This is a genomic window from Bradyrhizobium sp. NBAIM14, from assembly GCF_020193895.1.
GTDB classification, from domain to species: Bacteria; Pseudomonadota; Alphaproteobacteria; order Rhizobiales; family Xanthobacteraceae; genus Bradyrhizobium; species Bradyrhizobium yuanmingense.
The window spans coordinates 1-54287 of record NZ_JADYVQ010000022.1 but is presented as its reverse complement, the minus strand read 5'-3'; the positions used below and the strand labels follow the sequence as shown (position 1 = coordinate 54287).

The 54287-nt window shown below is 62.2% G+C and carries 62 protein-coding genes (1 of these 62 running past the window's edge); 31 read left to right on the top strand and 31 right to left on the bottom strand.

Translation table 11 applies throughout. The features are described 5' to 3' along the window. Positions 1 to 1156, bottom strand: partial view of a benzoate-CoA ligase family protein gene (locus I6F28_RS32415; protein WP_225142909.1) — the 5' portion only. Its footprint begins 536 nt before the window's first position; only the first 1156 of its 1692 coding nucleotides appear in the window; the start codon lies at positions 1154 to 1156; its stop codon lies off the left edge, out of view. Positions 1157 to 1300: 144 nt separating this feature from the next. Further along, positions 1301 to 1819, bottom strand: a complete 519-nt coding sequence (locus tag I6F28_RS32410; RefSeq protein ID WP_225130381.1) for a MarR family winged helix-turn-helix transcriptional regulator — start codon at positions 1817 to 1819, stop codon at positions 1301 to 1303. Between the two features lie 250 nt (positions 1820 to 2069). On the opposite strand from I6F28_RS32410, the gene I6F28_RS32405 reads away from it, so the two are divergent. Both I6F28_RS32405 and I6F28_RS32400 read left to right on the top strand, forming a co-directional pair. Continuing rightward, positions 2070 to 3245, top strand: a complete 1176-nt coding sequence (locus tag I6F28_RS32405; protein ID WP_225130379.1) for an ABC transporter substrate-binding protein — start codon at positions 2070 to 2072, stop codon at positions 3243 to 3245. A gap of 30 nt (positions 3246 to 3275) precedes the next feature. After that, positions 3276 to 3731, top strand: a complete 456-nt coding sequence (locus tag I6F28_RS32400; protein WP_225130377.1) for a cupin domain-containing protein — start codon at positions 3276 to 3278, stop codon at positions 3729 to 3731. 109 nt (positions 3732 to 3840) lie between these two features. Here I6F28_RS32400 and I6F28_RS32395 read toward each other — a convergent pair whose 3' ends face one another. The 3 genes from I6F28_RS32395 to I6F28_RS32385 form a co-directional block, all read right to left on the bottom strand. Further along, positions 3841 to 5091, bottom strand: a complete 1251-nt coding sequence (locus tag I6F28_RS32395) for a flavin-dependent oxidoreductase (protein ID WP_225130375.1) — start codon at positions 5089 to 5091, stop codon at positions 3841 to 3843. A 298-nt stretch (positions 5092 to 5389) separates the two neighbouring features. Then, positions 5390 to 6226: an enoyl-CoA hydratase family protein gene (locus tag I6F28_RS32390; protein WP_036007565.1), complete on the bottom strand. Its 837-nt coding sequence runs from the start codon at positions 6224 to 6226 to the stop codon at positions 5390 to 5392. A 41-nt stretch (positions 6227 to 6267) separates the two neighbouring features. Then, a complete protein-coding gene (locus I6F28_RS32385; protein WP_225130373.1) occupies positions 6268 to 7029 on the bottom strand; it encodes an SDR family NAD(P)-dependent oxidoreductase in 762 nt (253 codons plus the stop codon). Positions 7030 to 7240: 211 nt separating this feature from the next. On the opposite strand from I6F28_RS32385, the gene I6F28_RS32380 reads away from it, so the two are divergent. From I6F28_RS32380 to I6F28_RS32360, 5 genes are read left to right on the top strand one after another with little or no spacing between them, the layout of a single operon-like run. After that, the gene (locus I6F28_RS32380; protein WP_225130371.1) at positions 7241 to 8038 is read left to right on the top strand and encodes an alpha/beta fold hydrolase; all 798 of its coding nucleotides are present in this window, start codon (positions 7241 to 7243) and stop codon (positions 8036 to 8038) included. Positions 8039 to 8050: 12 nt separating this feature from the next. After that, a complete protein-coding gene (locus I6F28_RS32375; RefSeq protein WP_225142907.1) occupies positions 8051 to 9340 on the top strand; it encodes an acyl-CoA dehydrogenase family protein in 1290 nt (429 codons plus the stop codon). A gap of 2 nt (positions 9341 to 9342) precedes the next feature. Further along, positions 9343 to 10878 (top strand): class I adenylate-forming enzyme family protein, encoded by a 1536-nt coding sequence (locus I6F28_RS32370; RefSeq protein WP_225142905.1) that lies wholly within the window; start codon positions 9343 to 9345, stop codon positions 10876 to 10878. Beyond that, positions 10875 to 11963, top strand: a complete 1089-nt coding sequence (locus I6F28_RS32365; RefSeq protein ID WP_225130365.1) for an NAD/NADP-dependent octopine/nopaline dehydrogenase family protein — start codon at positions 10875 to 10877, stop codon at positions 11961 to 11963. Before I6F28_RS32370 ends, I6F28_RS32365 begins: the two co-directional genes overlap by 4 nt. A gap of 3 nt (positions 11964 to 11966) precedes the next feature. Further along, a complete protein-coding gene (locus I6F28_RS32360; protein ID WP_225130363.1) occupies positions 11967 to 12974 on the top strand; it encodes a 3-hydroxybutyryl-CoA dehydrogenase in 1008 nt (335 codons plus the stop codon). On the opposite strand, the gene I6F28_RS32355 is transcribed toward I6F28_RS32360, so the two are convergent. From I6F28_RS32355 to I6F28_RS32330, 6 genes are all read right to left on the bottom strand, one after another. Further along, positions 12956 to 14002 (bottom strand): 2,5-dihydroxypyridine 5,6-dioxygenase NicX family protein, encoded by a 1047-nt coding sequence (locus I6F28_RS32355; RefSeq protein ID WP_225142904.1) that lies wholly within the window; start codon positions 14000 to 14002, stop codon positions 12956 to 12958. The two genes, I6F28_RS32360 and I6F28_RS32355, sit on opposite strands and share 19 nt — an antisense overlap. A 32-nt stretch (positions 14003 to 14034) precedes the next feature. Continuing rightward, on the bottom strand, positions 14035 to 14802 hold the full coding sequence (locus I6F28_RS32350) for an ABC transporter permease (protein WP_036043949.1): 768 nt from the start codon (positions 14800 to 14802) through the stop codon (positions 14035 to 14037). After that, complete coding sequence (locus I6F28_RS32345; RefSeq protein ID WP_249782154.1) at positions 14799 to 15581, bottom strand: ABC transporter permease; 783 nt, start codon at positions 15579 to 15581, stop codon at positions 14799 to 14801. Before I6F28_RS32345 ends, I6F28_RS32350 begins: the two co-directional genes overlap by 4 nt. Next, on the bottom strand, positions 15581 to 16426 hold the full coding sequence (locus I6F28_RS32340) for an ABC transporter ATP-binding protein (protein ID WP_050996053.1): 846 nt from the start codon (positions 16424 to 16426) through the stop codon (positions 15581 to 15583). Before I6F28_RS32340 ends, I6F28_RS32345 begins: the two co-directional genes overlap by 1 nt. 94 nt (positions 16427 to 16520) lie before the next feature. Further along, on the bottom strand, positions 16521 to 18215 hold the full coding sequence (gene ilvD / locus I6F28_RS32335) for a dihydroxy-acid dehydratase (protein ID WP_036028926.1): 1695 nt from the start codon (positions 18213 to 18215) through the stop codon (positions 16521 to 16523). 74 nt (positions 18216 to 18289) lie between these two features. Then, positions 18290 to 19273: an ABC transporter substrate-binding protein gene (locus I6F28_RS32330; RefSeq protein ID WP_036007594.1), complete on the bottom strand. Its 984-nt coding sequence runs from the start codon at positions 19271 to 19273 to the stop codon at positions 18290 to 18292. A 159-nt stretch (positions 19274 to 19432) separates the two neighbouring features. Here I6F28_RS32330 and I6F28_RS32325 point away from each other — a divergent pair, with 159 nt between their 5' ends. Next, the gene (locus I6F28_RS32325) at positions 19433 to 20341 is read left to right on the top strand and encodes an NAD(P)-dependent oxidoreductase (RefSeq protein WP_225130356.1); all 909 of its coding nucleotides are present in this window, start codon (positions 19433 to 19435) and stop codon (positions 20339 to 20341) included. 7 nt (positions 20342 to 20348) lie between these two features. Here I6F28_RS32325 and I6F28_RS32320 read toward each other — a convergent pair whose 3' ends face one another. The 4 genes from I6F28_RS32320 to I6F28_RS32305 all read right to left on the bottom strand — a co-directional run bounded on the left by I6F28_RS32320 (position 20349) and on the right by I6F28_RS32305 (position 24126). Further along, the gene (locus I6F28_RS32320; RefSeq protein ID WP_225130355.1) at positions 20349 to 20912 is read right to left on the bottom strand and encodes a flavin reductase family protein; all 564 of its coding nucleotides are present in this window, start codon (positions 20910 to 20912) and stop codon (positions 20349 to 20351) included. 9 nt (positions 20913 to 20921) lie between these two features. After that, positions 20922 to 22151 carry an acyl-CoA dehydrogenase family protein gene (locus I6F28_RS32315; RefSeq protein ID WP_225142902.1) on the bottom strand — a complete coding sequence of 410 codons (1230 nt, stop codon included), beginning with the start codon at positions 22149 to 22151 and terminating at the stop codon, positions 20922 to 20924. A gap of 65 nt (positions 22152 to 22216) precedes the next feature. Then, the gene (locus I6F28_RS32310; protein ID WP_225130351.1) at positions 22217 to 23485 is read right to left on the bottom strand and encodes a CaiB/BaiF CoA transferase family protein; all 1269 of its coding nucleotides are present in this window, start codon (positions 23483 to 23485) and stop codon (positions 22217 to 22219) included. A gap of 212 nt (positions 23486 to 23697) precedes the next feature. Further along, positions 23698 to 24126 carry a GNAT family N-acetyltransferase gene (locus I6F28_RS32305; RefSeq protein ID WP_225133174.1) on the bottom strand — a complete coding sequence of 143 codons (429 nt, stop codon included), beginning with the start codon at positions 24124 to 24126 and terminating at the stop codon, positions 23698 to 23700. Positions 24127 to 24577: 451 nt separating this feature from the next. Here I6F28_RS32305 and I6F28_RS32300 point away from each other — a divergent pair, with 451 nt between their 5' ends. Beyond that, positions 24578 to 24793 carry a hypothetical protein gene (locus tag I6F28_RS32300; protein WP_225130349.1) on the top strand — a complete coding sequence of 72 codons (216 nt, stop codon included), beginning with the start codon at positions 24578 to 24580 and terminating at the stop codon, positions 24791 to 24793. Between the two features lie 187 nt (positions 24794 to 24980). Continuing rightward, positions 24981 to 26504 (top strand): FAD-dependent monooxygenase, encoded by a 1524-nt coding sequence (locus tag I6F28_RS32295; protein WP_225142900.1) that lies wholly within the window; start codon positions 24981 to 24983, stop codon positions 26502 to 26504. A gap of 144 nt (positions 26505 to 26648) precedes the next feature. Here the strand turns inward: I6F28_RS32295 and I6F28_RS32290 are convergent, their stop codons facing one another. Next, entirely contained in the window at positions 26649 to 27446 is a 798-nt protein-coding gene (locus I6F28_RS32290; RefSeq protein WP_225130345.1) for a class I SAM-dependent methyltransferase, read from the bottom strand. 278 nt (positions 27447 to 27724) lie between these two features. Here I6F28_RS32290 and I6F28_RS32285 point away from each other — a divergent pair, with 278 nt between their 5' ends. Then, positions 27725 to 29326: a winged helix-turn-helix domain-containing tetratricopeptide repeat protein gene (locus tag I6F28_RS32285; protein WP_225130342.1), complete on the top strand. Its 1602-nt coding sequence runs from the start codon at positions 27725 to 27727 to the stop codon at positions 29324 to 29326. A 291-nt stretch (positions 29327 to 29617) separates the two neighbouring features. Here I6F28_RS32285 and I6F28_RS32280 read toward each other — a convergent pair whose 3' ends face one another. The 3 genes from I6F28_RS32280 to I6F28_RS32270 all read right to left on the bottom strand — a co-directional run bounded on the left by I6F28_RS32280 (position 29618) and on the right by I6F28_RS32270 (position 32225). After that, complete coding sequence (locus I6F28_RS32280; RefSeq protein WP_225130341.1) at positions 29618 to 29917, bottom strand: hypothetical protein; 300 nt, start codon at positions 29915 to 29917, stop codon at positions 29618 to 29620. A 56-nt stretch (positions 29918 to 29973) separates the two neighbouring features. Further along, positions 29974 to 30384: a hypothetical protein gene (locus tag I6F28_RS32275; protein WP_225130339.1), complete on the bottom strand. Its 411-nt coding sequence runs from the start codon at positions 30382 to 30384 to the stop codon at positions 29974 to 29976. A 281-nt stretch (positions 30385 to 30665) separates the two neighbouring features. Beyond that, positions 30666 to 32225, bottom strand: coding sequence for a winged helix-turn-helix domain-containing tetratricopeptide repeat protein (locus I6F28_RS32270; RefSeq protein WP_225130337.1), 1560 nt, complete (start codon positions 32223 to 32225; stop codon positions 30666 to 30668). Positions 32226 to 32397: 172 nt separating this feature from the next. Here I6F28_RS32270 and I6F28_RS32265 point away from each other — a divergent pair, with 172 nt between their 5' ends. After that, on the top strand, positions 32398 to 32673 hold the full coding sequence (locus tag I6F28_RS32265; protein ID WP_225130335.1) for a YjiS-like domain-containing protein: 276 nt from the start codon (positions 32398 to 32400) through the stop codon (positions 32671 to 32673). 61 nt (positions 32674 to 32734) lie between these two features. Continuing rightward, positions 32735 to 33583: an SDR family NAD(P)-dependent oxidoreductase gene (locus I6F28_RS32260; protein WP_225130333.1), complete on the top strand. Its 849-nt coding sequence runs from the start codon at positions 32735 to 32737 to the stop codon at positions 33581 to 33583. Between the two features lie 385 nt (positions 33584 to 33968). Here the strand turns inward: I6F28_RS32260 and I6F28_RS32255 are convergent, their stop codons facing one another. Continuing rightward, positions 33969 to 34412 carry a hypothetical protein gene (locus tag I6F28_RS32255; protein WP_225130331.1) on the bottom strand — a complete coding sequence of 148 codons (444 nt, stop codon included), beginning with the start codon at positions 34410 to 34412 and terminating at the stop codon, positions 33969 to 33971. 200 nt (positions 34413 to 34612) lie between these two features. On the opposite strand from I6F28_RS32255, the gene I6F28_RS32250 reads away from it, so the two are divergent. Then, entirely contained in the window at positions 34613 to 35425 is an 813-nt protein-coding gene (locus I6F28_RS32250; protein ID WP_225130329.1) for a hypothetical protein, read from the top strand. A gap of 85 nt (positions 35426 to 35510) precedes the next feature. Here I6F28_RS32250 and I6F28_RS32245 read toward each other — a convergent pair whose 3' ends face one another. Continuing rightward, positions 35511 to 35696, bottom strand: coding sequence for a DUF3606 domain-containing protein (locus I6F28_RS32245; protein WP_225130327.1), 186 nt, complete (start codon positions 35694 to 35696; stop codon positions 35511 to 35513). Positions 35697 to 35831: 135 nt separating this feature from the next. Between I6F28_RS32245 and ligD the strand changes: the two genes are divergently transcribed. The 4 genes from ligD (at position 35832) to I6F28_RS32225 (ending at position 38221) form a co-directional block, all read left to right on the top strand. Further along, positions 35832 to 36755 (top strand): non-homologous end-joining DNA ligase, encoded by a 924-nt coding sequence (ligD, locus tag I6F28_RS32240; RefSeq protein WP_225130325.1) that lies wholly within the window; start codon positions 35832 to 35834, stop codon positions 36753 to 36755. A gap of 118 nt (positions 36756 to 36873) precedes the next feature. Next, positions 36874 to 37287: a hypothetical protein gene (locus I6F28_RS32235; RefSeq protein ID WP_225130323.1), complete on the top strand. Its 414-nt coding sequence runs from the start codon at positions 36874 to 36876 to the stop codon at positions 37285 to 37287. 15 nt (positions 37288 to 37302) lie between these two features. Next, positions 37303 to 37962 carry an SOS response-associated peptidase gene (locus I6F28_RS32230; protein WP_225130321.1) on the top strand — a complete coding sequence of 220 codons (660 nt, stop codon included), beginning with the start codon at positions 37303 to 37305 and terminating at the stop codon, positions 37960 to 37962. An 82-nt stretch (positions 37963 to 38044) separates the two neighbouring features. Beyond that, complete coding sequence (locus I6F28_RS32225; protein ID WP_225130319.1) at positions 38045 to 38221, top strand: hypothetical protein; 177 nt, start codon at positions 38045 to 38047, stop codon at positions 38219 to 38221. On the opposite strand, the gene I6F28_RS32220 is transcribed toward I6F28_RS32225, so the two are convergent. After that, on the bottom strand, positions 38199 to 38372 hold the full coding sequence (locus I6F28_RS32220; RefSeq protein WP_225130317.1) for a hypothetical protein: 174 nt from the start codon (positions 38370 to 38372) through the stop codon (positions 38199 to 38201). The genes I6F28_RS32225 and I6F28_RS32220 overlap by 23 nt on opposite strands. A 329-nt stretch (positions 38373 to 38701) precedes the next feature. Here I6F28_RS32220 and I6F28_RS32215 point away from each other — a divergent pair, with 329 nt between their 5' ends. Both I6F28_RS32215 and I6F28_RS32210 read left to right on the top strand, forming a co-directional pair. Beyond that, positions 38702 to 38902, top strand: a complete 201-nt coding sequence (locus tag I6F28_RS32215) for a hypothetical protein (protein WP_036007627.1) — start codon at positions 38702 to 38704, stop codon at positions 38900 to 38902. Next, complete coding sequence (locus I6F28_RS32210) at positions 38899 to 39123, top strand: hypothetical protein (protein WP_036043971.1); 225 nt, start codon at positions 38899 to 38901, stop codon at positions 39121 to 39123. Before I6F28_RS32215 ends, I6F28_RS32210 begins: the two co-directional genes overlap by 4 nt. Here I6F28_RS32210 and I6F28_RS32205 read toward each other — a convergent pair. From I6F28_RS32205 to I6F28_RS32190, 4 genes are all read right to left on the bottom strand, one after another. Then, positions 39117 to 39386: a DUF6894 family protein gene (locus tag I6F28_RS32205; protein WP_036043973.1), complete on the bottom strand. Its 270-nt coding sequence runs from the start codon at positions 39384 to 39386 to the stop codon at positions 39117 to 39119. The two genes, I6F28_RS32210 and I6F28_RS32205, sit on opposite strands and share 7 nt — an antisense overlap. Positions 39387 to 39512: 126 nt before the next feature. After that, positions 39513 to 39761, bottom strand: a complete 249-nt coding sequence (locus I6F28_RS32200; RefSeq protein ID WP_225111967.1) for a hypothetical protein — start codon at positions 39759 to 39761, stop codon at positions 39513 to 39515. A 372-nt stretch (positions 39762 to 40133) separates the two neighbouring features. Continuing rightward, positions 40134 to 40325, bottom strand: coding sequence for a Myb-like DNA-binding domain-containing protein (locus tag I6F28_RS32195; RefSeq protein WP_109142990.1), 192 nt, complete (start codon positions 40323 to 40325; stop codon positions 40134 to 40136). A gap of 185 nt (positions 40326 to 40510) precedes the next feature. Beyond that, on the bottom strand, positions 40511 to 40738 hold the full coding sequence (locus I6F28_RS32190; RefSeq protein WP_225130315.1) for a hypothetical protein: 228 nt from the start codon (positions 40736 to 40738) through the stop codon (positions 40511 to 40513). Positions 40739 to 40868: 130 nt separating this feature from the next. On the opposite strand from I6F28_RS32190, the gene I6F28_RS32185 reads away from it, so the two are divergent. From I6F28_RS32185 to I6F28_RS32160, 6 genes are all read left to right on the top strand, one after another. Then, entirely contained in the window at positions 40869 to 41066 is a 198-nt protein-coding gene (locus tag I6F28_RS32185; protein ID WP_225130313.1) for a hypothetical protein, read from the top strand. 157 nt (positions 41067 to 41223) lie between these two features. Then, positions 41224 to 41544, top strand: a complete 321-nt coding sequence (locus tag I6F28_RS32180; RefSeq protein WP_109145701.1) for a hypothetical protein — start codon at positions 41224 to 41226, stop codon at positions 41542 to 41544. A gap of 50 nt (positions 41545 to 41594) precedes the next feature. Then, on the top strand, positions 41595 to 42221 hold the full coding sequence (locus tag I6F28_RS32175) for a general stress protein (RefSeq protein ID WP_036007643.1): 627 nt from the start codon (positions 41595 to 41597) through the stop codon (positions 42219 to 42221). A 222-nt stretch (positions 42222 to 42443) separates the two neighbouring features. Beyond that, positions 42444 to 42629 carry a hypothetical protein gene (locus tag I6F28_RS32170; RefSeq protein WP_036007759.1) on the top strand — a complete coding sequence of 62 codons (186 nt, stop codon included), beginning with the start codon at positions 42444 to 42446 and terminating at the stop codon, positions 42627 to 42629. A gap of 151 nt (positions 42630 to 42780) precedes the next feature. Further along, positions 42781 to 44067 carry an NRAMP family divalent metal transporter gene (locus I6F28_RS32165; RefSeq protein WP_225130312.1) on the top strand — a complete coding sequence of 429 codons (1287 nt, stop codon included), beginning with the start codon at positions 42781 to 42783 and terminating at the stop codon, positions 44065 to 44067. A 139-nt stretch (positions 44068 to 44206) separates the two neighbouring features. Next, positions 44207 to 45421 carry a mandelate racemase/muconate lactonizing enzyme family protein gene (locus tag I6F28_RS32160; RefSeq protein ID WP_225142899.1) on the top strand — a complete coding sequence of 405 codons (1215 nt, stop codon included), beginning with the start codon at positions 44207 to 44209 and terminating at the stop codon, positions 45419 to 45421. 94 nt (positions 45422 to 45515) lie between these two features. Here I6F28_RS32160 and I6F28_RS32155 read toward each other — a convergent pair whose 3' ends face one another. Beyond that, the gene (locus I6F28_RS32155; RefSeq protein ID WP_036028856.1) at positions 45516 to 45794 is read right to left on the bottom strand and encodes a hypothetical protein; all 279 of its coding nucleotides are present in this window, start codon (positions 45792 to 45794) and stop codon (positions 45516 to 45518) included. A gap of 295 nt (positions 45795 to 46089) precedes the next feature. Further along, the gene (locus tag I6F28_RS32150) at positions 46090 to 46299 is read right to left on the bottom strand and encodes a hypothetical protein (RefSeq protein ID WP_225142898.1); all 210 of its coding nucleotides are present in this window, start codon (positions 46297 to 46299) and stop codon (positions 46090 to 46092) included. A gap of 323 nt (positions 46300 to 46622) precedes the next feature. Between I6F28_RS32150 and I6F28_RS32145 the strand changes: the two genes are divergently transcribed. Further along, positions 46623 to 47039, top strand: a complete 417-nt coding sequence (locus I6F28_RS32145) for a hypothetical protein (RefSeq protein WP_036007763.1) — start codon at positions 46623 to 46625, stop codon at positions 47037 to 47039. Positions 47040 to 47111: 72 nt separating this feature from the next. Here the strand turns inward: I6F28_RS32145 and rocF are convergent, their stop codons facing one another. Next, positions 47112 to 48089, bottom strand: coding sequence for an arginase (rocF, locus tag I6F28_RS32140; RefSeq protein WP_225130308.1), 978 nt, complete (start codon positions 48087 to 48089; stop codon positions 47112 to 47114). Positions 48090 to 48351: 262 nt separating this feature from the next. On the opposite strand from rocF, the gene I6F28_RS32135 reads away from it, so the two are divergent. From I6F28_RS32135 to I6F28_RS32130, 3 genes are all read left to right on the top strand, one after another. Further along, positions 48352 to 48612: a hypothetical protein gene (locus I6F28_RS32135; protein ID WP_036007657.1), complete on the top strand. Its 261-nt coding sequence runs from the start codon at positions 48352 to 48354 to the stop codon at positions 48610 to 48612. A 328-nt stretch (positions 48613 to 48940) separates the two neighbouring features. Then, positions 48941 to 49075 carry a hypothetical protein gene (locus tag I6F28_RS37555; protein ID WP_260343353.1) on the top strand — a complete coding sequence of 45 codons (135 nt, stop codon included), beginning with the start codon at positions 48941 to 48943 and terminating at the stop codon, positions 49073 to 49075. 765 nt (positions 49076 to 49840) lie between these two features. Continuing rightward, positions 49841 to 50056, top strand: coding sequence for a hypothetical protein (locus I6F28_RS32130; RefSeq protein WP_225142897.1), 216 nt, complete (start codon positions 49841 to 49843; stop codon positions 50054 to 50056). Positions 50057 to 50601: 545 nt separating this feature from the next. Here the strand turns inward: I6F28_RS32130 and I6F28_RS32125 are convergent. Next, complete coding sequence (locus I6F28_RS32125) at positions 50602 to 50790, bottom strand: hypothetical protein (protein WP_225130304.1); 189 nt, start codon at positions 50788 to 50790, stop codon at positions 50602 to 50604. Between the two features lie 186 nt (positions 50791 to 50976). Here I6F28_RS32125 and I6F28_RS32120 point away from each other — a divergent pair, with 186 nt between their 5' ends. Beyond that, complete coding sequence (locus I6F28_RS32120) at positions 50977 to 51810, top strand: metal-dependent hydrolase (RefSeq protein ID WP_050992072.1); 834 nt, start codon at positions 50977 to 50979, stop codon at positions 51808 to 51810. Positions 51811 to 51815: 5 nt separating this feature from the next. Here I6F28_RS32120 and I6F28_RS32115 read toward each other — a convergent pair whose 3' ends face one another. Next, positions 51816 to 53753: an adenylate/guanylate cyclase domain-containing protein gene (locus I6F28_RS32115; protein ID WP_225142896.1), complete on the bottom strand. Its 1938-nt coding sequence runs from the start codon at positions 53751 to 53753 to the stop codon at positions 51816 to 51818. Positions 53754 to 54287 lie beyond the last annotated feature (534 nt).

Sequence of the window (54287 nt, the reverse complement as noted above, 5' to 3'; positions counted from 1 at the left end):
TGGCTTCATAGCCCGGCACGGGCTTGCCGGTGGCGCCGGGGCGGATCTCGTCCTCGGTCGCGCTGATGAAGATGTGCAGCATCTCGGTCGAGCCGATGCCGTCCATCAGCTTGATCCCGGTCGCCTTGAGCCAGGCATCGAATGTCGGCTTGGGCAGAGTCTCGCCCGCGGAGACGCATTTGCGGAGCGAAGAAATGTCGCGGCCTGCGAGCTTGCCAAGCATGGCGCGGTATGCGGTCGGCGCCGTGAAGCAGACCGTGGTCTTGTACTGCTCGATCGCATTCAGAATGTCGTCCGGCGTCGTCTTCTCCAGCACGACGAAGGAGGCGCCGATATGCATCGGAAACAGCACGCCGCCGAAGCCGAAGGTGAAGGCGAGCGGCGCCGAGCCGATAAAGCGATCGTTTTGCTCGGCGCGCAGAATGTTGCGCGCATAGCCGTCACAGACCGCGAGCATGTCGCGGTGGAAATGCATGGTGCCCTTGGGATCGCCGGTCGTGCCCGAGGTGAAGGCGATCAGGCAGATGTCGTCGGCGGCGGTATCGACCGCCTCGAACTCCGGACTGGCATCGGCGATCAACGCTTCGAGCGAATCCGCCGCGCCATTGCCCCAATAGACGGCCCGCTCGAGGCCCGGTGCCGCAGCCTTCGCCTTCTCCATCTCCTCGGCGAGCTTTCCATCGCATAGCGCCAGCGTGATCTCCGCCTTCTGGATCGGATAGGACAGCTCCTTGGCGCGCAGCAGCGGCATCGTCGCCACGCAGATTCCGCCGGCCTTGATCACCGCGAGATAAGTTGCAACCATCATCGGATTGTTGGCCGAGCGCAGCAGCACACGCCCGCCGGTGACGAGGCCGAGCTTGCCAACCAGCACATTGGCGATGCGGTTCACCAGCGCCTGCAGCTCGCGATAGGTGTAGCTGAGGCCTGGGCTGATGACGCAAGGGGCATCGCCGTGGCCCTGCTCGACCCAGCGATCGAGGAAATAGCTGACGCAGTTCAGTCGCGGCGGATAGTTCAGCTCCGGCCGCGTGAAGATGAATTCGGGCCAGAGCTCGCGCGGCGGCAGATGTTGCCGCGCGAACGTGTCGACATGGGCCGTCGCGGCGCTGCCGTCAGACGAGCCCGTCACTTGAATCTTGGCGGCGTTGGCCATCGCACGCTCCTTTCAGCATGGATTGCACCCGGCAGCACGATCTGGAAAACATTTTAGGCTTAAAACAATTCGGCGCAATAGGGGATTTTGGGCATCCCGTGCTTTTTCATGCGGCAAAGGGTGTCGGGCTGTCGCGCCCGCAGGCTACGGCCGGCGGCGGGCGGCCGATTTCTGCGCGGACGCCTTGGTCTTGGCGAGGAGGCGCATCAATTCGCGCACATCCTTCGGGGAGAGATCGGCGAACAGATCGGCGATCCAGGTCTCGTGCTCGGCGGCCATCCTGCGGAACTCGGCACGCCCGAGCTTGGTCAGCCGGATCACCTGGACGCGGCGATCGGTGTCTGAGGTCCGCCGGTCGAGATGGCCTGATTCCACCAGGCGCTCCACGAGCCCGGTCACATTGCCGTTCGAGACCATCATGCGCTTGGAGACATCTGACAGGGTCATGCCGTCAGGCGCCTTGTCGAGCTGTGCCATCAGGTCGAAACGCGGCAACGTGACGTCGAACCGCTGCCGCAGCCGGCCGCGCACCTCGCCCTCGATCAGCGTCGTGCACGTCAATAGCCGCAGCCACAGCCGAAGCTCTTCGGCGTGGTCCTCCGGTGTTTCGACGGCCTTGGTCTCAGAATCGAGCATGTCGATGCAGTCACTCACGGCCGGCATTGGCGCGGGCGGATTCCCCCAACGTTTTGAGCTTCAAATAAATCCGAGCCGGCCGCAAGTCCAAAGCTGCAACAATCGACCGCACGCCAATTTCTTTAGGCTTCAAATAATTGGCGCGCAGCTTGCATGCATCGCTGCTCGCAGGATGCGACGCCCCGCGCTCGGCTTGCCGCGGCCGCCGTCATCGGCATAAGCTTTGGATTGGAGTACGTGGCTTGCAGCGCAAGCCAATCGTCACGAGGGACAGATCATGAAGACGAAAATAACCTTGGCCGCAGCTGCGATGCTACTCGGCACCGTGGTGACCCCTGCCCTCGCCCAGGAAAAAATCAAGCTGGGTGTGATCGTGACCCTATCGGGGCCCGCCGCAGCGCTGGGCCAGCAGGTTCGCGACGGCTTCGCCCTCGCCGTGAAGGATCTCGGCAGCAAGATGGGTGGCCGCGATGTCGAGGTCGTCGTCGTCGACGATGAGCTGAAGCCGGATGCTGCGGTGACCAAGGTGAAGGGCCTTCTGGAACGTGAGAAGGTCGACTTCGTGGTCGGGCCGATCTTCTCCAACATCCTGCAGGCCATCCACCGGCCCATCACGGAGTCGAAAACCTTCCTGATCAGCCCCAATGCCGGTCCGTCGACCTTCGCCGGCAAGGATTGCAACCCGTTCTTCTATGTGACCTCGTATCAGAACGATCAGGTGCACGAGATCCTCGGCAAGGTCGCGCAGGACCGCGGCTACAAGCGGATGTACCTGATGGTGCCGAACTATCAGGCTGGCAAGGATTCGGTGGCGGGCTTCAAGCTGGACTACAAGGGCGAGATCGTCGAAGAGTCCTACATGCCGCTGAACACGTTGGATTTCCAGCCGGAGCTCTCCAAGATTTCCTCGCAGAAGCCCGATGCACTGTTCACATTCATGCCGGGCGGCCTCGGCGTCAATCTCGTCAAGCAGTACCGGCAGGCCGGGCTCGCCGATACTATTCCGGTGCTCTCGGCCTTCACGGTCGATGAATCGACCCTGCCGGCACAGCAGGATGCGGCGGTGGGCATGTTCGGTGGCGCGAACTGGGCGCCCAATCTCGACAATCCCCAGAACAAGAAGTTCGTTGCCGCCTATGAGGCCGCCTACAACAGCGTTCCCGGCACCTACGCCTTCCAGGCCTATGATGCCGCGATGCTGATCGACAGCGCAGTCAAGGCCGTGAAGGGCAATCTCTCCAACAAGGAGGCCGTTGGCGCCGCGTTGAAGAAGGCCGACTTCACCTCGCTGCGCGGGGCCTTCAAGTTCAACAACAACAATTATCCGATCCAGGATTTCTACCTGACCAAGGTCGCCAAGCGTCCGGACGGCAAGTTCCAGACTGAGATCGTGCAGAAGGTGTTCGAGAATTATGGCGACCGCTATGCCAAGGACTGCAAGGCGGCGAACTAAGGCCGTGTATTGCGTTACGGGAGGACTGCAATGAAGAGCGAAATCACCGGCATCACGCGGGCCAATGAGGGAATTCAGGGTATTTCCTGGAACATCCTTGGCCAGACCTACGTGCCGAAGAGCTACGCCGAGAACAGCTTCTCCTGGCACGCGACGCTGCCGCCGGGCACCTTCGTGCCGCCGCACATTCACCCCGACCAGGATGAGTATCTCTATATGCTGGAGGGCAAGCTCGATTTCATGCTGGGCAATTCGGAGGCGCAGGCCAATGCGGGCGACCTGATCCGCCTCGGCATGGGCGTGCCGCACGGCATCTTCAACAAGTCGGAGCAGACCGCCAAGGTGCTGTTCTGGGTCTCGCCGAGCCGCAAGCTGTTCGACCTGTTCTGGGGTCTCCACAACATGAAGGAGCAGAAGCCCGAGGACGTCGTGGCGATGGCCGCCGAGTTCAACATCCACTTCCTACCGCCGCCGCCCGGCGGCTAGAGCATTGTCCGGAAAAGTGCGTAGCGGTTTTCCGAAAAGATCATGCTTAAACAAGAACCCTAAAGCGCGATGACGATTCGTCCCAATCGCATCACGCTTTAGGCGCGCTTCAGGCGCGCACCGCCGCGAGTCCGGGCACCGCGGCGAAACCTGCCTTGGTGGCATAGCCGCGCACGATGGCCTCGCGCTGGGAATAGCTCAGGACGTTGTCGACATTGTCGAAGCCGTCGGGCGCGAGCTGCTCGACGGCGTCGATAACGCCCTCCGGCCCGCCGCGCCGGTTGGAGCGGACGATTTCAGCCGTCATCGGCAGACGCTTCTTCTCGTATTCGAGCAAAGCCTGACGCGGGTGTTCGGCGCGCACCAGCACATCCGCAAGACAGCGCGCGTCGAGAATGGCCTGCGAGGCGCCGTTCGATCCAACCGGATACATCGGATGCGCGGCATCGCCGAGCAGCGTGACCCGGCCCAATGACCAATAGGGCAAGGGATCGCGATCGCAGGTCGGATATTCGTAGAATTCGGGCGTTGCCGAGATCAGGCTTTTCACGTCGATATAGGGCACCGAGAAGCGAGCCACATGCGGCATCAGCTCTTCGCGGCGGCCTGGCCGCGACCAGTCTTCCTTCCGCGGCGGCGGCGCGTTGCCCTCGCCCACCTTCACCAGCACCGCCCAATTGGTCAGGCGGCTCGCCGGGCTCGATCCTTCCGCGATCGGATAGATCACCACCTTGGCATTGAGACCGCCGGCCACGATCATCGATTTGCCGGTGAGAAACAGCGGCCAGTCGCGCGCACCGCGCCACAGCATGAGGCCGTTCCAGCACGGCGGCCCTTCGTTCGGAAACAGCGTCTCGCGGACGCGCGAGTGAATGCCGTCGGCGCCGATCAGGATATCGCCGCGCGCGGTGTGGACATGGGCGCCGGCGCGATCGAAGAAGTAAGCGGTGACGCCGCCCTCGTCCTGCGTGAAGGCGCCGAGCCGGCAGCCGGTGTGAATCGCCTCACGGCCCAACCGCTGCTCGACGGCACGATGGATGACGCCCTGAAGCCGGCCGCGATGGATCGAGAATTGCGGCACATCGTGGCCGGCGTCGATGCCGCGAGCTTCGCGCCAGACCTCCTGGCCATGGCGGTTGAGATAATAGAGCTGATCGGTGCGGATCGCGACCTCGTCGAGCTTCTGCAGCAGGCCGAGGCCGGCCAACTCCCGCATCGCGTGCGGCAGCGTGTTGATGCCGACGCCGAGCTCGCGAATGGTGTCGGCCTGCTCGAAGATCTCGCAATCCAGGCCGCGCGAGCGGAACATCAAAGCCGTCGTGAGACCACCGATACCGCCACCGACGATAATCGCCTTCATCGCCCTAACTCCACTCGAACCGCAGGCAATGGGTTAACGTCGCACGGGCGGTCACTCCGCCGCAAGCGGCTTTGTCGCCTCCGTCTTGAGCTCGGCCCGGGTCTTGGGCTTAGCCTTAATTATCAGCTCCTCGAGATCCTGCCGGTCGCGGAACCCGAATACATGCGCATCGGCGACATCACCGCGCGATTGGCGAACTTCATCTCACGCAGGCGGCAATCAAATTATTCTTAAGCCTAAAATAATCTCCCGCAAGTCCCCCTATTCGCTGGATTGGCTGCAGATAATTGCGACCGGCTCAGTCGCCCCTGAAGACCGGTTTGACCTTGTTGGCGAAAGCCTCGAAGGCGCGCTCGAAATCCGCCGTTGTCATGCACAGGGCTTGAGCCACGGCCTCCGCCTCGATCGCCTCCTCCACCGACATCGCCCATTCCATGGCCAGCATCCGCTTGGTCATGGTGTTGGCGAAGGTCGGGCCTTCCGCGACCTGCTTGGCCAGAACCTGCGCCTGGGGCAGCACCTGCTCTGGCGTGACGATGCGGCTGAAGAAGCCCCAGCGCTCGCCCTCTTCCGCCGTCATGAACCGGCCGGTGTAGAGCAGCTCGGAGGCGCGGGACTGCCCGATGATCCGCGGCAGGATGGCGCAAGCGCCCATGTCGCAGCCGGCCAACCCCACCTTGTTGAACAGGAACGCCACCTTGGCCCCGCTCGCCGCAAGGCGCATATCAGACGCCATCGCGATGATCGCTCCGGCCCCGGCACAGATACCTTCGACCGCGGCTACGATCGGCTGCGGACAGGCCCGCATCGCCTTGACGAGGTCGCCGGTCATGCGCGTGAAGGCGGTCAGACCCTTGGTGTCCATCTTCACCAGCGGGCCGATGATCTCGAACACGTCGCCGCCGGACGAGAAATTGCCGCCGGCACCCGTCACGACGATGGACTTGACCGCGTCGTCGAAGGCGCAGGCGCGGAAGAAGTCGGTCAGTTCCCGATAGCTCTCGAACGTCAGCGGATTCTTTCGTTCGGGACGGTTGAGCGTGACCGTCGCAACGCCGTCGACCGCGGCGAGCAGGAAATGCTGCGGTGAGTAATCCGCAAGCGGCACGGTAACGGGATTGGCTGGTCTGCTCATGGGATCTCCTTGGCTTTCTTTTTCCGCGCCTGCCAGGCAGGCTAGACTTCGCCACCGGCCACTGCGATCGCCTGTCCGGTGATCGAGCTCGCGCCCTCCCCGCACAGCCAGAGAACCGCGTCTGCGACCTCCTGAGGCGTAACCAGGCGCCCTTGCGGATTGTGCTTCGCGAGCTCGGCAATTGCCTGCTCGCGGGTCCGGCCCGTCTTCTTCACGATGTTGTCGATGCTCCCGGCGACGAGGTCGGTGTCGGTGAAGCCGGGACACACCGCGTTCACGGTGACGTTGCTTCCGGCCATCTCGAGAGCAAGGGAACGCACGAGGCCGATGACGGCGTGCTTGGCCGCTGCATATGCGCTGACATAGGCGTAGCCCTTGAGGCCTGCGGTGGACGCTACCGCGACGATGCGGCCGTAGGGACGATCCTTCATGCCCGGCAGCACGGCCTGGACGGCATGCACCACGCCCATGAAATTGACATCCATCATCCGGCTGAAGAGCGCGCTGTCCGATTTCGCGAACGGCGCCGATTCAGCGCTGCCCGCGTTGGCAATCAGGATGTCGATCGGCTTGCGCGCACTTGCCCCGGCGATCGCGGCTTTCAGAGACGCTTCGTTCGAGACATCAGCGACAGCCGCAAAGTGCGCGGCGCCTGCATTGACCGCCTCCTCGAGAACCGCCGCGTTCCGGCCAAGCACGGTCACGGTCGCACCGGCGCCGACGAGAGCGGACGCGATCGCGCGGCCGATGCCGCGCCCGCCTCCGGTGACCAGCGCGTGCGGCGAATGCGGCAATCCGGACATGCGCTGGCTCCCTCGGATATCGTGACCAGTGTTCGATATATTTTAACCTTCAAGTTTTTGCAACGAAAGCGGCGCTTGGTCGGGGAATGATGCAGCATGAGCGACGGCCCGAAAATTGCTTTAAGTATAAAATTATCGCTTTCCATCCTCGAAAGGCCTGTTAGCATCGAGGGGCCCAGCAGAAGGATGTCGCGTGTCGCAGCCTGTGCCAATGATAACAAAGGACGGACGCTTCGCCTACGAAGCCGCGGGCGATCCGGGCGCGATACCGCTGATCTTCCTGCACGGCATCGGCGGCGCGGCGCGGGCCTGGCGGGGGCAGCTTGCGACATTTGGCGACCGCTTCCGCGCGATCGCATGGGACATGCCCGGTTATGGAGGATCGGCGCCGCTTGCGAGCGTCAGTATCGCTGCCCTGGCGGAGGCGCTGCAGCAATTCATCGCGCAACTCGGCGTCAGCAGGCCCGTTCTGGTCGGCCATTCCATCGGCGGCATGATCGTTCAGAAGTGGCTGGTTCAGTCCCCCAAGTTGGCACGCGCAGTCGTGCTGGCGCAGACCAGCCCTGCGTTCGGAAAGGCGGACGGCGACTGGCAGAAATCATTCATCGCAGCGCGACTGGGACCGCTTGATCGCGGGGAGACGATGAAGTCGCTGGCCCCCTCCCTGGTGAAGGAGCTCGTCGGCGACGATCCCGATCCGAACGGGATGGAGGTTGCCCGCGAATGCATGGGGAGCGTGCCCGAAGCGAGCTATCGCGCCATGATGCTGGCTCTCATCGGCTTCGATCAACGCAGCACGCTCGGAAATATCTCCGTTCCCACGCTGTTGCTGTCCGGCTCAAAGGACAACAACGCGCCCGCGCCGATGATGGCAAAGACGGCGACCTATATCCCGGGGGCCGAATATGTCGAGCTGCCTGGCGTCGGCCATCTCGCCAATCTCGAACGCCCCGACGCCTTCGACGAAGCTCTCGGCCGGTTCCTGAACTCGCTCGCGACCAAAGCTTAAGGTAACTGCGCGATGACCATGCAAGTCAGCAAGACGATTGGCACGACCGACAAGGTCGCGCTGGATGCGCCGATCTTCGATCCGGTCGCATTCCGCTTGAACGACGAGCAGGCCGGCATCATCACCCGCGCGAGAGAGATTGGCCAGACCGTGTTTGCCGGTCGCGCCGCCACTTACGATCGCGAGGCGACTTTCCCGACTGAAAATTACCGCGATTTGCATCGCATCGGCCTGCTCGGCATCGCCGTGCCCAAGAGGCACGGCGGCCTCGGCGCCGATTACCAGACCTATGCCCTGGCGGCAGCCGAGATCGGCCGCTATTGCGGCGCGACTGCACTGACCTGGAACATGCATGTCTGCTCGACCCTGTGGTCGGGTCCCCTCGCCGACGATCTCGACATGGATGCTGAGACTCGTGCCGAGCATGAGCGGCGGCGCGCGGTGCACTACAAGCGCATCGTCGAGGACGGTGCGATCTATTCGCAACCCTTCTCCGAGGGTGGAGCTGCCGCTGCGGGCGGCGTTGCTTTCGGTACCGAAGCAAGGCCAGTCGCGGGTGGCTGGATCGTCAATGGCAAGAAGATCTTTGCCTCGCTTTCGGGCCACGCCGACTATTACGGCGTGCTTTGCACCGAGATGGAGCAAGGCGAGAAGGCGTCGCGCCGCAACACGCTTTACCTGGCGATATCAGCCAAATCAGAAGGCGTCTCGGTCGTCGGCGACTGGGACCCGCTGGGCATGCGCGGCACGGTTTCGCGGACGCTGCTGTTCAAGGATGTGTTCGTTCCGGAAGATTCGGCGCTGATGCCGCGCGGCGCGTATTTCCAGGCAGCTCAGCGCTGGCCGCACATGTTCCTGACGCTGTCGCCGACCTATATGGGCCTGGCGCAAGCCGCCTACGACTTCACCGTGCGTTACTTGCGCGGCGAGGTCCCGGGCATGCCGTCGGTCAAGCGGCGGATGTACCCGACCAAGCAGATCGCGGTGGCGCAGATGCAGATCAAGCTGGAGCAGATTAAGGCAATCTGGTTCCAGGCCGTGACCGAGGCGCGCGCCAATCCGAGCAAGGAGCAAGTGCTGCGCGCCTATGCCGCGCAATATTCCGTGATGGAGGGCGCCAATGAGCTCGCCGCGCTCGCGATCCGCACCTGCGGCGGTCAGGCCATGCTTCGCTCGCTGCCGCTGGAGCGAATCTATCGTGACAGCCGCTGCGGCTCGCTGATGCTGCCCTGGACCGCCGAGCTCTGCCTCGACCGGATCGGGCGCGAAGCGCTGTACGAGGCCGGTGAAACGGACGACTGACCGTGGACCTCTGTAGCCTGATCGACCGCAACGCGGCGTTCGCGCCAGACAAGACGGCCATTGCCTTCGAAGGGACGCGGCTGAGTTATGCGGCATTCGCCGCACGGATCGAACGGACCGCGACTGCCTTGAAGGGGGAGCTCGGCGTCGGCCGCGGCGATCGCGTCGCGATTCTAAGCCTGAACAGGCCGGATTATCTGGTTCTGCTTTACGCCTGTGCGCGGCTCGGCGCGATGCTGGTGCCGCTGAACTGGCGACTGGCCGTCGCCGAGCAGCTGTTCATTCTCGGCGATGCCGGCACCAAGGTCCTGGTGCTCGAGCAGGCGTTTTCCGGAGTGCTTGCCGAGCTGGGGCAGACCGCGGCAGGGACATCCGTCGTCGGCCTCGACTTCACGCCGCCTCGCGGCACGACATTCGAAGATTTGCTGGCCCGCGGTGACGGCACGAGCCGAAATCCACATACCGACCTCTCCTGCCCGCTGCTCATCGTCTACACGTCGGGCACGACGGGACGGCCAAAGGGCGCGGTGCTGCGCCAGGAGGCGCTGTTCTGGAACGGTGTCATGAGCCAGCACATGCACAACATGACGTCCGACGACCACGTGCTGACCGTGCTGCCGTTCTTCCACGTAGGTGGCCTCAACATCCAGACTACGCCGGCGTTGCAGCTGGGCGCGACCGTCACGGTCCATGCGCGCTTCACGCCGGATGCCGCGCTTGCGGCCATTGAAGGGGAACGGCCGACACTCACGGTGATGGTTCCTGCGATCCTTCAGGCGGTGAGTGAGCATCCCGCCTGGGCGACCGCTGATCTTTCCTCACTCAAGGCCGTCGCCACCGGCTCGACCATCGTACCGCCGCACCTGATCGAGCGCTTCGTCGCGCGCGACGTCCCGGTGCTTCAGGTCTATGGCTCGACCGAAACCTGCCCGATCGCCGTCTACACGCGGCTTGGCGGCGATCTTTCGCGCGCGGGATCGACCGGCCTTGCCGGCCTGTGCTGCGAGGCAAAGGTGATCGACCAGGCCGGCGAAGAACTGCCCGCGGGCACGCCGGGCGAAATCGCGGTGCGCGGTCCCAACGTGTTCTTCGAATATTGGGGAAACGACGCCGCAACGCGCGAGGCGCGGCAGGATGGCTGGTATCGCACCGGTGATATCGGCCTGTGCGATGCCGACGGCTATTTCTGGGTCCGCGACCGAAAGAAGAACATGATCATTTCAGGCGGAGAAAACATCTACCCGGCCGAGGTCGAGCGCGTCCTGCTCGAACACCCCGACGTCAGCGAATGCGCCGTGATCGGCCGGCCGGACCCGCGCTGGGACGAGGTGCCGGTCGCCTATGTCATTGCGAGATCCGGCTGCCGGCTCGAGGCGGACGAATTGAGGGCGCATCTTCAGGCGCAACTCGCGCGCTACAAAATTCCGCGCGAGATCGTCTTCGTCAACGACCTGCCGCGGACGGCGCTGGGCAAGGTCCAGCATTTCCTGCTGAAGCAGCTTGATGCGCAGTCACGGGCGCAAGGAGAAGCATCTTGAAGATCGCAGTTCTGGGTGGGGGAAACGGCTCTTTCGCGGCCGCGGGCGATTTTGCGCTGTCGGGGCACGAGGTGCGGCTCTGGCGCCGCGATGCCGATCAGGTCGCAGCGCATCGCGCCGCCGGCTCGCGCATTCTGGTCAAGGATCACAACGGCCGTCATGACGTGAAGCTGGCGCTGGTCACGACCGACATGGCGGACGCCGTCGATGGCACGGAGTTGATCCTGTGCCCGGCTCCGGCCTTCGCTCAAGCAGATATCGCTCGCCTGCTCGCGCCGCATTTGCGGGACGGTCAGGTCGTGTTTCTGCCGCCAGCGACGTTCGGCTCGATGATCTTCGCCCAGGCGGCCCGAGATGCCGGCAACAATGCCAAGGCCAGCTTTGCCGAAACGGGCACGCTTCCGTGGCTGACCCGCAAGCACGGACCGTTCGAGGTCGCGATCACCATCCGCGCCAAGCGGCTCCCGGTCGGCGTGTTCCCGCTCGAGCAGGCGCCCCACGCCCTCGCAGTGATCGGGCGCGCTTTCCCAGACGCGATCGAGACATGCGGAGACGCGCTGTCGGGCGCCCTGATGAACGCAGGTCCGATCATTCACCCGCCGTTGATCGTGATGAACGCAGGGCCGATCGAACATTTCGAGCGCTGGGACATTCACAAGGAAGGTACGCAAGCCGCGATCCGCCGGGTCACTGACGCGCTCGACGCAGAACGCATCGCAGTGCGCGAGGCACTTGGCTACGGCGCGCCACATTTCCCGCTGGCTCATCACTACGCGAGGGAAGGCGAGATCTGGATGTATGGCCGCGGCTCGCACGACCGGCTGACCGATTCCGGTGATTGGCGCGAGCGGATCGTGCTGACAGAGCACCGTTACATGCGCGAGGATCTGCGGCTTGGGCTGTCGCTGCTGGTGTCCGTCGCGGGCCTCGCTGGCGTGGACACCCCGCTGGCCAAAGCGTTTCTGTCAATCGGCGGCGCGGTCTGCGGCGAAGATTTTGCGCGAAGTGGCCGAACGCTCCAGACGCTGGGACTCGGCGAGCTCAGCAAGGCTGAATTGCAGACGCTGCTCCGCAATGGATTCTGATCAATGACCAGTCGCATCAATATCGCCTGTCTCGGCGCTGGCCGCATGGGCCGGGGCATTGCCGTTGCCTTCGCGTATGCAGGGCACAGGGTCACGATGATCGATATCAAGGCGCGTTCCGCGGAGGACTTCACCAAGCTGGAAACGGACGCGCTTGGCGAAGTCAGGAAGACCTTCGCCAGCCTGTCAAAACTGGGGCTGCTGACCGACGCGGATGTCGATCCGCTGATCGCGCGGGTCTCGGTGGTGCCGGCGAGCCGGAGCGGCGCAGCGTTGGCCGAAGCCGGAATGATCTTCGAAGGCGTTCCTGAGGTGGTCGAGCTCAAGCGCGAGGTGCTGGGGGCGGCGTCAAAGCAGGTCGGCCCTGAAACGATCATCGCGTCGACGACCTCGACCATCCTCGTCGACGATCTCTCGGGCGTGATCGTGAACGCGCGCCGCTTTCTCAATGTGCACTGGCTCAACCCGGCCTATCTCATCCCGCTGGTCGAGGTTTCGCCCGGCAAGGCGACAGACCCGGCCGTCATCGACGAGGTCAAGACGCTGCTCGAAGGCATCGGGAAGGTGCCGGTGGTCTGCGCCGCCACACCGGGTTTCATCGTCCCGCGCATCCAGGCGCTGGCAATGAACGAGGCCGCGCGCATGGTCGAGGAAGGCGTCGCCAGCGCCGAAGAGATCGACAAGGCGATCCGTTACGGCTTCGGCTTCCGCTATGCCGTGCTCGGGCTGCTCGAATTCATCGATTGGGGCGGCGGCGATATCCTATACTACGCCAGCCGTTACCTCGAAGGCGCGCTTGGTAGCGACCGCTATCGCGCGCCGGAGGTCATTTCCCGCAACATGCATGAAGGCCGGATCGGCCTGCGCACGGGCGCCGGCTTCCTGGATTACTCCGGGATGGACGTCGATGCTTATCGCGTGAAGCGGTTGCAGGCCATGGTCGACCTGCTCCGGCACTTCGACCTCGCCCGGCCGCCCGTGCTCGATCGCGGCTACCCGAAGACGTCCTGAAGCACGCCTTCGCGGACGACCGCAACGCCGTCGAGCTCGATCGTCGTTCCCATCATCGGCAGGTCGAAATGTCCGGCCGTGTAGCGCCCTGCAAATTCATTCGCACCGGTCGAGAACAGGAAATTGCCGGAAACGGCCCGAATCTCTGTGCCGTTGGTGTCGCGCTGGTCATACATGGATAGTGCCTCATAGCGCGCACCGGGATTCATGCCGAAGCCGACATGCGACACGGCATAGGCTTCGCGATCGCCCCAGGCGGCCAGATAAGCGCGCATCATCGCGGCATCCGTGCCCTCGCCTTCGAGTTCCACGACATAGTCGTCCTTCAGAGTCATCTTCACCGGCGAGGTCAGGTAGCGCTTGAAGGTCAGGTTGATGTCGCCGGGCGCCATCACCAGGGTGCCGTTGATGGTCCCGCTTTTGGGAAAGCTGACGACGATGCCGCCGGGCCAATGCGCGAGCGTGCCGGGCTTGTCGGTCCAGCCCCACACACCGACCGTCGACGCGCCGACCATATCGACATCGAGCGCCGTGCCGGCCTTCGAGGAGACACGCATGCGCTTCGTTCCGCGCAGCATTTTGGCCGCCGCACGAACACGCTTTTCGAGCGCGGAATCCGGCACCATGCGCTCCAGCGCTTCGGGATGCTCGTTAGAGATCACCAGGATCCGCGCGCCGGCTTTGAGAATCTCCGGCGTCTCCACCGCATGCATCAGTCCTTCGATGGTGCAATCCACGACAAAGCCGGCCTGCTGAAGCGCCGTGATCACTGGACCAAGCTTTTGGATCGCCTCGCTCGCCCCGGTGGAGCGGACCGGAACGATATGCCGGTTACGCGGCGTCGGAATCACCACATGAAACGGCCGCGCGCCCATCCGCAGCAGGGCCAGCTCCGCGAGATGGACGTTCAACGCGCGTGACTGGGTCTCCGACAGGATCGCCGCGGTATCGCCGGCCTTGACGGCGCATCGCTCAAAGATCTCGCAAAACGCATCGATCCATTTTGCCTCGATACGATCAGCCAGCATGGTTCTCTCCCGGTCTTCAGGATTCTTGTTAGTTACGCTTCGGGGAAGCCCCGGAGCAAGTACGAGCGCACGGCTCCCAGCAGGCCGTTCAAGATCAAGCCCAGCAGCGAGATCGTGATCAGCGGCACGAACATGTCCACGGCCTGGAAGGTTCTGGCCGCAGTCACGAGCGCGTGCCCCAGTCCGTCGGTCGACGTGATCATCTCGGCCAGAAACACCACGATGCAGGAAATGACAAGGCCAATCCGGCACCCGGTCAGGATCGACGGCATCGCTGCCGGCAGCACTACCTTGAAGAGGATTTCGTAGCGTGACGATCCCGCAGCCATAGCCGACCAGATCAGCTTCTGCTCGACGGTCGAGGCACCGTAATAGGTCGACAGCAGGATCGGGAAAAGAGCGTCGGCAGCCACTAATGTGATCTTCGATCCGTGGCCAAATCCGAGCAGCAGCAGCAAGGCCGGATAGAGCGCGACCTTGGGCAAAGGCGCCAATACGCGCACGATGGGCCGAACCACGGCGTTGATCGCCGGATTGGCGGCGGCGGCAATGCCGATGCTGACACCGAGCACGACAGCAATCGCGAAGCCGGCAAACAGCCTGATCAGGGTCGCCGCGATCTCGTGCTGGAACGTCGAGGTTACGAGTTGCTGGAGCAGCCTGCCGAAGACGAAGCCTGGCGGCGGCAGCAGAACTGCCGGCGCGAAGCCGAAAGACACCAAGCCTTGCCACAGCGCGATCACCAGTGCGATCGGAGCAATCCCAAGAACGAAATTAGGGGAGAGAAGCCGCGACATCATGAGAAGCTCAGCGGCATGTCGAACTGTGGCTCGGACCAGCGCACGAGCCTGGCACGAACCCTTTCAAAAATCGCGTCGAGGCAGATTCCCATCGCTCCCACGATGATGATCATCGCAAAGACGGTTTCGTATTGGCCCATGTCGAGCGCATTGAACAGGATGTTCCCGGCGCCGGACTGACGGGCAATCATCTCGCTGGTGATCATCGTGATCAGCGCCAGCACTAACCCCGTACGACACCCCGTCAGAATTTCAGGCAGCGCCGCCGGCAGCACGATACGCACCAGACGCTGCACCGGCGAGAGCCCCATCGCAGCGCCCGACCACAGCATCTTCTCTTCGACCGCCTTGGCGCCTTCGAAGCTGTGATAAATCACGGGCAGGCTGACGCCGAGGAAGATCACGAGCGTCTTCGTGATGTCGCCGACGCCGAGCCAGAGCATGATGATCGGCATCAAGGCCGCCTTCGGCACCGGATAGATCACCATCAGCAGCGGATTGAAGAAGGCCGCAATCGCGGCGCTACGTCCCATCAAGAGGCCAAGCGGAATCGACACGAGCACGGCCGCGCCAAATCCCATCGCCATTCGCCGGAGCGAAGCAAGAATGTTGATCAGGGATTCCCTGTCGCCAAGGATGTCCGGAATCGCTCTCATCGCTCCAATCGCGGTCGGAAAGCTGTCATTCTTCAGCGCCAGTGACGCGACCTGCCACACCACCAGCAATCCGATGCAGGCGAGCACCGGGGCAGCGCGCTTGGTCATGCCGGCCGCCGACATCACGCGGGCGCTCCGGCTTCGTCGCTCTCGTCGAACATGCGCTCGATGTCGACGACGTACTTCTGGTAACGCGGATCGAGCAACAGCTCGTTGCGGCGGCGCGGCCGCGGCAGGTCGATGTCGATGACCTGCCGGATTCGCCCGGGCGATTTCGACATCATGACGACCTTGTCCGAGAGGAAGACGGCTTCGTCGACCGAATGGGTGACGAAAAGCACCGTCTTGCGGTCACGCTCCCAGATGTTCAGAAGATCGTTCTGCAGGCGCGTCCTCGTGTGCGCGTCGAGTGCCCCGAACGGCTCGTCCATCAGCAGCACTTCGGGATGGTAGGCAAGCGTCCGCGCCAGCGCCACGCGCTGCTTCATGCCGCCCGACAGCTCCTTGGGATAGAAGTTCTCGTAGCCCTTGAGGCCGACCATCTCGATCAGGGCCCGGCTCTGCGCTTCGGCCTCGGTGCCGCGAATTCCTTGCTGACGCGGCCCATACATCACGTTGCCGAGCACAGTCTTCCAGGGAAAGAGCGCAAATTCCTGGAATACCGGTCCGCGATCCGGACCGGGCCCCGTGATCGCCTGTCCCTTCATCTTCGCCGCGCCGCTGGTTGGACTGACGAAGCCGCCGACAATGTAGAGCAGTGTCGACTTGCCGCAGCCGGACGGACCAAGGATGGAGACGAAAGCTCCTTCCTCGATCGTCAGCGAAATGTCCGAAAGCGCAACGTGATTCTTGCGTGCCGAGGTTTTAAAGACCTGCGACACGCGGTCGATCTCGATGATTGCGGAAGCCGGGTCTTGTTGCGTCACCGGTCTCACCCATTCGCTCGATCTCGCAGATACTACCGTCATCCCGCCTTCCGTCCCACTCGCACGAGGATTCAGCGGCATCAGCTTAGCAAGAAGCCTGCCAGACAGGGCGTCACTTTCGCGCCCGTGCGGTGCGTCATTCGAACCACGGCCATTCTGCCGGGCCTTCATGCGTCACGGCTCCGCCCGGCGCCTGCCCAACCAGCCGCGCATATTTTGCCAGCGCACCTGCGCGGTGGCGAGGCGGGCGCGGCTTCCAATCGCGTCGCCGTGCGGCAAGCTCCTGTTCCTCGAGCAGGACATCCATCCGTCGATTTGCGGCATCAATCCGGATTCTGTCACCATTCCGGACGAGCGCCAGCGGACCGCCAACAAATGCCTCGGGGGACACGTAGCCGATGCACATCCCGCGGGTCGCGCCGGAGAACCGGCCATCGGTGATCAGCGCCACTTTTTCACCCATGCCCTGCCCGTAGATCAGTGCGGTGACGCCAAGCATCTCACGCATGCCAGGTCCGCCGACTGGCCCTTCATTGCGGATCACGAGAACCTCGCCCGCCTTGTAACTGCGGTCACGAACGGCTGCGACGCAGGCTTCTTCATCCTCGAAAACACGCGCGACGCCTTCGAAGAATTGGCTCTTCAAGCCCGCCACCTTGATCACCGCCCCATCGGGACAGAGGTTACCCTTCAGCACCGCGACGCCACCGTCAGGCATGATCGGCGCGCGAGCCGTGTACACAACCTCACCGTCGGGTGCGTTGGCCACACCGTACTCTTCGGCAAGTGTGCGGCCGGTGATTGACAAGCAGCCGCCATCGATATGACCGCTCTGGATCAGCTCGCGAATGATGACCGCAGCGCCGCCGATATCGTAGACATCCTTCGCCGTATACTTGCCTCCGGGGCGCAGATTGCCGATCAACGGCGTCCTGGCAAAGACCTCCCCCACGTCATCGATGCTGAATGCAATTCCGGCCTCATTCGCGATCGCCGGCAGGTGCAGCGCGGCGTTGGTCGAGCCGCCCGTCGCTGCCACGATCGCCGCTCCGTTCTCCAGGGATTTCCGCGTCACGATGTCGCGCGGCAGCGGCCCGCCGTGGTTCAGCATCTCCATGATCAGTCGGCCGGCGCGTCGCGAAATCTGCGCACGCTCGGAATAGACACCGGGCACCATCGACACGTTGGGAATGGTCAGCCCCATCGCCTCCGATACCATGCCCATGGTATTCGCGGTGAACTGGCCGGCGCACGCACCGATCGTCGGCAGGCAGGCGCGCTCGATGCGCTCGAGCGTGGCGCCGTCGATCTCGCCAGTCATGAAGCTGCCGACAGCCTCATAGGAATCGAGCACCGTCAGCGTACGTCCATCCACGCGCCCGGGCAGCGAGCTGCCGCCATAGATGAAGATGGATGGCACGTTGCAGCGGACCATTCCCATCATCACGCCAGGAAGGGTCTTGTCGCACCCGCCGTATCCGATCAGCGCATCGTAGGCCAACCCATGGACCACGGCTTCGATCGAGTCGGCGATCAGCTCACGCGAGAACAGGGAGAACTTCATCCCCTCATGATTCATGCTGATGCCGTCGGACACCGAAACAGTCGAGAACTCACGCGGTGTACCGCCGGCCTCCTCGATCCCGGTCTTGGCTGCAGCTACCTGGAAGTCGTGGGTCATGTTGCAGGGCGTCTGCTCACCCTTCATGCTGACGATGCCCACCATCGGCTTCGCAATCGCAGCGTCGTCGAGCCCCATGGCGCGCATGAATGCACGATGCGGCGCTCGGTCGAGGCCGTCTGTGGTGACTCGGGATCGCAACTTCTTCATATATGCATCTTCTTCGTGCAGCGTCCCGGATGATCCGGAACGCTACGATGTTAGTTCGGTAATTCGTCCCGCTTCTATTGCAGCGGCGCGACGATCGACGGATGCTTGAACTGTGCGACATCCAGCTTCGGCAGCATTCCTGTTTCTGCATAGATATCCAGCATCTTCTGGATCGCCGGGAAGTTCGGCGCAGCACCCGGATCGCGGCCGAAATCATTGTCCTTGAGCAAGTAGGTCTCAAGCACCGGGATGGGGGCTTTCAGCACTTCATTGACGACCTTGAGAGTCTCCTCGCGGTTCGCGAGTGCCTTCTTCATGCCCGAGGTAATATCGCGGACATAGGCCTTGACCAACTCAGGGTTCTTGTCGACGAAATCGGCACGGCAGGCTTCCAGGATGTGCACGATGTTCGGCATGGCCTGGGAGAGCGAGAACAGCTTCCTTGTGCCGCCCTTTGCCTCCGCGCGCGCAGCAAACGGCTGGTTCATATTGACCGCGTCAACGCGGCCTTGGCGCAGCGCGTCCTCGGAGACGGCAAAGCCAACCTCGACCAGCTTGATGTCCTTGGCCGGATCGACGCCATTCTGCTTCAAGAGCAGATTGAACGGCCCTTGCGTACCGCCACCGATCACGGAAATGCCGACGGTCTTGCCCTTGAGATCCGCGATTGTCTTGATGGGCGAGTCATCCTTGACGGCCCAGTAGACCGAGAAGCCGCCGGGCATCTCGAAAACATGCTGCGCGACGATATAGGCCTTGAGATTGCCGCCGACGACCCCATTGGAGAGGGAGAGCGGCGCCTGCGTCGCGCAGTCCAGCGCACCTGCCGCCAGGGCCTGCGTCATCGGCGCGGTGCCCTGGAATTGGGTCCATTCGATGTTGTAGGTCTTGCCGAGATTGGGAAACTCTGCCGGCCTGCGCATCATCCAGTACTTGGACTCCTCCGCAGGGATGGTCCAGCCGACGCGGATCGTCTGCTGCCCCCATGACGGGCTTGCGCCCGCGCTCACGGCGGCTGCCGCCCCCAAAGCCAGGATCCACTTCGAAACGGTTCGCATCGTTCCACTCCGCTGCTTCGGCGCCGACTGGCGCCCCAACCCGACCGCCTCAAATGTTTCATGGTTCAAACAATCAGGCAAGCCATGCGAGGTGGGCGATCTTGCCGGCAGGTACGCAATGTATGGTAAAGCGGCGTCTGCGACAGAAGGAGGCAACCTATGGCTGACGACAGCAAGAACGGCACCGAGAAGCTCGGCTATCTCGGCCTCGGACTCATGGGAACGCCGATGACCCGACGCCTGCTGAAGGCCGGCTATCAGGTCGCTGTCTGGAATCGCTCGGAGGGCAAGATGGCGCCGCTGGTCGAGGCTGGCGCCAAGCGCGCGGTCACGCCGCGTGATCTCCTGGGGAGCTCGGATATTGTCTTCTTGTGCGTTACGGATGCGGCGGCGGTGGAGGAGGTGATCTTCGGGCCCGAAGGTCTGGCAGTGGCCCCTGGCGCGGGCAAGCTTGTGGTCGACTTCTCATCGATCCATCCAGACGCAGCGCGCGACCTCGCAACGCGATTGAAGAACGCGAACGGTGCGGGCTGGATCGATGCGCCGGTGTCCGGGGGCACGAAGGGCGCCGAGGAAGGCACGCTCGCCATCATGGCGGGCGGAGAAGCTGGTGACATCGAGAGGGTGCGGCCCTATGTGCTGGCCATGGCGCGCAGGTTCACGCATATGGGCCCGGTCGGCGCCGGCCAGACCACAAAGCTGTGCAACCAGGTGATCGTCGGATGCGCGATGGCCGTGCTCGCGGAAGCAACCCGCCTTGCCGTGAACGCCGGAATTGACGCCAACCGGTTGCCCGAAGCGCTCGCAGGCGGCTTTGCGGATTCCATCCCGCTCCAGCTGTTCGTGCCGCGAATGGTCAACGGCATTCACAGCCCGCCGCTCGGCCACATCGCCACGATGCTCAAGGATCTCGATACGGTCGCCGATGTTGCACAGGCGACTTCGACGCCAGTGCCGATGGCCGCGCTTGCCGGACAGCTTTTCAGGCTGGCGAAGGCCGCGCGAGGTGCGGACGCGGACGCGCTGGAGATCTACAAGCTTTCGGCGGCAGAGCGCAAAGCGCTCTAGGGGCGCATTACCGCCTGTTCTTGCGCTCATCGTCGGCCATGAAGCGACCGAACGCTCCTCGCGCAAAGAGCAGCGGCTCTTTCGCATTGTAGGTATATGCCTCGACCGCGCCGAGAAAGATCACATGGTCACCGCCATAATAGCGATTCACGGAGCGGCATTGAAAGTTGGCGACGCTCTCGGCGAGCACTGGAGCGTTGCCAAGGCCGGGGGTCCAGTCGACGCCGGTGAACTTGTCATCCGACGATTTTGCGAATTTGTTCGCAAGCGCTTGTTGTGAAGCGCCGAGAACGTTGACGCTGAAATGGCTGGCGTTCTGGAAGATGGTCAGGCTCGAGGAATAGACGACGAGGCTCCACAGAACCAGCGGCGGATTCAGCGAGACCGAGGCGAAGGAATTGCACGTCAGTCCGTACGGCTTGCCGTCGGGCGCTGCCGCTGTGATGATCGTGACGCCCGTTGCATAAGTTCCGAGCGCGTTGCGAAAGTCGCGAGGATCAATCTGCGAGCTGTCGCTCGCGAACTCATTGGCGGGATCCGGCGCGCGAGGCTGCTTCGGCAGGTCATTCATCGGCCGACCTCACAGCGTGAGATTCTCGGAGGGCAGGCCGAGGGCCACCCGTCCGTAGTTGGTCCCGGCCGCATCGAAGTTGAACGCGAGATGTGAGTTGATCGCGTGCGCATCGCGGAACTGCCGCTGTAACACGCCGCTCGTGAACAGCCCGCGAGCGCCGCTCGCGGCAAACAGCATCGAGACCGCGTCCGTGCACAAGTTCACGGAAAAGGATCCGTCGCGGCGATATCTGGTCTTGGTTGCCATGTCAGGAATATGGCCGCGCCGTGCGGCCTCCATGGCATCGAGACAGACCGACCGCATGATCAGGCGCGCAGCGTCGATCTTGGCCGAGGCCTCCGCGATCTTGATCTGCGTGCTTTGAAAATCGCTCAGCTTGGCGCGGTTGTACGTCGAAATACGATGACGCGCGACCTCCGTATAATCGTCGAGGCACGCCTGTGCATTCCCCAGCGCGACACCGGAGAGGACGTAAGGAAATAGCGAGAAGACAGGCAGCGTGTACAGAGGATTCGGATTGACCGCGCTTCCCGGCGTGGGGCCACCTGAGAGGTTCCCTACGGCGACCGTCATATGGTCAGCCACAAAGGCATCCCTGACCTCGACGTCGCAAGATCCTGTCCCACGCAGTCCGGCGACGTTCCAGGTGTCCAGCACCTTGTAATCGCCGCTCGGTAGCATAAAGATTCGATACTCGATGCCGTCGGCATCGTCGTCGGAATAGACCACGCTCGCAAGCATATTCCATTCGCAGGAGGCAACGCCCGAGGAGAATGGCCAACTGCCATGCAACTGGTATCCGCCCTTGACCCGCGTGGCGCGTCCGGCGGGGAAAATGAACGAGGACGCGATCAAAGTATCCGGATTGCGGCCCCAGACCAGATCCTGCGCGCGTCGCTCGAACATGCCGAGCATCCAGTGATGGCTCGCCAGATTGGCGAGATTCCAGGCAACCGACGCATCCGCCTGCCCGAGCAGCTCAGCGCAATCGACGAGGGCGACATAGTCGAGCTCAGCGCCACCAATCCGGGCCGGTTGCAGCATCCGGAACAGGCCGGCCTCATGAAGGTCCTTTTCGGTTTCCGCCGGAAGATGCCGCAGCTCCTCCGTCCGTGCCGCCCGCTCACGGAGTCGCGGCAGAAGCGCCCGGGCCCTCGCGATCATTGACGCATAGATCTCACCGCCGGCTTGTAAGCCTGCGGGCTGGGTCTTGCTCGGCTCCTGGCCAGGCGCCATTCGTGTCCCTCGCTTTCATACATTTATGCGGCGGGACCTTCGCCAAATCAAGCCGAGCCAGTGCCTCAAGTCGACCTTGGAGGCTTGACCGGGCCAAAGGCGCCCTTCTCGACAAAATCAGCGATCCGACGTTCGTTGTAGCCGAGCGTATCGTGCAGGATCTGCATGGTATGCTCGCCCAACAGAGGTGCCGCGACCGGGTCGACCGCGGCTGTCAGGCTCATCGTAATCGGCGGCTCGATATTGGGCACCCACTCGGCTGTCGGATGCGGAATCCGGTTCAAGCGATGGCGCTCGCGAGCCTCGGGGGCATTGAAGCCCTCCTCGACCGTCCGGAGATAGCCGACCGGGATATTGGCCAGCTTCATCTTCGCCATCCAGTTCTCGAGCGTATCGCTGGCGAAGACTTCGGCAATGGCTGCCCGCAGGAGCTCCTTGTTCTCCGAACGGGCTTTGCGCGTCGCAAACTGCGGATCGTTGATGAGATCGGGCCGATTCAGCACCTCGACCACAAGCCGGCGGTAGAGCCGGTCGTTGGCGCAGGCCATGTAGAGCGGCCCATCTGAGGCCTCGTAGACGCCAACGGTGGGAGATCCGCTCGGCGAATTGCCGAACCGGCCGGGATTTTCTCCGTTGATGAGATAGGCCATGCCGTAGAAACCGGTCATTCCCATCGCGACGTCGAACAGGGCAACTTCGACATGCTGCCCACGGCCGAGCCGCTCCCGCGCCAGCAGTGCCAGCAGGATGGCATTGCAGGCGGACATCCCTGTCGCCATGTCGACGATGGGCGGGCCGGTGCGGACCGCCGGGCCGTCGGCAAATCCGTTGAGCGACATGAAGCCGCTTTCCGCTTGCGTGATCGGATCGAAGCCTGGCCGGGAGGCAAACGGTCCGCTGCGTCCGTAGGCGGAGATCGAGCAATAGACCAGCCGCGGGTTGAGCGGCGCGACCGATTCATAGTCGAGCCCGAACTTCTTCATGACCCCGCTCGAAAAATTCTCCACGACCACATCTGCCTTGCGGATCAGATCCAGCGCGATCTCGCGCGCCTCCGGCACGGCAAGATCGAGCGCGATGCCGCGCTTGTTGCGGTTCAGGCTGAGAAAGGCGGCGCTCTCGCCTCCAATCTCCGCGTGCTCATAGGCGCGCGTGTCGTCGCCGCCATCGGGATTCTCGATCTTGATAACGTGCGCACCGTAATCGGCGAGCGTCTGGGTGCAAGCAGGGCCGGCCACCACGCGCGTAAAATCGACGACCAATAGACCATCGAGCGCGGTCGGGCCTCCCGTCCCATGCGAGGCACGTACCGGCAATTGAGGCTTGGTGGGCATCGATCGCGCTCTCCCTTACATCGGCTTATGGCCGCCGAATTTCCTGCAAGAGCAGACTTAAAGCCCGACGCCACCGACTTCGCAAGTCCCACGCCGACATCGCTTCAATACGCAAAAAGGACCCGGCAGCCCCAGGCTGCCGGGTCCTCGGACGTTCCAGGCACGTACTGGTCATTAGATAGACGGCGCGTTCCATGCGGCGGCAAACCTGCTCAGTGCAGCCACTTCCGCCAATAGAGCGTATGCGCCCAGCCCCAAGGGGTCTCGGGCTCGAACAGCCGATAGCCCGACTGAATGAAGTTGTTCGCCGATACCGGATTATCCGTCGTATCAGAGACGATGCTGTCCCATCCGATACGCCGTCCCCTCGCCTCGACCACACGCATCAATCTGCGTTGAAGGCCGCGTCCCCAATGCCGTTGCAACACGCCGACTCTGGAGAAATAGCCGCCATTTCGAACGTGCGTCGAGGGCACAATTCCGGCGAAGGCGACTGCTTCCTCGTCGTGATAAGCTAGCCACCACGCGCCAAGGTCGAACGTGGGCATCGCCGCGGCATCGAAGAACGTGAGTCGATGCAGATCAGATAGGGTTTCAGCAACGTCATCATCGGACGCATCGACGATACGAATTCTGTACATGAGCCACTCATTGCGCAGCAGATCTTGATCGGACGCGCGGCGACGTCACCGGCGCCATGAAGGCTCATTTGCCCAGGACCACCTTGACACCAAGCCAGACGGCACCCATCAGGCCAGTGGCAAGCGCCGATCGGCGCTCTCTCAACGCGTTATCAAGCGAGTGCGTGGCCGCAATGCGCCGCCGCCGTCCGATTCCAAAATCGAGAACGAAAAAACCCGCGGCGGATCGCGTTCCGCGCGGGTGAACCAAACTCGTCTCGATGATGGCATTATGCCGGTGTTTTGCCCGACGTGTCAAAACCTTCCGCTGAATTGAAAAAGCCCCGCGGATTGCGTCCCGCGCGGGCCATCTCAAACTCGTTTCGATGATGCCATTCTGCCAGTGTTTTGCCCGACGTGTCAAACGAACGAATTCGCACGAGCCGCGTTGGACAATCAGGAGCGACCGGCTATGACAATCAAGACGACCTCACCCGGCACAGCGCAAGACGAGACGTTGCGAGATCGTCCGGGCTCGAAGCCGCGCATCGACAAGGAACGCGCCACGCAGCAGGCGATCGTCGAAGATGCCGACGTGACGGCGGACGACGGCCGCGATCTCGCGCATGGCGAGGGCGGCACCATCGATCTGCCTACACAACCCGGCGATTTGGCGAAGGACGATTAGCCCGCGGCACAAGCGGCGCGCATCTCGATGATGCCATTGTGCCGGCGTTTTGCCCGACGTGTCAACGCGCCGAACAGGCGAGAGCCTCATCTCCCACCTCGATATGTGGTGCGCAAGGGGCTTGCTTCAAGCCCCCGGTGATCGCGTAAGACCCCTCGGCCTGAACAACCAGTCGAGGGGTCACGACATGCCTTTCCCGCTTCCGACGTCACGCTCGCGCGGCCGAACCAGCGCGGAACGCGCAACTGCCGCCGGCCATGCAGTCGTCATCGCCGGCGCCGGCCCGACCGGCTTGATGCTGGCCGCCGAGCTCGCGCTGGCTCAAATCGACGTCGCAATCGTCGAGCGGCGCGCGAGCCAGGACATCGTCGAGACGCGCGCCGGCGGACTTCACGCGCGCAGCATCGAGATCCTCGATCAGCGCGGCATTGCCGAGCGCTTCCTGCGCGAAGGACAGATCACCCAGCTCGCCGGCTTCGCCTGGACCAGGCTCGACATCGGCGATCTCCCCACCCGCCATCCTTATGGGCTCGCGCTGCGGCAGAACCAGATCGAGCGCCTGCTGGCCGAATGGACCTCCGAGCTCGCGGTGCCGATCTATCGCAGCCGCGAGGTGACGGGCTTTGCGGAAGACGCGAGCGGCCTCGACATCACACTGTCCGGCGGGATGCGCTTGCGCGCGCTTTACCTCGTCGGCTGCGACGGCGGCCGCAGCCTGGTGCGCAAGAACGCCGGCATCGACTTCGCCGGCTCAGAACCTTCGCTCAGCAACCTCATGGCCGAGGTCGAGATGCGCGAGGCGCCCCCATTCGGCCTGCGTCACGACGCGCTCGGCTTCCACGGCCTCAGCAAGACGGGAAGCGGGCGCGTGCTGGTCGTCGTGACGGAAGCCGAGCTCGCGCGCAGCGGCGAGCCGAGCTTGCGCGATCTCAGCGCGGCGCTCGAAGCCGTCTACGGCACGGACTTCGGCGTCAACAATCCCGCCTGGATCTCCCGCTTCACCGACGCGGCGCGGCAGGCCGCATCCTATCGCAGAGGCCGCGTGCTGCTCGCCGGCGATGCCGCCCACATTCATCACTCCGTCGGCGGCCAGGGCCTCAACCTCGGTGTGCAGGATGCGGTCAATCTCGGCTGGAAGCTGGCGCAGGTGGTCAAGGGCATCTCGCCCGAGAGCCTGCTCGACACCTATCACAGCGAGCGTCATCCCGTGGCCGCGCGCGTGCTGAAAAACACCATGGCGCAGATCGCCCTGCTCCGCCGCGGCGACGACGGCCGCAAGGCCGCGCGCGAGGTGATCGCCGAGCTGCTCGCCATGGACGAGCCGCGACAGCGCCTCGGCGCGATGATGAGCGGGCTCGACATCGCTTACGATCTCGGCGAAGGCCACGCGCTGCTCGGCCGCCGCATGCCCGATCTCGATCTCGTGGCGGGCGGACAGAAGCTACGATTGTTCACGCTGCTGCACGGCGCGCGCGGCGTGCTGCTCAATTTCGGCCAGCCGGGCGGCCTCGACATCTCTCTCTCGACGGAGCGCATAGGGATCGTCGATGCCGATTACGACGGCCCGTGGCTGCTTCCGGCCATCGGCGAGGTCGCCGCGCCGAGCGCCGTGCTGGTGCGGCCCGATGGCCATGTGGCCTGGGTGGGCGACGGGAGCGGCCGCGGACTTGCGGAGGCGCTGACGCGGTGGTTCGGGCCGGGCGGCGCGTAGGGGGTGTACGCCTCGTTTGGTTGCTCCAGATGTCCGCTTCTCCCTCTATAAGAGCCCAAATGGGGGAACATCTTTGATGTCGCCGATGGGCCAAGTGCGGACATCACGCGGAATGTGCACGGCAGCAGCGGCCGACCACTTTCATCAGCGGCGTTGGCCGCTTGCGAACTGATATTGAACCTCGATTTCTACGGGCCCGCCTCTATCTCCGAGGCTGCGTTGCGTTTCCTCGCGAACAATATCGCGCACCGATTGAGGGAGTGTCAGATAGGCTTGTCCAGTCGGACCGTCGCCGCGTTCATACGGACCAAAGTAGGCGTCGAAAGATGGCATACTGAACCGGTGCGCCTGCCTCGTCAATTCGATGTTTTGGAATCCGGCCTTCTCGAACAACTGTCGCAGACGCGCCGGGTCACCCAATGAAAACATCCTCGCCGTTGCCTCGCGGATCGCTGGCGAGTGCTTGGCGATAGCTGTGTTGACGCTGCCGTTGTAGGTTCGTTCCGGCACGGTCGCAACGGAAACTGCTGCGCGTCCGCCCGGCCGAAGGACACGCAAGAACTCCGACAATCCGCGCGAGGGATGAGGGAAGAACATTAGCCCGAGACTGCAAATCAAAGCATCGAAGCTGCTATCGGCGAACGAGAGAGATTGGCCGTCCTCCACCGCGAAGGTGATATTTGCCGCCGCGCTCAGGCGCTGCCGCGCCTGTCCAACCATGGCTTCCGATACGTCGGCCGCAACGACGTGCCCTGTTGGTCCAACTACGAGCAAGGATTCTGCCGCTGCCAGTCCAGTGCCCGTTGCGATGTCGAGTACCTTCATGCCAGACGCAACACGTGCGGCACTCAGAAGGAACGGCAAAAAGTGGCGTGACACATGTGCAAACGCGCGATCATACCCAACCGCGGCCGCGTCGCCGTACGCGAACTCCTTTGCCATTGGCTCCCTCAAATTTACATTCAGTTTAGGTTCGGATCAGGGTTCACTTGATTGGCGGCAAGAATGAGCGGGCCTTCGTGACAATAACAGGGTAAGTCTGCCGCGTCGGCCTTGTGTCAAAATCGGTCCTGGCGGTCTCGCAGCGTCACTTCGGGTCCGCCCCGAACTGCTTGCCGCAAGATGCGCCTGCGCGCTCAACTGATGACTTACATTTTCCTTACCGGCAGCTTATTCTTCGTGCTCAAGGGCTTCAGAGCCCCCCCAGAAGGAATGGCAGCTTGCGTTATCTCTTTCAGGATTACGCACTGGACACCGACCGGCGCGAACTGCACCGCGCAACGAACACTGAGCGGCGCGAGCTGTGTCGAGGCGCCGACTTGATCCCCGTCTCGCCGCAGGTGTTCGACCTGCTCCATTACCTGATCCGCAACAGGGAACGCGTGGTCAGCAAGGACGAGATCATCAGCGCAATCTGGAACGGCCGCATTGTCTCGGATGCCGCGTTGACGACCCGCCTCAATGCCGCCCGGACCGCCATCGGCGACAGCGGGGAAAAGCAGCACTTGATCAAGACACTGCCGCGCAAGGGTTTTCGCTTCGTCGGCACGGTCCATGAAGATCATTGGCGTGCGGTTGCCGCTACACATGGCAGTACCGACACGTCCCGCCTCGCCCCTGCACCTCGTCTTTCCATTGTGGTGCTGCCCTTCGCAAACATTGGGGGTGACAGCGAGCAGGACTATTTCGCCGACGGCGTGACGGAGAGCCTGAACACGGACCTGTCGCGCATCAGCGGTTCGTTCGTGATAGGCCGACACACCGCATTTGCCTACAAAGGCAAGCCGATCGATCTCAAACAGATCGGACGCGAATTGAACGTCCGCTATATCTTGCTGGGGTCGGTTCAGCGGGCCGGTCGCCGGCTTCGCGTCAACGTACAGCTGGTCAGCGCCGAAACGGGTAACCAACTTTGGGCAGAGCGGTTCGACAAGCTTTTCGTCGACCTTTTGGACCTGCAGGACGAAATCGTATCTCGGCTGGCCAACGCGCTGAATGCCGAACTGATTGCAGCCGAGGCGCGGCGAGCCGAGAGCACCGCAAACCCGGACGCGATAGATCTGTATTTCCGAGGCAGAGCCATCTTCAACCGGGGGCATACCCCTGAGCACCTCACGCAAGCACAGCGCTTCTTCGAACGTGCCCTGGCGCTCGATCCGGCCTGCTTGGAAGCCTTGGTCGGCAGAGCGGAGGTCGACGTGATTTTATCAGCGAATTTCATGACGGACGACGCGGCCCCTCGTCTCGCAGCGGCAGAAACGCTGTTGGGCAGGGCCTTGTCGTTGGCACCACAACACGCCATGGCGCACCTGCAGCTCGGTCTCGTTGAGATCAACACAAATCGCGCCTCGCATGGCATTGCTGCATGCGAGCGAGCGTTGGCACTGGACCGCAATCTGGCCGAGGCTCACGCGTGGATCGGTCTGGCGAAAATATACGTCGGCCGGGCGGAGGAAGCCGAGGCGCACATCCTTGAAGCGCTCCGGCTATCTCCTCGTGACATAAGAGCCTTCCGTTGGCTGATCGTCATTGGCGGAGCCAAATTGCACTTGGGTGCCGGCGAGGAAGCCGTGGTTTGGTTAAGGCGAAGCATCGAGGCCAATCGAAATAATCCGCTTTCGCACTTCTGGCTCGCCGACGCGTTGACGCGGATTGGCGAACTGGATGAAGCGAAGGCAACCGCGCAGGCAGCCCTAGCACTTGATCCGACCTTCACCATCCGCCGCTTGCGCGACACCGCGCCCAGTAACAATCCGACCTTCCTTGCCGGCCGCGAGCGATTTTACGGGGGTCTGCGCCTAGCCGGGGTGCCGGAAGGTTGATTGTCCGCTTCGGGTCAAAATCGTCGGTCCCGACCGCTGCAATCGGCTTCCGCTCTACACCCGACAGCCGACGCCCCACCGAGCATTCCGCTGGGGCAGGGATGGGTCGATCGCGACGGTCGGCCGAGTTTAAGTTAAGCCCGGTCTACCCCTGACCGCTGACATTTCGTTGGCCATCGGCTGCGACGCGATGGGCCAAAACCAGACATCGACAGGACGATGCCCACATCATGGTAGCTCGTCAGCGGCGACAATCCGGCGCACCTCTTCTCTTTGCGCTTATCGCGCGCTTCAATCCCAATCCATCCCGCCAATGACGCCAAGAAACCAGCCGCCCAAGAAAGCGGCGGTAAACGCCGCGAGGTTGAGTGCCACAGACGGGCCAAAGTCCTGCTTGTCTTGAACATGATGAAATGCGAGCAGCGCGAGCGCAAAGATCGCCGCGCACATCGCCGGCCAAAGCGCCTGTTGCCGCGCTTTAAGCCGCTGGGCCGAGGCAGCCCCCTGAGAATTCTGTGATAAAGTCCTGGATCGACGAAACGATGCCACGGCGCTCAAGACGACTACGATCAGAAAGGCTGTGAAGTACACCAGACTTTCTCCTCCATGCCAGCGGTTAGTGCGCCGGCGCGGCCGTCGCCCTTCGGTCAAAAGCTGCCATCAGGACGTGGAAACCCTCGCCCTTTCGGAGGTGCCTGTTCGATACAGGTCTTCGCCCGGGCGACGATTTCCTTTGGCGATAGCTCCTTGAGAATGCGATCGCGTTCATTCCCAAAAATGAAAGCAAGCTCCAAAAGGCGTTCACGTTCTCCTTCAGGCTGACGTGTGTCCAACCTTCTGAAAGTCGTCGACGCGTTCTGGTGGTTGATCTCAGCGTCGTTCGCTTTCTGTCGCAGCGCAGCGTCAGTCGGGACTTTGCCGGTTTCCATAAGGTTGTCCGCGACAAAGATGGTCGTCGCGCAGGTGAGATGGACGTCCTCCTGGGGAGAACAAGCCGCTACCGATAAGCTCGTAGCAGCAAACAGAGCTAAACCGACGGTTTTGCAGAGAGGGATCACACTTAATCTCGGTTCTGACCGGTGGACCAAAATGCCGACAACGCCACCCCACTTGTGGGTTGCACAGCAGCACTCCGTCAACCGAGAACACGGTGAATGCTCAATTTTCCATGAATAGAGGAAGTCTGCTACGGGTCATAGGCTGACTTAGGCAGCTTGCTAGAGCTGTTCGGGTCACGCTTAGGAAGCAGACATCGCTGCGCTCAGGCGCTCAGTCCGCCCGGGCCAATTGCACTTGCGTCTCGCGCTCAATCACCTCGGCTGCACAGGCGATCATGAGCTTACTCTGGCAACCCGGCCTTGCGAAGTCCTTCGACCAACAGCTTCGCGTTTGACTGCCCGCCCCGCGCGATGAATGCTGAGATTGTAAAGGCAGGATCAACCGCAAGCACATTCGCCGCCGCCTGACGGGCCTCGGCCTCACGTCCGAGATGAGCAAAAGCGGATGCTAGATAGCGGTAAGCCACCAGATCGGAGGGGTTCTGACGAAGGGCCTTCTTCCCTGCGGCGATGGCTGCATCAAATCGACGAAGCTCAACAAGGGCACTCCCCATCCCAGCAAACAGCAGGTGTAGCCGCGGATCTACCGGGCTCACGCGAATGGCCCGTTCAAAGCTGCGGATCGCTTCCTCGTACAGTCCTGCTATTCTGTAGATTTGGCCTCTGCAACTCCATACCACAAAGGAATTTGGGTTGAGCGCAACCGCCCGGTCAATTAATTCAATCTCAGTTTCGCAATCGCCGACCATGAAGGCTGATGTCGCTGCAGCCAGCGCCAGCGTATCTGGATCATCATCGTCAATATCCAAAGCCCAACGAAGAAGCCGAATTGCTTCCTTCCTGTCGAACTGAGGATCGACTGCATAGCCCCACAGGATGTTCCGCAGGTGACAGGTAGCTGCGAGTGCCGCGACAAAGCTGAACCGAGGGTCTAGCTTTAAAGCTCCATGCGCCAGCCTGATCGCCTCGGCCAAACCTTCGCGGGTTGTCAGGTAATACTGCTGCATAGCACGGAGATAGAAGTCATAGGCGGTGAGGTTCTCCGGTCGCAGCCGCGTCGCCAATCCTATTTCCGTTTGGAGCAACTTTGGCTGAATGGCTGAGACAACCGCGACCGTGACTTCGTCCTGCAGAGCGAAAACATCCGTCAGGTCGCGCTCGAACCTGTCCGCCCAGATGTGCGCGGCTGTAACCGCGTCAATCAACTGCCCTGCGATTCGAACTTTCCCCGCCGCCTTGCGCACAGATCCTTGAAGGACATAGCGCACGCCAAGCCTGCGTCCGACCTCCGTGATGTCTACAGCTTTGCCTTTGAATGTGAAGCTCGAATTGCGCGCGATCACGAACAACCATTTGAACCGCGAAAGAGCAGTAGTGATTTCTTCCACCATTCCGTCTGCAAAGTAGTCCTGTTCGGGATCGCCGCTCATGTTCTCAAACGGCAGTACGGCAATAGAGGGTTTATCGGGGAGCGCGAGTGTAAGTTTCTCTGGTTTTACCCTGTTGTCAGTGACTGCCCGGCTATCACCCGCTTCTTCTCGCACTGGCCCGATAAAACGGAAGCCCTTCCGCGGCAACGTCTTGATGAGGCGCTGTTCCTCCCCTGTGTCACCAACCGCGCTGCGGGCGACATTGAGGCGGGTCGTCAACGCTGCATCCGACACGCTGCGCCCATTCCAAATGGCACTAATGAGGTCGTCTTTGCTGACGACGCGCTCCCGGTTGCGGATAAGGTACTCTAGCAGGTCAAAGACCTGCGGTGCCACGAGGACAACATTGACGCCGCGAGTTAGCTCGCGACGGTCGGGATCCAATGCGTAGTCCTCGAAGAAATAACGCAAGCTATAAAATTCCCTAGATCAGAGGCCGCGGTCACAAGTCAGCGCTTTGGCCACGGTGGAAACGGCAAGAATAAGCTGCCGGTGAGGAAAATGTAAGCTGCGCGTCAAGCACGCCTGTCGATCTCCTGGCACCCTGCGCGGGTGGAAAACACCGTCCGAGGGAGACATCGCAATGAGCACGACCTACAGCACGACCTGGCTGGAAAGGACATCCGCATCGACACGTTACACCTCTCGTCTCATTCGGAAATACCGGGATGCCTTTCAGGAGCGGCGCGATTGTCTGAAATTGCGCTCCGCCTTGTCCGGCCTAAGCGATAGGGAGTTGATAGACATCGGCACTACGCGCGGCGAGATCGATTACGTTCTTTCGAACCGAGATATCGACCCGCGAGGTATCTGGAGCGGGATGATCCTGGATGCTTCCGATTCGTTGAAAGTGCGGTGAGCGTCAGCTAAAACTTGGCGTTGTAGCGCGAGCGTGTCCGCTCGCCTGGAGGAGAATGCGCGTGAAGGAACTGGCGGGAAAGACAGCATTCGTGACCGGTGCGGCGTCGGGCATTGGACTGGGGATCGCGACCGCTTTCGCCCAGGCTGGGGCGAAAGTGATGCTTTGCGATATTGAAGAGGCGGCGCTGTCCGAAGCGCTCGAGCAACTGCGGCTCACTAATGTCGATGTCGACGGCGTGAAGGCGGACGTCTCACTCAAAGCCGAACTCGCGGCTGCGGCCGAGGCCACGACAGCCCGCTACGGCAAGGTCCATATTCTCGTCAATAACGCAGGCGTCGGCGGCGGTGGGCCCTACGGCACCTGGACCGATGCGTCGTGGAATTGGACCTTGGGCGTCAACCTGATGGCTACCATTTGGGGGATCGAGATCTTCGGGCCGTTGGTCGAGCAGCATGGCGAGGGCGGACATATCGTCTCCACAGCGTCGCTCGCAGGCCTCATTTCAGGAGCGAGCACTGCATACAACGTTTCAAAGTATGGCGTTGTCGCGCTGTCCGAGGGGCTGCGGCAAGAGCTCGCGCCCCGCGGAATTGGCGTATCGGTGCTGTGTCCTGGGTACGTCCGCACTCAAATCATGAACTCAGGCCGCAACCTCCCCAAGCGCTTCGTCGGGGCAGTCCGTGCCCCGCCGACTTCGGGCCCGATTGCCGAACGGATCGACCAGATCCGGGAACGCGTCGCTCAAGGTATCGACCCCCTCTATGTCGGCGAACTCGTCCGCGAAGGCGTCGAAAACGACTGGCCCTATATCTTCACCGACCTCGAATTTGAGCCGATGGTCGAAGCGCGCTTCGCCGGAATCAAGCTAGGCTTTGACCATATTCGCGGGCGCACCCCAAAGCGTTGAATGCGCAGAATTTCTCCTACCTTATCGGTCTTTTTTATGTGGTCATGGCGCTGAAACGATTCTGTCGGTCATCACGCCATGTCCGCTCCGGGTCACAAGCTGAAATGCTCTGGCTCTTAGAAGATGTCCACTCGGCCCCCAGCAGCCGACATCGGCTGTCAAAAGCCCGCGGTCTCCTGCGGGCTCAAGCTTCAAGTGTTCCTTATTCGGGTCAACGCCCGATAATCATCTCGCCTGTTCGGGCCCGCTGGGACCGTTTTGGGCGGTGCTTTCACTTGCACTGCGCTCTCGGGCTTGTATGCAAGCGCCTCGGCGATCCATCGCGGCCATTCGGGTTTCGGCGCTGGCTGAACCCGCGTTTGAAGCAACTTCCGAAGTATGTCGCTCATGCCTGCTCCTGCGATTGCAACCAAAGCTCTTCGTAAGAAGCATCGCCGTCGCGCACCGCGCCGACGCTACCGAGGACACTGATCGGCGCTTGCTGCACGCTCTCCTCGATATGCGCCTCCATCGTCACGTCGTCGCCAGGATGCACGATGACGCGCTCGATGCGGTGAACGAAGCGAATGGGGTTGTCATCTTCGCTCGTGATCGGCTGCAACGGCTTGCCCCATCCCCGGTCGAGGATGGCGTTGGCCGCCATCACGCGGGCATGGGCGGGAGCTTCCTTGTCGCGCATGATCTGCACGAGGGTCTTGATGGCGAGGTTCGTATGCGTCCGCGCCAAGGATTTGATTTCAGTTAGCGTCCGCTGCTTCAGGGCGCGGCGAGCCGCCGCCCTGGCGAGAGCATTTTGGGAAAGAAGGTTGTAGTTCACCGCTTCGGTCATGGGGGAAATCCATCTGAAAATTACTCCGGTCAATCTTGGATCGAGACACAAAAAACCCGCGTCGGAAAACCGGCGCGGGCCAAAAACAAACTCGTCTCGATGATGCTATTCTGACAGTGTTTTGCCTGACGTGTCAAACCGGGGTGTAGCCGTTCCAATGCATATTGCGCCTCTCAGCAACCCAGCGTAGAGACATTGGCATGGGGGACAGAAAGCGACGCAAACAAGCATTCCTTGCCGCACATCCGATCTGCTGCTTTTGCGGCGGTAAAAGGCCTGCTGAAACTGAAGATCATGTACCCGCTCGGGGTATCTTCGACGAGCGAAGATGGCCGGACGGCTATAACTTCCCCGCTTGCAACGCCTGCAACAACCTCACGCGTCACGACGAAAAGATCGTCGCGATGCTCGCCCGCATCATGAACGCTAACGATCTCACCACGGAGACGCAAAATCGCGAGATGCGTCGCGCCATGGCCGCTGTACACTACGCCTTCCCGGAAGCGTACAAAGGCATGCGGCTCTCCGCAAATGAGGTCCGACGCTTTCTTAAAGAGACCGGGCGATCCATAGACGGCTATCAGACACTCGGGGACTTTCCGCTTATCTCAATTGGTCAGCCAGAATTTTGGCAGGCGTTGCGGGCTTTTGGCACCAAACTGTTCTGCGCGCTGCACTACAAACACGCTGGGCGGATCGTTCCGGTTGAGGGTGTAATCGTCATACGATTTTTCAGCAACGTTCAAGTGATAGACGGCAAGATTCCGAATGAGATACTTTCGGTGCTGGGCCGGACGCCTATTCTTCAGCGCGCAAATACCAGCCTTCACGAGCAATTCGACTACGAATACCAAGTGACAGTGGACAAGTCGATGAGCCTATTTTTATGCGGCTTTAGGCGATCATTCGCACTACTCGGGCTGGTCTGCGATACTGACGACCTTCCAGAGGCGTTCAATGAAGACATCCAGGCGGGCAAGTTTCGCAGCAAACCGTTTATGCATCCCGGCTGATGCTGGTTCCCCGACCGGTTCATCGCCTGATGATGTCCACCTTATCACTTCCTGATCCCAGCGCACGGCCGCGGAAGTTGTTGGTTTACCGGCCCAACTTCCGCTCCACCTTCTTCCGGCTGCTGCCCACCTTCTTGACCGCCTTCTTCACCGCCGAGGCCGAGCGGCGGGTCTTCTTCGCCTCGTAACGAACCTCGTAATCCTGCCCGCCCGCTACGCGCGCGCGGTCCTGCTTGCGACCACGAGCGGTCGCCTTCTTCGCCTTAGCCATATCGCACCTCCATGCCTTGCGAAAACGAATGGAGATTCAGTTTGTTCCTTGTGTCTCGTTTGGTCGCGCCGCGAGGCCGGAACGAATCCCCGCAAAAAGATTCGAATCAAATGAGTTGTTGCGTGGAGTGATTGAGTGGCGTCCCAGCGTCAGCGAAGGGCACCGGCGATCGGCGTCAAGGCGCCCTTCCCGGGCTTTATCGAACCGGCCTTGGCAACCTCCGTCCCGAGGGTGCCCTCCGGAGATCGGTGGATTCACGAAATCAAATTCGACGGTTATCGCGTCCAGATGCATTTGGCGAACGAGGCCGTGACCATCTACACGCGCCGTGGGCACGATTGGACCCGGCGCTTCAAGAAGGTCGCCGAGGACGCGTGGCACATCAAGGCAGGCTCGGCGATCATCGACGGAGAGATTGTCGTCCCGGCTGCTGACGGTACGACCGATTTCTCGGTGCTTCAGAATGAGCTCAAGGGCACGTCCTCCAAGATCGTACTCGTGGTTTTCGACCTCCTCTATCTCAATGGACGAGACCTCCGCAGCCTGCCGCTGGTCCAGCGCAAGGCCGAGCTGAAGAAGGTCGTCGCCGGCACCGACGTGCAGTTCAGCGAAAGTTTCGAAATGGACGGCCGCCAGATGTTCGCCCATGCCTGCAAGGTCGGGCTGGAGGGCGTGGTCTCCAAAGTTCGCGACAGCGTCTACAACTCTGGCCGGAATAACAACTGGACGAAGACGACGTGCGCGCAACGCGAAACCTTGACCATCGCCGGCTTCGCGCTCGATGAAGGCAAGTGGGACGGCGTGTATCTCGGCCGCCGCAAGGGCGATGATCTCATCTACGCCGGCAAGGTCGACCACGGCTTCGACAAAACGTCAGCCGCCGAACTGCGCAAGCGCCTGGAGCCGCTACGACGCAGGACGCAGCCTTACGCCAAGCGCATTGCGCACAAGGGTACGTGGGTCGAGCCAAAACTGCTTGCTGAAATCGAGTACCGCGCCAAGTCGGCTGAGGGAAAGGTGCGGCATCCATTCTTCAAGGGATTGCGGGAGGACCTGTGACAGCGAACGGCCAGGCATGGTTTTCCACAGCCACGAGAGGCAGTAGCTCGCCGGCTCCGTCGCCTACTAGGAATCGATAATTTGCCAAACCCTGTTGGCTCATGCCTTTGATACCCGGATGTCCACAAAGTCGCGCCAATATCTCTTCGGCACTCAGATCAAGATGGCGGCCGAGCGCGCCAGAGAGGCGCGCAAGGAAGCTGACAAGCTGGCCTGTGTGGCGTGGAACAGCCGGATGCTCGGTTACAAGGGACCGGCGCAGCCCTCGCCGACCATCGGCGATGCGATCAATGGAGGATACCCCTACCTCGAGGTCCGCTGTCATGGCTGCGATACCAATCAGACCATAGCACTCGAGATCATTCGGCGACCAAAGACGACTCCGATCCACGAACTTGAACGCTACATGCGCTGCAAGGATTGTTCGCAGATGCGAGGGCACCCCTACAAGCGCAGCGAGCTTGTGGCGCTGCGGCCAACAAAGATTTCAGCCAGCCAACCGCCTACGACCTGGTGGCCGGGCGAGCGATAAGAGACAATCCCACTCATGTGCAATCTATATTCGATTACGACCAATCAGGTGGCCATCGCCGACCTCTTCCGCATCGTCCGTCGCTACGAAGGCAACTTGCCGCCGATGCCCGGCGTCTTTCCGGATTACCCCGCCCCCGTCATTCGCGACGCGGGCGGCGAGCGCGAGCTGGTGATGATGCGCTGGGGCATGCCGCCGCCGCCCCGCACTGGCGGGCCGCCCGTCACGAACATCCGCAACACCTCGTCACCCCATTGGCGAGCCTGGCTCAAGCCCGAGCACCGCTGCCTCGTGCCGGCGAATAGCTTTGCCGAGTACGCGCCGGAGCCGAATCCGGAAACCAAGAAAAAGGACGTCGTTTGGTTTGCGCTCGCGGAGGCGCGACCTCTGTACGCGTTCGCCGGCATCTGGACCACGTTCAACGGTGATCGCGGGACGAAGTCTAAACCCATTCCGGGACCGCATCAGGTCTATGGGTTTCTTACGACTAACCCGAACGCAGTGGTTGAACCGATCCATCCCAAGGCCATGCCGGCGATCCTGACGACCGCTGAGGAGTGGGACGTGTGGCTCCGGGCACCTTGGGACGAAGCGAGTGCGTTGCAGCGGCCGCTCGGAGACGACGCCCTGAAGATCGTCGCGCGAGGGACCGAGAAGGAAGACGTGATCGCTTAAAACAGGTTCGAGCGCCCCCACCAGGAACAAACGGCAACCCATCGCGTTCCCTCGCATGCACGGATCAACGGACGATCCCCTGTTGGCGCGCGCCGATGCCGCCCTCCGCGAAGCCGAGCGGCTTCGCCTCGCCTTGCTCCGCGAGCGCTCCATTGCACAAGCCATCTGCGACAACGCCGCGCAAACCCGCACCCTGCAGGCCGGCCTCTCGCCGACCATCGCGATTGCGCTGACGGTCAACGCTCCTCGTTCGGCGTAGCGTCGCCCTCGCCCTGGAAAGGCTCGTGCGTCCTGCGTCCCAGAAACGTATCGGGTGGCGATTGCTTCAACAGCTCGCGGCATTCGCGCACGATCTGGCGCATGTATTCGGTCTGCTCGTGGTCGGCTGGCAACGGCCGATAGACGGTCATCGCGGTGCTCCCTTACTTTGCAGGCGGGAGCGCGCTCGGTCTCTCAGCCACCGACGCCTACGGACAAAGCCTTGGCCGGTGATGCAACATCAACTAACAGAGGTCGCTTCTGTTCAATATTGAACTTTAGGACTCGCGCGGCGCAAATTGAGTAAGCCGCTCAACACGCTCAAGCTTCTCGCGAAAATTAATCCGCGCACCATATCAAATGATGTGACTCCGCTGTGCCGGAGGCGTAAGGTAAATTCATCACCGCAAGGCCCGTGGCATCGATCGGTGATGAGAACGCCAGTTGCGCTCCCGCCCTACTCTCATGAGGGAGCACGCCCATGCAGAAGCGGCGTCGTTTCAAACAGACCACCACGTTGCGCGAGAGACTCGCGGACGAAGCGGAGCGCTGCCGCGAGGAAGCGCGCAAATTGGCCCCTGGCCCCCGCCGCGACATGCTGCTGCGCCAGGCGCGCCGCGACGAAACCGCCATGCAGATCGATTCCTGGCTGCGCTCGCCCGGCCTGAGGGCGCCGACATGATGCAATATCGCGCTTATCTCATCGGCGAGAACGGCGTCTTCCGCTCCGCCGAAGCGTTCGAAGCCCCGTCCGATTCCTCCGCGGTCGATTTTGCGAAGCGGTTCACACGGCTCGGCAAGGTCGAGGTCTGGCAGCTCGGCCGAAAGATCGCGGTGCTGGACTCCGAGCAGCTTTGCCCGCCCCTGCCCGAGCCGTCCCGCCCGACGCTGACGCGTCAATGACCGCGTGACTGCGGGCGCGACCTGAGATCTTCGATCTGGAAATTGAACTTCACCTGCATGACCGGGCCGCTCGCATCGCGCACCTCGATCGCCATTTCCTGCCGGTCGCCGGTGGGCGGCGCGCCGAGCATCGCATCGCGCGCAAGGTCGGCGACGGACTTGGCGGCCTCGGCCTGAACCGCACGCGCACTGGACAATTCCAGTCCCTCCTCGTCCAGCGCAATTCCCTTGTCGTCGCGAAGGTCAAAGTAATATCGCGTCATGACCGTAATCCTCTTGCCCCCTATAGCGCAGAGGGCAAGCGAAGGTTGCAAAGAACCGCAAAAAATCACTTTGGAAATCAGCAGGTTCCGGGAACACCGGGCGGCACGCGATCGGGCCGCGCCGGCTCACTCCTCCGCGAGCTTGTGCTCGATATAGGCGTCCACCGTCTCGGCGAACGAGCGCTGCACGCCGACCGCGGCATCGTGCTGGTCGAGCGCGTCGCGTTGGAGCACGCGCAGACCCCGCCCGCGCATGCTTAACGGTGCGGTGTTCAGGTACTGGTCGATGGCGCCCTTGGCAAGCGGGATGGCCTTGGGATCTCCCCTGGCGATCAGAAGCCGGAGCAGGCTCTGGCATTCGGCCAAACCGGGCATGGCGTCACTCACCTCTGCTGCGATTTCGGCTTCGGCCGCTGCGCCGGCTGGGTATGCGTTCCAAACAGCGCCAGCAGCAGCGCGACTTCTTCCTTCGAACCGATCTGGATCATGATTGTCTCTCCGTTTCGCTTTGTTGGTCGGCCCCGGCCGGCGCCGAGTTCAGGACGATCTGGTTTCAGCACTGTTTCAGGCGTGTTTCGTCATCGCCCTGGGCTTGGCGGAAAAGGAAAAGCCGCCCTGAGGCGGCCAGTTTGAGACTTTCCTTTTTTGGCTATTTCTTGAGGGCGTCAGAGGCGTCCCGCGCTGCGTCCTTCACATCTCCAGCGACCCGCTGACCGAGTGTCGACGAGTCCACGCCCCCAGCACGCGCTATTTGCCGCGCCTCTGCATGACGCCGCGCAGCGCGATGCGGTGCTGCCAGGCCCGCACCCGCACGGCGGCTTCGCTCCGGTTGAGCTCTGCGGCAATTTCGTCGGGGCGGCGTCCGGCTTCGGCCAGCGCTTTCAGCCGCTCATGCTCGTCCGCCGTCCACCGCTTCAGCAAGGGATAGCGTGATTGCATGGTCGGAGTTGGCTCACCCGTCATTCAAGTGCGACGACAATCGACCGGGACGGACCAAGTTCCTATCTGGCCGCGCGTGGCGGACCGACACTAATGAACTTTGCAAAAATAAAGCCCGCGGCGGATCGCTCCGCGCGGGCTTTGTTTCGAGCGCAGGCTCGGGTGAGACTTTCGCTCTCAGTGCATCAGTTCGAGGTGCAGACCTTGACGGTCTTCATGCCGGCCTCGGCTTCAGACCTGGTCTTGTACACGGTGTCGCCGCTGACGACGGTCGTTTCCGTGGTCGTCGGCTTCGACTCGGTGATGGTGCACTTCTTGGTCTTGACGTCCTGCACCACGTAGAACGTTTGCGCAAACGCGGGAGCCGCAACCGACGTCAGCACGGCCGCGGCAATGATCGCCTTGATGTTCATCGTGTCCTCCTCCAGCAGCCCGGTCCTCCAGGCGTGTGTTCTACAAACCCGACAAATTGCCACTTGTTCCCGGCCATCGCCCCCGAACCAACTCCGGGGGATTGCGTTAGCACGCAAACAGGAGGCTTCGATGCTGGACGTGCGGCTGATGACAACTTCCCTGGCGCTGCTGGTTGCACCGATGAGCGTGGCGCTGGCTGAGCCCGTCAAGGAACAGGCCGCACCTGTGGTTCAGGGCGCCACCGAAGCCCGCCCCATCCGCGTGATCCTTCCGGCGCCGTGGGAGCCCACCAAGGGCCAAGCCGAGTCTGTGCAATCTTCAAAGTAGCAGGTGGCGGACGCATGTCCGGCCGCGGCGGCAACTCGCTCGTCGTCGTTACCAAGAGCCGCGACCGAAGAGCCGCAGCAAACTCATCCAAACCAATAGCAACCAATCCGACTCTCACTTGTTGTCGCCCGCACAATCACTTGCAGGAGACAACAACATGAAACGTATGACAGTGCTGGCCGCAACCTTGGTGCTGCTCGGTTCGGTGCCCGCGGGCGCCCAATCGCAGCCGGCGCAAAGCGGGCCGGGCAACAACGCCGTGAACAGCTCCGACCAGAACAACTCCAACGCGCCGGTCGCGGGCCGCAACAGCTTCACCGAGGGACAGGCGAAATCGCGGATCGAGGGCGCGGGCTATTCCAACGTCTCCGGCCTCCAGAAGGACGACAACGGCGTCTGGCGCGGCAAGGCCGACAAGGCCGGCACCAAGACCGACGTCAGCGTCGACTTCCAGGGCAACGTCAACCCCGCCAAGTAATTTCCGCCAAGTAATTCGCGCAAGTCATCCGCGAGCAAGGAGATCCAGACATGACGACGACCATCTCTCGCCTGTACGACAATTACGCCGATGCCGAGCGGGCCGTGACCCGGCTCGAAAGCGCCGGCGTGCCGCATTCCGACATCAGCCTCGTCGCCAACAATTCGGACAATTGGTACGGCTCACGCTCCGGCAAGGTCGATCGTGACCGCGACGGCACCGATGATCGCGCCGAAGGCGCCGGCACCGGTGCCGGCATCGGCGCTGGGCTCGGCGGCGCCGCCGGCCTGCTCGCAGGCCTTGGCCTCCTTGCCATCCCGGGCCTTGGTCCGGTGGTCGCGGCCGGATGGCTCGCCTCGACCGCGGCCGGCGCGGCTGCCGGCGCGGCCACCGGCGGAATCATCGGCGCCCTGACCGAGGCCGGCGTCTCCAGGGAAGACGCATCGCGTTATGCCGAGGGCGTCCGCCGCGGCGGCACGCTGGTGTCCGCGAGGGTGCCAGATCAGGACCGCGCGCGCCTCGATGCGCTTCTGCACGAGCGATCGGTCAACCTTCAGGAGCGCAGCGCCGCATGGCAGAAGTCCGGCTGGACCGACTTCGACGCCGCAAGCCCGCCATTGTCGCCGGAGGATGTCGTCCGCGAGCGCGAATTGTACGGAATGGGCTCACGGCGATAGACCGGCAGAGCTCCGACACGACAAAGGCCCCGCGGTGCGGGGCCTTTTTGATGTCGACGACCGGTCATCACGCCGGCACGGTCGATTGTGCCATCTTGCCGGTGTTTTGCCCGACGGGTCAAACTTTATCTCAAATGCCGCAAAGCGGATTGGCCGAAGTGAAATCTCTTCGCCTCATGCTGGGACATGTCGCCTGGACGGGGCAAGCCGGAGAGACCTTCGATGTATTACGTCGCCGCTGCATTGCTGGTGCTGTCGGGACTGTTCTATTCCGCGAGCCGTCATGAGCTCGGCCAATTCGGCGCGGACGTGTGCAGGTATGGCGGCACGTTCTGCGACAACCCGGTGGTTCTCTTCACCGGCGCGGCGCTGGCCGCGGCCTGGGGCATGTTCGTCAGCATCAGGTAGGCCGATGATGGCAATATAGCCCTGTTTTGCCCGACGGAGCAAACTCGACTTAGCCTTTTCGGAAATCAGCCGCCCGCTTCGGCAGCGGGAACTTATGGCAGTCGATTCGCATTTGCTAAAGACGACGTCCCGCACCCGTTCGAGCCCGTTGATGAGCGACAGCGCCCTCACCCCGACGAAATCCGCGCCGACGCTGTTGCAACGGCTGGGGCCCGGCCTCATCACCGGAGCTGCCGACGACGACCCGTCGGGCATCGCCACCTATTCGCAGGCCGGCGCCCAATTCGGCTTCGGTCTGTTGTGGACCGTGTTTCTGACCACGCCGTTCATGATCGCGATCCAGCTCGTCAGCGCGCAGATCGGCCGCGTCACCGGCAAGGGGCTCGCCGCCAACGTCATGCGCGTCGCGCCGCGCTGGGCGGTGCTGGCGCTGGTCTCCATGCTGGTCGCCGCGAACACGTTCAACATCGCCGCCGACATCGCCGCGATGGCCGAGGCGCTCTCGCTCGTCATCGGCGGCCTCAACCACGAGCACGCGCTGATCTTCGCGGCCGGCTCGACCCTGCTGCAGGTGTTCGTGCCCTATCGCCGCTATTCGCCGGTGCTGAAATTCCTCACGCTGGCGCTGTTCGCCTATGTCGCGACCGCCTTCACGGTGCAGATTCCCTGGAGCACAGCGCTGCTCGCCGCGGTCTGGCCGAAGCCGAATGTCAGCGCCGATTATCTCCTGATGGTGGTCGCCGTGCTCGGCACCACCATCAGCCCCTATCTGTTCTTCTGGCAGGCCTCGCAGGAGGTCGAGGAGATGAACCAGGGCGAGCGCGACAAGCCGCTTCGCCAGCTCAAGCGCGGCGGCGATCACGAGCTCGACCGCATCAAGACGGACACCATCTCCGGCATGCTGCTCTCGAACGGCATCGCCTTCTTCATCATCCTGACCACCGCATCGGTTCTGCACGCCAACGGCGTCACCAATATCGGCTCGGCGACGGAAGCGGCAGAAGCGCTGCGGCCGCTGGCCGGCGATTTCACCTTCGCCCTGTTCGCGACCGGCATCATCGGCACGGGCCTGCTCGCCATTCCCGTGCTGGCGGGCTCGGCGGCCTATGGCGTTGCCGAGATCTTCGGCTGGCGCGCCACGCTGGAGGCCAAGCCGGACGAGGCGGCCGGCTTCTACACCATCATCGCCGCGGCAACCCTCATCGGCTTCGGCCTCGGCTTCACCGGCATCGACTCGATCAACATGCTGGTGTGGAGCGCGGTGCTCAACGGCATCGTCGCCGTCCCCATCATGGCGATGATGATGCTGATCGTCTCGAACCGCACCATCATGGGCCGCTTCAGGGCTCGCTCCTGGCTGATCGCGCTGGGCTGGCTCGGCACCGCAGTCATGGCGCTCGCCGTTCTCGCTTTGCTCGGCTCGTCGGTGATCGGCTGACGCAAGGCCTGCTTCGGACGCGCTGCCGCGCCGCATCTCTGCATCTTCCCGCCGCCCCGCGCTTGGCTTAACAATGCGGTCCGGGCCCGGCTCAAGATCGGGCTATAAGAAAAGCCCGGCCGGGCGAGTAGGGAGCGACATGACCAAATCTTCAAAAGCAACGAGCCTCGAGATCCTCGCCTGCGATGCCGGCTGGAGAAACTATCATTTCGTCAAGCTGACGACCGAGGACGGCATCGTCGGCTGGAGCGAATTCGACGAAGGCTTTGGCTCGCCCGGCGTCGGTGCGGCGATCCAGCGCCTCTCGGCGCGTGTCGTCGGGCAGAACGTCTTCCAGCACGAGCGCATCTTTGCCGAATTGTTCGCGGCGACGCGTCCTGCGGCCGGCGGCGTGGTGGCGCAAGCGCTCGGGGCGATCGAGAATGCGCTGCTCGATGCCAAGGCGAAATCGCTCGGCGTCCCCTGCTATGAGCTGCTCGGCGGCAAGATCCGCGACCGCGTCAGGGTCTACTGGTCGCATTGCGCCACGTGGCGCATCAACCACCCGTCCTGGTACAAGCCGGCGATCGAAACTCTCGACGGCGTCAAGGCGATGGGGCGCGAGGTGCGCGAGAAGAAGTTCACCGCGCTCAAGACCAACATCTTTTCCTATGACGAGGGCAAGCCGACCGGCTGGCGTCCCGGATTCGGCTCGCCCTTCGCGCCCGAGATCAACGTCGACCGCAAGATCCTGCGCGACCTGCATATGCATCTGGAAGCGATCCGCGACGGCGCGGGCCCCGACGTCGACATCCTGCTCGACTGCAACTTCAACGCCAAGACCGAAGGCTACTTGAAGATCCTGCGCACCATCGCCGACCTCGACATGTTCTGGGTCGAGATCGACAGCTTCAATCCGGAAGCGCTCGCCTACATACGCAAGCAAAGCCCGCACCCGATCTCGTCATGCGAGACGCTGCTCTCCTTGCGTGAATTCCTGCCCTACTTCCACGCGCAGGCCATGGATGTCGCGATCATCGACACGCCCTGGAACGGCGTCTGGCAGTCGATGAAGATCGCCGCGGCGGCCGAAGCCTTCGAGGTCAACGTCGCCCCGCACAATTTCTACGGCCATCTCTGCTCGATGATGAACGCGCATTTCTGCGCCGCGGTGCCGAACCTGCGCATCATGGAGATCGACATCGATCGTCTGTCCTGGGATCGCGAGCTGTTCACGCACGAGCCGGAGATCGAGAACGGCCATCTCATCATCCCGAACCGGCCCGGCTGGGGCACCGAGCCGAACGAGGAAGCCTTGCGGGCTCATCCGCCGAAGACGAGTGGCGGCCTCCTCAACTACGGCCGCAAGAGCTGAGAGGCTGAAGCATGATCCGGAAAAGTGTCTAGCGGTTTTCCGAAAAGATCATGCTCAAACGATAACCTAAAGCGCGATGACGATTCATCGCGCTTTACGGCGTCACGGGATTGACGGTTGGAGACGTCTTCGGCCGCTGCGGCTCGATCGGCGATTTCGGATCGGTCGGGAGCACCAGGGCGCCAGCGGCCCGTGCCGCTTCACCCGTGGTCGCGTACATCGCGACGTGGGCCGGCTGTGTCTTGGCCCGGCTCCACGGGCCGTGGTCGACGATCAGCATGGCCGCAATCGTCACGCCCGCCACGATCAACGCCATCACGCCGGGGTGACGCAGGGCTCTGGACATGGAGTACGCGAAGCGACCATATGTCATCGAAGGGTCCGCAATCTTCCTATCGCAGGTTAATTCGGTCGAGCCCCCTCTGGTTCCCCTACTGTTGCAGCTCGTAGCGTTGGGCGATGCCGCGCCGGTCGTGGCCTCGCGCGAGGCGACGGGGTTGCTGCGTGGAGTTCCCGGCTCGGGCACTCCGGGCGCAAGCTCTATCCCTCGCACACGACGCGCAAAACCGTCACGATGGTCGCCGAGATGAGACATGAAATCGCAAGCAGGGTCCAACTCGGCCTCGTGCTCGTGCGGGCCACGCGGACAACGAGCATCTTCATGCACGTCAACATTCATCCCTGGGAAGGCGGTGCAGGTAGGCTATCCCGAAAGAGGCGAGCTCTTCGGTATCGCTTGGGTGCTCTTCCCACCTCCTCTGCAGATGGCGTTCCAGCAGACAGCGCCTCGTGTCGTGCGCGGCGACCTCGGGGTGCCGCGCCCGGTACACCGTCCAGGCGGTGTCCGCGGCGTCCTTCAAGACCTTGTCGTCGTCCATGCCTGCTCTCCGGAAATCCGAACCTCGTGGCGTCCCAACTTAAGGACACGCTCCAAAGTTTCCGGTTTTTCCCGGCATTCGACCATTTAATGATTCAAGGGCGATTTGATCGGATTCTTTCTCGGCGCGCCGCGCGCCGCTCGGGGCAGTCCCGAACCTCTTGGTCGAACTGATGGGAACGGCGGGCGTCGCCGTCCAGGCCCGAACTCTCCGTGACGCCGTCCCGACGCCGAGCACCCATTGGCTCTCGCCACCGGCCAGCAGCAACCATTGCTTATTCTTCCCGTTATTCCCTGGGGCAATGTGATGTGAGAGGTATGTTGATGAAGAAGATTGCAATGTCAGCCCTGATGGCCGGCGCTCTGGGCCTGAGCTCGATCGCAGCAACGTCTCCCGCCGAAGCCCATTGGCGAGGTTGGGGACCTGGCATCGCCGGCGGCCTGGTCGCAGGCGCCGTCATCGGTGGCCTTGCCTCCTCCGCCTACGGCTGGGGACCTGGCTATGGCTACTATGGCGGTCCCCGCTATTACAGTGCCGGTTACTACGGCGGCCCCTACGCCTACGACTACGGATACGACGAACCCTATCGATGGGGCGGTGGCTACACCACGACTTACTACACGGCGCCTGTATCCTACGGCTATCGCTATCGCCGCGTCGTGCGCCCCGCCTACGCCTATTACGGCGGGTCCTATCCGGTCGTTCGGCACCACTGGCATCGGCACCACCGCCATTGGTGAGAGCAGCCGATCAGGCGCCACGAGAGCCGCGCTCGACCTGGGCGCGGCCTTTCGCTTGCAGGCCAGCGGCCATCACTCGCCTGGTGCGATGGCATTGCTCGGCGTCGGCCGGTCGGTGATCTGCTGACCGAACAGGCTGCCGATCAATTCGACCGCCGTGCGCGCGGTCCGACCGCGTTCGTCCAGGAACGGATTGAGCTCGACGATGTCGACCGATCCGACGACGCCGGAATCGTGCAGCAGCTCCATGATCAGATGCGCCTCGCGATAGGTGGCGCCACCCGGCACGGTGGTGCCGACGCCCGGCGCCACGGAAGGATCGAGGAAATCGACGTCGAAGCTGACATGCAGCACGCCATTGCTCGCCTTGACCCGTTCGATGACGCGGCGGATCAGGACGGCGACACCGAACTCGTCGATCTGGCGCATGTCGACGATCCTGATCCGGCGCGTGCGCATCAGCTCTTTCTCGAGCTTGTCGATCGAACGCGCACCGAACAGATCGAGCTTGTCCGGGCCGATCGGGGCGCGTGGATCGTCGCCGAGCAGGCCGTCGAGCCCGGGCTCGCCGCACAGGAACGCGGCTGACATGCCGTGCATGTTCGCGGTGATCGTCGTCTCCGGCGTGTTGTAGTCGGCATGGGCGTCGAGCCAGAGCACGAACAGTTCGCGGCCGCGCTCCTGCCAATGCCGCGCCATGGCATTGACCGACCCCATCGACAACGTGTGATCGCCGCCGAGAAAGATCGGCAGCGCACCTGATGTCGCGATCTCGTAGCCTCTGCGGCTCAGAACGCGCGTCCAGCGCTGGATCTCGCGGTAATGATTGGCCTGTTCGGGCGGCCTGTCGGTGAGGTCCCGGACGTCGGCTATGGACAGATCGCCATAATCGACGACCTCGAAATCAAGGCTTTCCAGCAATGTCGCAAGGCCGGCGGTGCGCAGCGCCGCGGGCCCCATCAAGGTGCCGCGCTGCGAAGCCCCCATGTCGATGGGAGCGCCGAGCAAGGCGATGTGCCGGGCTCGATCCGTCATGGTCCGGTCGGTCACGGCTGTCTCCTGACGTCAGCAAGCTTCACCCAGCCTAACAGAGATTCGCGCCCGTCGTTTCCCGGGGAGCGCGCAAGCCGCCGCCATATCATCCGGAACAAAATCCCCTGCGCCGAATTGCTCATCCAAGGCCGGCACCCGCCGTCAATCACGGCGCCTGTCGCGGATAGCCAAAGGTCATGAGAACCCGCTGTTCAAAACGAGCGCTCGCGCGGATAGCCAAAGGTGCCGGCTTCGATCATCACGCCAGGAGGTCGCGTCCTTGAGCACGGAGATACCGCAATCCTCGTCCCAGCCCGGCATGGCCGAGCGTGCCATCGATACGGCCGCGGACGTCTCCCGCACCATTGGTGAAGTCGCCGGAGGCCTGCACGCAGCGGTCGATCGCCTCACTTCCGCAGTCGAGGAATCGCGCAAGCCCGGCGGGGCACTCGCGACGGTTTCCGCGATCACGCGCGAAGCACCGCTTGCCAGCCTGTTCGTCGCCTTTCTGTTTGGCGTCGCGGTGGCGCGCCGGCGGTAGCTGTTCTGCGACCGCCCCCTCGGTGAGACCGTCCTGCGTCAGGCCTGGCTCGGCGCTGCGGTCCGGCCTCGGAGCCGATCTACGTCAGAGCCAAGCGGAGTGCTACTTTTACCAACGAAAGGTCAGCGCCACAGAGTGTGGCGCTAGCATCGCCTTATACGGTCGAGAACGGCTAATCTAGCTGATGCTTCACGAAAGCGGCACTTACGCGAAGCTGCTCGCCCCCGACGAAAATCTCCTCGCTTTATAATAGGAACGTCTCCGTTCCGGATGCTTTCCGGAAAGCAACGAGCCGGAGCTCCGCCAACAGTGCCGTGCTGCTGTTCACTTGCAGGGCAAGCCCGACGGATCGGCCCGCTATGCCGAGCACGTCAATTGCTACGTCCGCAATGGCGCGGAATATCCCAGCCTTGCCGCCCTGCTCCGCGCGATCGAGGCCGAACACGCTTACAACGAGACGTGATATGTAGGTGGTCCTCAGAACAGTCCCTACGCTCTTCTTCACTGGCTCAGATCAGACCCACGATCATCAAGACTCCGATCTCAATCATGAGGAGCGTAGCCGTTGCCGCGGAGATGAGAAACAAATCACCTAATGACAGGTGCATGATTTGCCTCACAATTTGCCCTAGAAGCGGCCCTTACATCCTTGGAACGGGGCGACAGGGCGGGATGATGGGGCCGCTTCTAGGAGGTCCTTGACGCGTTCATCCGGCGCCAAGCGGCCCTCATTCTAATCCAAATTTAAATCTCGTCCAGCATTTAATTCATTTAAAATGTCGTATTATATTAATATTTAATTGCGCCAGGACTTGAACGATGCAGTCCGCTGGGGAATTAGTTTCTTTAGCGAGCTATCTATCTGCCCGAGCACGCGAGGGACACAAGCTGTGGCTGGCGACAGCCGGCAAGCAAGCCTCCTCGGGGCCTGACTGGATACAAGACGATGACCGAATGCTGGCATGCGTGCCAACGAGCGCGTGCGGCTGCTCTCTCTCGCAATGGCACCGAGGGACCAAGCGGTACCTGGATCGATGAGGCGGCTCTGAAGAATCGCCAGACAAGGAACCAGCCCGGCGCCAGCGCAGTGCTCTGCGGGCACAAGCAGCTTTAATCTGCCCGGCGCATGAGATTGGCTTCGGCAAAAAGCGGTGGCGAGCGGGAACGTTGAGACGGAGCTGAGGTTGATCGAAAAAGAAGAGATTGGCGGCGCCAGCTGAGCACACTGATGGACAAGACCTTCGTCTATGATGCGTTGAGGCAGGTCGAGCGCGATGTAGTTGAAGGAGAACGACGCCTTGCAGAGCAAGAGAGAGCGATCCTTCAGTTGAGGCGGGAAGGAAAGGATACCGCTACCGCTGAAATAGAGTTGGACACATTGCGCAGAGCCCAGCGTGTTCTTGATCAGGACCGACAACGCCTCCTTTCGCTGTTACAGCCTTGAACGGGTGACGGCATTCGACGCCTCTGTGCGTTAGAGCATGATCCGGAAAAGTGCGTAGCGCTTTTCCGATGACGATTCATCCTAATCGCATCGCGCTTTGGTGCATCGTGAAAATCGCTGCGGAGCCAAAGCTGACGCGAACCAATGTCCCTCAACGCTGTTGTCTGCGACCGCCCCCTAGTGAGACCATCCTCCGTCAGGACTGGCTCGCGCTGCGGTTCGGTCCCGGAGCCGAGTACCAAAGGCACTATTCGTCGCATTGCCGCGGTGGCACCTGCCAACGGTAGACTTCACCTTGAAGGGTCGAATGCTGAGCGCGGCTCGCGCAAGCGTCCGCCGATTGCGTTCGCGATGTCGCCGTGCTTTAGGCAGCAGCACGGCCGCTTGAGCAACTTGCCAACGCGAACAGCCTAACGTCTGCCGTGGGGTCATAAGCGCGCTTCACGCGCGAGCCGCCCCTTTCCTTGGCACGAATAGCCAGCGCAGGCAGATGCCGCGCAGTCGTTTGAGGGTGCGTTCTGTCAGAAAGCCGGAAAGCCGGGACTTCAGTCTTTTTGTTTCTCGCCTGCGCTTCTTCCATCAGAGCTTTTCGAGCGCTCTTCGAAACGATCAGCGCCCTTAGCTAGATCCTGCCCCATCTTGCTCTCGGTTTTTTCTTCCTCCTTGGAAGCTGCTTCGCGCAAGCCTTCAGCGGCCCGTTTCCCCGCTTTTGATGATTTTCGTTCGTCGTCCATTTTTGGCTCCCTCCTCATCAACATGCTTACCAGCTGCTGGTCCTCAGCTGAGATGGACAACGTTCCAATTAGATCGTCTGAACATGGTTCCAAGTTCCGCGGGGCTCTCAGTCGGATCGCGTGCGACTCCGTCGAATACCGTGATAGAGTAATCACGAAAGCAGAAGCGGTTGTTCGGAGTTTCCAATGAAAGCCAAGTGGGCTCTCTTTGTGAGCTTCTTTCTCGTGATCGTCCCGGGCTATCCCGCAGCCCAACCGGTGGAAGTGCTTTGGCTTGGGCACGCAACGACCCGCATCACTAGTGTCGCCGGCAAAGTGATAGTGATTGATCCCTTCCTCACCAGAAACCCGAAGACGCCGCCTGAGTACCGGGACTTGAAGGCGATTGGAAAAGTGGACCTGATCCTGGTGACGCACGGCCACCAGGATCATATTTCCGATCTCCTCGATCTGGCACGTCTGACGGGCGCCAAGGTTCTTGCCAATTACGAGTTCGGACGAAATCTTGTCGCGCTGGGTCTCCTTGAAGAGAACAACGTCATTGCCATGAATAGGGGCGGCATGGCCGAGCCGCTCGGCCGGGGCGTCAAGATCCATATGGTGCCGGCCGATCACAGCTCGTCGCTCGACTACAATATTCTCGGCATAAGGAACCCTGACCAGTCAGCATCCATCCGGCAAGGCGGAGGGGCCGGAGTTTCCGTTGGCTACGTGATTGAGATGGAGAACGGCTTCAAGGTCTACCACACGGGCGACACCAGCGCCTTTGGCGACATGGCGCTCATTCGGGAGCTCCACAACCCGGACCTCGCGCTGGTGTGCATCGGGGGCTTTTTCACCATGGGGCCTGACGAAGCCGCTTACGCGGTTCGGGAGCTGATCAAGCCGAAAGCGGTGATACCAATACACTACGGCACCTTTCCGGTGCTGAACCGAACCCCGGCCGAATTCAAGAAAGCTTTAGGATCTACTAGTGTCCAGGTCTTGGACGTCGCCCCAGGTCAGGTAATGAGATTTTGAGGCCGCTAATCGGGCACGTTGGCGAGTCTAAGGCCCGTCGCCATGCGTTCCCAATCCGCTAAATCCTTGAAGGGATACCAGAAAGCAGTTCCTCGAATAGAGAGTGGGTCTAGTCCCTGTCGATTCTTCTCGGCCAACGAAAAGATCCGTTCAGCGTCCGCTTTCCGGCCCAAATGGCCGTAGGCGGCGAGAAGTACACGATAAGCCCATCGGTCGTCTGAATTGAGAGCGATAGCCCGCTCCAAGCTTGCCGCTGCACTTTGAAATTGCTCCAACCCGAATTGGGCCAATCCGAGTTCATAAAAGTAAGAAGGTGGGGAGAATGGATTGAGCCGCATGCCATGGAGGACGAGCTCAAGAGCCTTGGCCGGCTGACCGGCTAAGCTCAACGCTCCAGCGAGCGCGACGTAGGCGTTCGCGTCGTTGGGATCCATGCTGATTGCTCGCTCTCCCTCTTTGATCGCCTTCTCGTGCATTCCTTGCTGAGACAGAATGGCCGAAGCGACCTGATGATTGAGGGAAATCGGAGACTGTTGTGCTTTTGTGATGTACTCTTCAGCCTTCAAGCGCGCATCGTGCACCGATCTTAGCCCGAACCTCTCTTCCTGCCATTGTCTCCTTGCAATCTGCCAGTATGTGGCCGCGAGCGCAGCAAAAGCACGAGAGTAATTCGGCTCGATTTCGATCGCTCGCTCGAAGTGGCCGATCGCCTCGCGCGCGGCCTTCGGATTCTGCTGAAGGTACCTGTTCCAACCCTTCAGGAATTCGTCGTAGGCCACCGGGTTTTCGGTGCGCTTGGTGGCGATTTGCCCCTGCTCCTTGGATGTCAACTGAACCGCCAATGTTCGCGTGATCTTGCCGGCGATTTCGTCTTGCAGCCCGAAAACATCTCCCATCGCGCCCTCGTAGCGATCTGCCCAGAGCTGCCCGCCGCTCGCCGCATCGACCAGTCGAACGTTGATGCGAATCCGGTCCGCGGCTCGGCGCACGCTGCCTTCCACCACGTAGCGGACCCCGAGATCCGCAGCGGCCTTTCGCACGTCCACGGCAGTGTTCTTGAAGGTAAAGGTGGAGTTGCGGGCGACGACGAAGAGCCCGGCCACTTTGGAAAGCTCGTTGATCACATCATCGGTAATCCCATCCGAGAAGTATTCTTGGGCTTTGTCGTCGCTGAGATTGGAGAACGGCAGCACGGCAACTGAGGGTTTGTCGGACCGCACCGGGGTGCTGTCGCCCGCGTTCTGCACCCCGCCTCGCTGCTGGGCCCCCATCCACCACACGGCTCCGCCCGCGCTCGCAAGCACCAGGGAAGCGACGGCGATCGCAGCAAGGGCAATGCTTCGCGCCCGCTGCGACGCGCCATCGTGCGCGGTCGGGTCGGCGAAGCCCGTCCGCGCCGAGCCCAGGCTCTCGCTCGAAACAGCGTAGGCCTGGACCGCTCGGTCGATGTTCTTGAGTTTTTTAAGACCCAGATTCTTGAAAGAGAATGGGAGCGCCTTGTGGACCTGCTCGTAGACGGCGCCCGAGATGCACACGCCCCCTGGCTCGGCGACTTCTTGGAGCCGCGCGCCGACATTGACCCCATCTCCAAGCAGATCTCGCCCGCGCGCTACGACATCCCCCACGTGAATACCGATCCGGAACTGGACACGCCGGTCTCGAGCGATCTCTCGTCCCATTTCTAGCAGTCGACCCTGGACCGCAACGCCGCATTGAACGGCATCCACCGCGCTCGGGAACTCCGCCAGGACGCTGTCACCCGCAGTGTTGGCAATCCGGCCCCCATGCTCCTCAATGAGAGTGTCCATGACCTCACGCGCGTTGGCGAGGCTTTTCAAGGTGCCAAGTTCGTCCAGGCCTACCAATCGCGAGTAGCCCGCGACGTCCGCCGCAAAAATCGCGGCAAGGTGCCGCTCAACCCGTTGTTCCTGCCGCAGCGGCATCCATCGTCAGCCTTTGGGGTGCCTGGCAATTCTGCAGCTTGAGATGCAAGGTTTCAAGGCACAGCGGGGTACGAAGCGAAGCTTTGGTACGTGAGGGTCGGCTGTCCGGCGAGTCGACGCCCAGCGGACGCCACCGCTGACACTCGGACCGGCTTGAATCAGGACTGATGTACTCCGTCCGGACCCCAGTCGCTGACGTCCGACCGGTGATCCGTCGTCAGGCAGGAAAGCCTAGCCGGGTACGTTCGAGTAAGGCCGTGTTGGCTCGGGCAGCTCCTTGTCGTCTGCATTCATTCCATTGCGGCAGGTCGGCTTTGGGGCAAAGGCTGCCCTCGGCGGCTCCGGCGACGGTTTCCCCTCAGCCCTCGGAAGCGGACGCTGCGAGCCTAAGACGCGAAGTCAGCGGTGGGCCAAAAGCGGTCATCGGTGCGTTGACCGCATGGCGGGTGAAGACGTGCTAGGTCGTTACCGCACGGAACAGACGCCATTTGTCGGGCACGCCTTTGAGAATGTGGCGGCCGCGCTCCTCAAACG

What these genes read in the sequence shown, in the direction of transcription:
- I6F28_RS32410 (WP_225130381.1), bottom strand. Translation starts at nt 1,819, where the DNA reads ATGCCGGCCGTGAGTGACTGCATCGACATGCTCGATTCTGAGACCAAG.
- I6F28_RS32405 (WP_225130379.1), top strand. Translation starts at nt 2,070, where the DNA reads ATGAAGACGAAAATAACCTTGGCCGCAGCTGCGATGCTACTCGGCACC.
- I6F28_RS32400 (WP_225130377.1), top strand. Translation starts at nt 3,276, where the DNA reads ATGAAGAGCGAAATCACCGGCATCACGCGGGCCAATGAGGGAATTCAG.
- I6F28_RS32395 (WP_225130375.1), bottom strand. Translation starts at nt 5,091, where the DNA reads ATGAAGGCGATTATCGTCGGTGGCGGTATCGGTGGTCTCACGACGGCT.
- I6F28_RS32390 (WP_036007565.1), bottom strand. Translation starts at nt 6,226, where the DNA reads ATGAGCAGACCAGCCAATCCCGTTACCGTGCCGCTTGCGGATTACTCA.
- I6F28_RS32385 (WP_225130373.1), bottom strand. Translation starts at nt 7,029, where the DNA reads ATGTCCGGATTGCCGCATTCGCCGCACGCGCTGGTCACCGGAGGCGGG.
- I6F28_RS32380 (WP_225130371.1), top strand. Translation starts at nt 7,241, where the DNA reads ATGATAACAAAGGACGGACGCTTCGCCTACGAAGCCGCGGGCGATCCG.
- I6F28_RS32375 (WP_225142907.1), top strand. Translation starts at nt 8,051, where the DNA reads ATGACCATGCAAGTCAGCAAGACGATTGGCACGACCGACAAGGTCGCG.
- I6F28_RS32360 (WP_225130363.1), top strand. Translation starts at nt 11,967, where the DNA reads ATGACCAGTCGCATCAATATCGCCTGTCTCGGCGCTGGCCGCATGGGC.
- I6F28_RS32355 (WP_225142904.1), bottom strand. Translation starts at nt 14,002, where the DNA reads ATGCTGGCTGATCGTATCGAGGCAAAATGGATCGATGCGTTTTGCGAG.
- I6F28_RS32350 (WP_036043949.1), bottom strand. Translation starts at nt 14,802, where the DNA reads ATGATGTCGCGGCTTCTCTCCCCTAATTTCGTTCTTGGGATTGCTCCG.
- I6F28_RS32345 (WP_249782154.1), bottom strand. Translation starts at nt 15,581, where the DNA reads ATGTCGGCGGCCGGCATGACCAAGCGCGCTGCCCCGGTGCTCGCCTGC.
- I6F28_RS32340 (WP_050996053.1), bottom strand. Translation starts at nt 16,426, where the DNA reads ATGACGGTAGTATCTGCGAGATCGAGCGAATGGGTGAGACCGGTGACG.
- ilvD (WP_036028926.1), bottom strand. Translation starts at nt 18,215, where the DNA reads ATGAAGAAGTTGCGATCCCGAGTCACCACAGACGGCCTCGACCGAGCG.
- I6F28_RS32330 (WP_036007594.1), bottom strand. Translation starts at nt 19,273, where the DNA reads ATGCGAACCGTTTCGAAGTGGATCCTGGCTTTGGGGGCGGCAGCCGCC.
- I6F28_RS32325 (WP_225130356.1), top strand. Translation starts at nt 19,433, where the DNA reads ATGGCTGACGACAGCAAGAACGGCACCGAGAAGCTCGGCTATCTCGGC.
- I6F28_RS32320 (WP_225130355.1), bottom strand. Translation starts at nt 20,912, where the DNA reads ATGAATGACCTGCCGAAGCAGCCTCGCGCGCCGGATCCCGCCAATGAG.
- I6F28_RS32315 (WP_225142902.1), bottom strand. Translation starts at nt 22,151, where the DNA reads ATGGCGCCTGGCCAGGAGCCGAGCAAGACCCAGCCCGCAGGCTTACAA.
- I6F28_RS32310 (WP_225130351.1), bottom strand. Translation starts at nt 23,485, where the DNA reads ATGCCCACCAAGCCTCAATTGCCGGTACGTGCCTCGCATGGGACGGGA.
- I6F28_RS32305 (WP_225133174.1), bottom strand. Translation starts at nt 24,126, where the DNA reads ATGTACAGAATTCGTATCGTCGATGCGTCCGATGATGACGTTGCTGAA.
- I6F28_RS32300 (WP_225130349.1), top strand. Translation starts at nt 24,578, where the DNA reads ATGACAATCAAGACGACCTCACCCGGCACAGCGCAAGACGAGACGTTG.
- I6F28_RS32295 (WP_225142900.1), top strand. Translation starts at nt 24,981, where the DNA reads ATGCCTTTCCCGCTTCCGACGTCACGCTCGCGCGGCCGAACCAGCGCG.
- I6F28_RS32290 (WP_225130345.1), bottom strand. Translation starts at nt 27,446, where the DNA reads ATGGCAAAGGAGTTCGCGTACGGCGACGCGGCCGCGGTTGGGTATGAT.
- I6F28_RS32265 (WP_225130335.1), top strand. Translation starts at nt 32,398, where the DNA reads ATGAGCACGACCTACAGCACGACCTGGCTGGAAAGGACATCCGCATCG.
- I6F28_RS32255 (WP_225130331.1), bottom strand. Translation starts at nt 34,412, where the DNA reads ATGACCGAAGCGGTGAACTACAACCTTCTTTCCCAAAATGCTCTCGCC.
- I6F28_RS32250 (WP_225130329.1), top strand. Translation starts at nt 34,613, where the DNA reads ATGGGGGACAGAAAGCGACGCAAACAAGCATTCCTTGCCGCACATCCG.
- I6F28_RS32245 (WP_225130327.1), bottom strand. Translation starts at nt 35,696, where the DNA reads ATGGCTAAGGCGAAGAAGGCGACCGCTCGTGGTCGCAAGCAGGACCGC.
- I6F28_RS32235 (WP_225130323.1), top strand. Translation starts at nt 36,874, where the DNA reads ATGTCCACAAAGTCGCGCCAATATCTCTTCGGCACTCAGATCAAGATG.
- I6F28_RS32230 (WP_225130321.1), top strand. Translation starts at nt 37,303, where the DNA reads ATGTGCAATCTATATTCGATTACGACCAATCAGGTGGCCATCGCCGAC.
- I6F28_RS32220 (WP_225130317.1), bottom strand. Translation starts at nt 38,372, where the DNA reads ATGACCGTCTATCGGCCGTTGCCAGCCGACCACGAGCAGACCGAATAC.
- I6F28_RS32215 (WP_036007627.1), top strand. Translation starts at nt 38,702, where the DNA reads ATGCAGAAGCGGCGTCGTTTCAAACAGACCACCACGTTGCGCGAGAGA.
- I6F28_RS32210 (WP_036043971.1), top strand. Translation starts at nt 38,899, where the DNA reads ATGATGCAATATCGCGCTTATCTCATCGGCGAGAACGGCGTCTTCCGC.
- I6F28_RS32205 (WP_036043973.1), bottom strand. Translation starts at nt 39,386, where the DNA reads ATGACGCGATATTACTTTGACCTTCGCGACGACAAGGGAATTGCGCTG.
- I6F28_RS32200 (WP_225111967.1), bottom strand. Translation starts at nt 39,761, where the DNA reads ATGCCCGGTTTGGCCGAATGCCAGAGCCTGCTCCGGCTTCTGATCGCC.
- I6F28_RS32195 (WP_109142990.1), bottom strand. Translation starts at nt 40,325, where the DNA reads ATGCAATCACGCTATCCCTTGCTGAAGCGGTGGACGGCGGACGAGCAT.
- I6F28_RS32190 (WP_225130315.1), bottom strand. Translation starts at nt 40,738, where the DNA reads ATGAACATCAAGGCGATCATTGCCGCGGCCGTGCTGACGTCGGTTGCG.
- I6F28_RS32185 (WP_225130313.1), top strand. Translation starts at nt 40,869, where the DNA reads ATGCTGGACGTGCGGCTGATGACAACTTCCCTGGCGCTGCTGGTTGCA.
- I6F28_RS32180 (WP_109145701.1), top strand. Translation starts at nt 41,224, where the DNA reads ATGAAACGTATGACAGTGCTGGCCGCAACCTTGGTGCTGCTCGGTTCG.
- I6F28_RS32175 (WP_036007643.1), top strand. Translation starts at nt 41,595, where the DNA reads ATGACGACGACCATCTCTCGCCTGTACGACAATTACGCCGATGCCGAG.
- I6F28_RS32170 (WP_036007759.1), top strand. Translation starts at nt 42,444, where the DNA reads ATGTATTACGTCGCCGCTGCATTGCTGGTGCTGTCGGGACTGTTCTAT.
- I6F28_RS32165 (WP_225130312.1), top strand. Translation starts at nt 42,781, where the DNA reads ATGAGCGACAGCGCCCTCACCCCGACGAAATCCGCGCCGACGCTGTTG.
- I6F28_RS32160 (WP_225142899.1), top strand. Translation starts at nt 44,207, where the DNA reads ATGACCAAATCTTCAAAAGCAACGAGCCTCGAGATCCTCGCCTGCGAT.
- I6F28_RS32155 (WP_036028856.1), bottom strand. Translation starts at nt 45,794, where the DNA reads ATGACATATGGTCGCTTCGCGTACTCCATGTCCAGAGCCCTGCGTCAC.
- I6F28_RS32150 (WP_225142898.1), bottom strand. Translation starts at nt 46,299, where the DNA reads ATGGACGACGACAAGGTCTTGAAGGACGCCGCGGACACCGCCTGGACG.
- I6F28_RS32145 (WP_036007763.1), top strand. Translation starts at nt 46,623, where the DNA reads ATGAAGAAGATTGCAATGTCAGCCCTGATGGCCGGCGCTCTGGGCCTG.
- I6F28_RS32130 (WP_225142897.1), top strand. Translation starts at nt 49,841, where the DNA reads ATGGACAAGACCTTCGTCTATGATGCGTTGAGGCAGGTCGAGCGCGAT.
- I6F28_RS32125 (WP_225130304.1), bottom strand. Translation starts at nt 50,790, where the DNA reads ATGGACGACGAACGAAAATCATCAAAAGCGGGGAAACGGGCCGCTGAA.
- I6F28_RS32120 (WP_050992072.1), top strand. Translation starts at nt 50,977, where the DNA reads ATGAAAGCCAAGTGGGCTCTCTTTGTGAGCTTCTTTCTCGTGATCGTC.
- I6F28_RS32115 (WP_225142896.1), bottom strand. Translation starts at nt 53,753, where the DNA reads ATGCCGCTGCGGCAGGAACAACGGGTTGAGCGGCACCTTGCCGCGATT.